The sequence below is a fragment of the Halobaculum sp. EA56 genome (genome assembly GCF_051195075.1).
GTDB lineage: Archaea > Halobacteriota > Halobacteria > Halobacteriales > Haloferacaceae > Halobaculum.
Window position 1 is genome coordinate 172180 of sequence record NZ_JBNTJX010000005.1, and the last position, 57671, is coordinate 229850.

The following is a 57671-nucleotide window of genomic DNA, read 5'->3' on the forward strand; positions in this document are numbered from 1 at the left end:
TCTCCGCGAACCGGGTGTATCGGGGGCGGACGTCGCGGGAGCGGACCGGCGCCTCGTTTTCGAGGTCGAGGGTGAGCAACGCGTACAACACGAGGTGGCCGTGCTGGGTCAGCCCGGTGATCCCCTCCTTGATCCGACCGCGCTCGAGTGCCCGCCGGCCGCGCTCGACGTGCTCCTCGCTGACGCGTTCGGTGTCGTCGTCGCGGGCGAGGTCGCCGGCCTTCATCAGCAGGTCGATCGACTGGCGGGCGTCGCCGGCGTCCTTGGCGCCGTAGGCGGCACACAGCGGAATGACGCCCGGGTCGAGCACGCCGTCGTGGAACGCCACCTCGACGCGCTGTTCGAGGATCTTCTGGAGGTCGGTGGCGTCGTATGCCGGGAAGTGGATCTCCTGTTCGCACAGCGACGATCGGACCTTCGGGGAGAGGTCGTCCCGGAAGGAGAAGTCGTTGGAGATACCGACGATCCCGATCTTGGCCGTGGAGAGGTTGCCGTTCGCGCGGGCCCGCGGGAGCTGATAGAGGATGGAGTCGTCCTCGACGTGGTCGACCTCGTCGAGGACGATGAGGATCGTCCCGCCGCACTCGTCGAGTTCGTCCCACAGCATCTCGTAGACGCTCGCGCGCGGGTAGCCGGTGGTGGAGATCTGCTCGGTGTCGTCGCGGAACTCGTTGACGAGGCGGGTCGCGACCTGATAGGAGGAGGTGAGGCCGTCGCAGTTGAGCGCCACGACGGTGAGCTCGATGTCGTCGTACTGGGCGGCGTCCTCCTGGAGGTGGTCGAGGAGGTACCGCGTCGCCGCCGTCTTCCCGACGCCGGTCTTCCCGTAGAGGAAGACGTTGTTCGGCTGCTCACCGTTGATAACGGGCTGGAGCGCCGCGCGATACGTGTCGAGCTCCTCGTCACGGCCGACCAGCTGCTCGGGCTGGTAGTCCTCGCGGAGGGCGTCGCGGTCGCGGTAGATGTCTGTGTCCCGCTCGAACATCCCCATTGGTGGTCGTCGGTAGCTGTGTGCCTCGGTACATAAAACCACCGTGTCCGGAGTGTCCGCTGTTTCCGCTGTTCTTCCAGTATTTAAATAGACGGGCGTCGAGGGGCGGACACACCCCCTCCACTTTGTCCGCTGTTCTCGGCGAAAGGGAGCCCCTCCCCCGAACGAGAGCTTCTATAAATACCGAACATTTATTTAACATTGGTACGAGTTAGTCCGTACGACACATACATTTAGTTTAAGCCAGATCACATTCAGTCGTAATTAACGCTGCCATCGGCAGCGTTCGTGACCTCCCCCGCTCCCGAGACAGAACAGCGGACAAAGTGGGGGGAGAGTGTTCCGACGACCCGTCGACAGTCCCTCCTTCTGAAGACTTCGCTCACACGAGTTTCTCCGACGATCTGAGTTATCTCCCGAGATGGCCCGCCGTCCTACACCACCGCGTCCGTAGTAAATCTGACACGTGTGTGTAGGAACAGCGGACACGGTGGTGTGACCGCACGTCTGGCAAGTACCCGTTCGGATCCATCCTCGTTCGGTCCGCCCCCGTCCGGAAGCGGAACGGGCGTCGACACCACCGTGTCCGCTGTTAACCCCTCCAGTCGACCCGGAGTCGTACGATCCGTGGGCACCTCGTCAGTTCTACCCGGTTCGGCGAACAACCCGTCATCGCCGACACGTACCCGTCGGAGCCGAGACGACGGACCGTCAGTCGACCGTCCCCTCGGACGTCCGACGTCGGACCCTGTCCGTACACCACTCCGTCCGAAGTTCGACCGAATACCGCGCCGATTCCGCGAGAACAGCGGACATTGTGGGGTCAGTTCATATCTCGAAGCGGCTTCCCCTCCCGTGCGGCGGTTTCATGGACTCGGTACCGAGTTTTGCACGGGTCGGGTGGACCGACGTCCGTATTCGTCGAGGGAACACCGGCCGCCGTCGAACTCGATCGCACCCGCCGTCGAACTCGATCGCACCCGCCGTCGAACTCGATCGCACCCGCCGTCGAACTCGATCGCACCCTATCGAGCTCTGGACGGTCCGTTCCCGTCCGTGGAATCTCATCAAACGATCGAAGTATTCGGCAGTCGACCGATGCGCTCGGCAGTCGCGCTGGCACACCACTCCGTCCGCTGTTAACCCCGGACGAACACGACGGACCCGGCGAAAACAGCGGACACGGTGGTGTGGGTGCGCCGGTACGCCGTTCGGCGGACCGACACCCGGCGAGGGGCGAGCGGGCCCCAGGCGCCGAAATTACCCCACTTTGTAAAGTGGGGTATTGGGGCCGGATCCGGTGTTCGTTCGGTTCTGGGGTCGGACCGTCGGGTGTACGGACCGGGTACCGGCACGGGGGACGGTCGAGAACCGAGTACCATCGGCGGCTAAAACATCGGCGGCCATCCGGTGCGCCCTCCGCCGAAGCGGACGTCGGGACCGGTACGAACTCGATCGAGTCGTGTCAATCGATGGTGGATCCCGGGGATCGCTACACATAGGGTTAACAATACTGCGGTGAGAACGCCGTACGAATGGAGATATCAGAGGATCTACGGTGTGTATTCAGTGCGGAGATCGAGGAGCAGGACGGATCGTACGTCGTCGAGGTACCGGAACGGGAACTCGAACTGGACTCGCTCGACGCAGAAGCGGTCTATCGGGTCGCGGTCCTGAATCGGCACGGTTCCACGGAGGGATCGACGGACGATCGGAAGCGCGGCGGCTCGGACGGCTCCCTGACGTCGACGGGCGCCTCGACTGACGGTGCCTCCGACACGTCTGCCTCGTCTCGGACGGATACCGGCTCCGTGGGGGCGGCAGCGAGCGACGGAACGACGGCCGGCGGCGCCGCAGCGGACGAACCGGAACCGCCGGTCGACCGCGGCGACGAGATCACCGTCGATATCGAGGGGATCGGCGACCAGGGCGACGGGATCGCCCGGGTCGACCGAGGCTACGTGATCATCGTCCCGGACACCGAGAAGGGCGAGCGCGTCCGGATCAGGGTCACGAGCGTGAAACAGAACGTCGCGTTCGCCGAGGTCATCGAACGCGTCGAGCGCCATCAGTACGAGTAGGAACAGCGAGTAGGAACAGATTACCGTGCGATACCCGCCGCCCTCCTCCGACGTTCCCACGAGTATTCGCGGCGTTCACACGGGTAATCGTAGTCTACTGCTGGTCGACAACGGGCGTAAGCGTGCGGGCGTCGCGTACCTGTCGGCGGCGACACGCCGAATCATCGGAACGGAACACGGTCGCGAGGGTCGACGAATCACGTTGCACCCGTCGCCCCCGGGGCGTGAGTGGGAGGAACGCAATCCACGTGGAGAACGCAGTCCACGGGAAGGAACGCAGTGCACGAGAGGCGGACCCCTGACGAGCGGATCGAACCGGGCCCGACGGATAAGCGATGGCGTTCGAAATCGAACGACCTCCGACCGGAGTCCCTCGCGGGGACCAGTATCCGAACGTGAATTACTGACGTTCGTGAGTCGTGATGCTGCTCGTGACGGCCGTCTCCAGCATCATCCTCGGGATGGGGATGCCGACGACCGTCACGTACATCATCCTCATCTCGATGCTCGCGACGCCGCTGGTGGAGTTCGGCATCCCGCTGCTGGCGGCGCACCTGTTCATCCTCTACTTCGGCGTCATCGCCGACATCACCCCGCCGGTCGCGGTCGCCGCCTACGCCGCCAGCGGGGTCGCCAAGTCCGACCCCTTCGAGACGGGCGTGAAGGCGTTCTCGCTGTCGCTGAACAAGGCGATCGTCCCGTTCGCGTTCGTGCTCGCGCCGGGGATCGTCCTGCTGCGCGAGAAGGCCGACGCGGCGAACCTCCCGATCCGCGAGCGCTACCGCGTCGTCGAGTTCGCCGACCTCGCGGAGCTGTCGTACTCGGTGCCGGAGATCCTGGTGCCGGTCGTGGGGGTGTTCCTCGGCGTCGTCGCGCTCGGCGCGACCGTCATCGGCACGCTGTACACCCGAGTCGGCCGCGTCGAACGCGGGGCCTTCGCGCTCAGTTCGCTCCTCCTGATGGCGCCGGGGCTGCTCTCGGCGACAGTGTTCGACCTGCTCGGGTTCGTCGGGGTGACCGTCGACGTCGACGCGCTCCTGCTCGATCTGACGCTTCGCGCCGCCGGCCTGATCGTGTTCGTCGCGCTCGCAGCCGGCAACCGGCGGAAGCTCCCCCCCGCGCGAGAGCAGGCCGAGGCGACCTCGGCGTAGGCGACCCGCCACCGGGGCTCGTCTTCCCACCCGGCACCACGGTCTGTCCCAGCCCCGCTCTCGCGTCCGTTCATCGTCCCCGCTCTCAGGGCCGTCCCCCGCTCTCGCGTCCGTCCGTCGTTTCCACCTCTCTGGGTCCCGCGGGCGGCCGTCGACAGACGTTTCTCCGTCGGACACCGGGACACGAACGACCCAGGATGGCCCTGCGCGACGACCTCGCGGACTTGCTCCGGTTCGACCACGAACGCTTCCGCGCCCGCGTCCCGGAGGTTCTCGACGCGGGGGTGTACGACGCGGACCGCCTCGCCGGGCTGGACGACCCCGACCACGCCGGCGGCGACCCGGTCATCGAGGGCGATTCGGGGTCGCTCGCGGCGCACGAGGGCGCATACGTGGAGCGGATCCGGGTCCTCGACGACGCCCCGGTCGGGATCGCGCTCGCCGGGCCGGCGTACGCGGACACCCCCGTCGTGTACGCCAACAGGACCCTCAGGGAGCTGACCGGCTACTCCCTCGACGACCTCCGCGGGGAGAACCTCCGCCTGCTACAGGGCCCGGAGACGGAAGCGGGGCCGGTGGCGACCCTCCGCGAGGCCCTGTCGGGCTGGAACCGCGTGACAACGACGCTGACGAACTACCGGGCCGACGGGAGGACGTTCCGGAATCGCGTGACGCTCGCCCCCGTGACCGACCGCGCGGGGACGGTCGCGAACTGGCTCGGGTTCCAAGAGCGCGTCGAGGAGTGATCCGGCGGACGGGAAGACAAGCGGACAAGCGAACGGGCGGACGGACGGGCAGGCGGGGAGGTCCCCGGACCGCCCTACCCCTCCATCCCGGAGAAGGAGAGCCCGCCCTCGATGTACCGCTGCGCGAACAGGTACACGAGCATGACGGGCGAGGCGAACGTGAGCGCGAACGCCGAGAAGCGTGCCCACGGGATGGAGTACTCCTCGACGAGGCTGAACAGTCCGACGGGAAGCGTGTAGTTCCCCGAGGACAGCAGCAGTTGGGCGACGACGAACTCCATCCAACCCGCGAGGAAGGTGAAGATGGTGACCGTCGCGAGCCCGGCCGCCGACAGCGGGAGGATCACCTCGGTGACGACGCGCCACGGCGGGGCGCCGTCGACGAGGGCGGCCTCCTCGTAGCTGACCGGGATGCCGTCCATGTACGTCTTCAGCAGCCAGGTGTTGAACGGGACCGCCGTGGCGGCGTAGTAGGCTGCCAGGGCGATCTTGTTGTTCAGCAGTCCGGCCTGCACGAAGATGGCGTACAGCGCGATCAGCGCGGCGATCCCGAGGCCGCCGCCGACCTGCGTGAACAGGACGTAGCCGAAGAGGACCTTGCGCCGCATGATGAACTCGCGCCGCGAGAGCGCGTACGCCGCCGGAACGATCACGCTCAGGCCGAGCGCGACCGTCACCGTGGCGACGACGACGCTGTTCATGAAGTATCGTTTGAACTCCGAGGGGGATTCGACGCCGTAGTCGCTGGCGTCGAGGAAGACGATCCGCGGGTGGTCGAACACGACCGACAGGTCGGTGAACGGGACCGCGATCGTCGTGTCCGGCTGGATCATCAGGTCGCCGAGGACCCATACGAACGGTTTGATCGACGTCCGCTTCGGCACGAGCCGGAAGCCGTCGGCCGCGTAGATCGACCCGCCCGAGGCGGAGATGGCCGACATGGCGATCCAGTAGATCGGGAACAGCATCACCGCCACCACGAGTACGGCGAACGTGGTCGCGACGGCTGTTCTGAGCAGTTGCGTGGCCGAGACGTCGCCGCGCCGGTAGGCGGCGACGGTGTAGCGGGCCTCGCGCGCCGCCTCGACCGGCGTCGTCGCGAGCGTCCGCGCGTCCTCCGCGACCTTCGACGCGATCCGGGTGAACACGCTCACGCCTCGTCCACCCCGTCGGCGAGCTTCCCCTTCTTGACGTTGAGCCACATGAACGCGCCGATGAACGCGATCGCGATCAGCATGATGGCGGCCCCCTGTCCGTACTGGGAGAACTGGAACGCCTCGCGGTAGCCGTACACGATGATCAGCTCGTTGAGACGGGCCGGTCCCCCCTCGTTGAACACGTAGGGGATGAGGAACTGCTGGAACGACGCCGCCGCGGTGAGGATCGACGCGAACAGCACCGGGCGCTTTACGCTCGGCAGCGTCACGTGGAAGAACCGAGAGAGATAGCTCGCGCCATCCACCATCGCCGCCTCGTGCAGTTCGTCCGGCACGTCTTGGAGCGCGCTCACGGTGATGATCACCATGAACGGGTACGCGAGCCACATCTCGGTGACGTTGTACGCGAAGAACGCCGCCCACCGCTCGTTGAGCCACGCGACGGTACCGGCGCCGAGCCAGGCCAGCAGTTGGTTCGCCAGCCCGAACCGGGCCGAGCTGAAGATCCCTCGCCAGACGGTGATCGTGAAGATGGCCGGCAGTCCCATCGGCACGATGAGCAGCGACCGGAGGAACCGGGCGCCACGGACGCGGTCGTTCGTGACGACGAGCGCGATCGACAGCCCGAGCACTACCTTTCCCACGAGGCTGGTCACGACGAACAGCCACGTCACGCCGACCGAGTTCCAGAACGTCGCGTCGGTCAGGACGGCGACGTAGTTCCTCAGGCCCACGAACGCCGCCTCCCCGAACGTGAGGAAGCTCCCGCCGCCGAACAGGTTCGCCGGCCGCGCGTTCGTGAACGAGATCCCGATGAGGTAGAGCATCGGGAAGAACATGAACGCCGCGAACAGGAACAGGCCGGGCAGGACCAACAGCAGCGAGACGTCCTCACGCTCGACCGCCGGGATCTCGGCCGCGCGGTCCGCGATTCGGCTTGCGGTGCTCATGCCCCCGTCTCACTTCCAGTTGCTGCGGATGTCCTTTTCGGCCTGGGCCATCGCGTCCTCGACCGACTGCTTGCCGTTGAGGGCCTTGCCGAAGGCGGTTCCGAGCGGCCCCCACACCTGGTTCATCTTGGGGTGGGTCGGCATCGGGACTCCCTGCTTCACGGCCTGCGAGAAGCCCCTGACGGCCGGCGGCAGGTCGGCGTCGCCCGTGAGTTCGGTGTGTACCGGGATGAACCCGTGGGTCTCGGCGTTGGCCATCAGTTGTTCCTTGTTCGTGACGTACCACTCGGCGAACGAGCGGCCGGCGGCGGCCGCCGACTCCGACCGCTCCATGCCCTTCGCGAAGTACCACAGCTGGATGCCGGTGTACGGACGCGGCGACCCCCCATCGGGCGTCGGGAGTTCCGCGACCCCGACGTCGATCCCCTTCTCGCGGGCGGTGCCGAGGTACCACGGGCCGTTGATCGTGAACGGGGCGTTCCCCTCCGAGAACGCGGCCGCCTGCGGGCCGTACTTGGTGTCGTTCGGCATGTACGGGACGAACGTGTCGATGATGTAGTTGAACCCCTCGACCGTCGACGCGTTGGCGAGCCCGAGCATGTCGTCCTTGCTCGGGTCGAAGTAGTAGCCGCCGAACGCCTGTGCCCAGGCGCTCATGAAGTACGGGTTGAGGGGGTAGCCGAGACCGTACTTGCCGTTGGCGGGGTCGTGGTGTCGCTCCATCACGTCCACCATCTCCCCGACCGTCTTCGGGGGCGAGTCGACAAGCTCCTTGTTGTACAGCAGCGAGACGGTCTCGGCCGCGAACGGGAGTCCCACCGTCGCGCCGTCGAACTGGACGGCTTCGGCGGCCGCGTCGGTGAATGTGTCCATGCTCACCGAGAGCTTCCCGCTCTGGTCCGAGAGGAAGCCGCGCTGGTAGTAGTCGCCGACCCAGTCGTGGGCCCACTCGAAGATCTGCGGTCCCTGACCGGCGGGGATCGCGGACTGCGTCTTCTTCGCCAGGTCCGAGAGGTCCGAGCCCTCCACCGTGTGACGCGACTGGCTGTTGAAGTCCTCGATGACGGACTTCAGGGTCTCGCCCTCCGCCGAGGAACGCGCGTACCACGCCGCGGCTGTCCCGGGGTCGACGGAGGGTTCGGTCGTCGCCTCGGTGTCGCCCCCGGAGTCGCCGGAGCCGCCCGACCCGCCGGAGTCGCCCGACGGGGTTGGAGTGCCCTGTTCTTCCACGCCGACACAGCCCGATAGCGCCGCGGCGGCCGCCAGCCCGCCCATCTTCAGGAGGTTCCTGCGATCGGTTGCCATGGTGTGAACACTGGATGAATAAGTAGTTCACACCTTAAACCTTCGGTTACGACCATGCAGAACCGGGGGTCCCCTGTGAGGGGGCTGACCCCGCCGCGTGGCGGGAGTCGCCTCTCAGACCGACGAGACGACGGTTCGCTCCCCGGCGACGGGGGCCCTTCCGGCCGGGTCGTCGGGATCCCCCGCGGCGACGACGAGCGTGTTGCGGCCGTCGCTCAGGTCGACAGTCGTCTCGAACCGGCCCTCCTCGACCGGCACGAGCCGCGCGTCGCCGTCGACCGCGACGGCCACGGCCGGGGCGTCCGTCTCGCCGGCGACCGTGACGGCGTCGCTCTCGACGGTCGGGTCGGGCATCGTCACGTCGAGCGACGGCGACGACGGCGGGCCACCGTCGTACCGCTCCCCGACGACGGCGGGGGTCCCGACCGGCCGGCCGGCGTCGATCCCGTGGGCCAGCCGGACGAAGGCGGCGTGGCTCCACGACAGCGGGGTGGCGCTCCCGGTCCCCTCACCGAAGCGCCACCCGAACTCCGTCGCTTCCTCGCTGTCCCACACCTGCTCGGGCAGCAGGCGCCCCTCGTTCGCGAAGCCCGCGAGCGTCGACAGGAGGGCCGCGGGCGCGGTCGACCCGTCAGTGGTTCCGGACGCGAGTTCGTACTCGGCGCGCTCGCCGGTGAGCAGCGGCCACAGTCGCCCGTGGCTCTCGGTCGCGACCGGGAACGGCGCGCCGCCCTCGCCCTCGCCGTAGCCGTCGCCGGTGTACCGGTAGAACGCCGGTCCGTGGGGCGTCTCGACCCTGATGTCCTCGTCGACGACCGCCACCGACGACTCGATCACGGGGTCGTCGGCGGGAAGGACGCCGAGCCGGACGAGTTCGAGGAAGCCGGCGTCGATCACGTTCCGCTCGTCGAAGGTCCGGCCGCCGTTGGCGAGCGACCGCTCGGTGCCGTCGTCCGGGTCGCGGTTGCCGTTGATCCGGAAGTAGTACGGGGGGTCGTGGCGGTCGGTGCCCTCGCGGGTCACACACCACTCACGGACGCCCGCGCGGAAGCGGTCGGCGGTCGCCAGCCACACGAGCGCGTCGGCCGCGGGGACGCGTCCGTGGCCCGCGGCGCCATCCCGTCCCGCGTCGCCGGCGACGGCGGCCGCGGAGACGAGCCCCGCCACCTCGGCGGCGATGGTCGAGGGCGACAGCCCGCCCTCCTCCTCCCAACGCTCCTGGTCGGTTCCGGGGCCGTTCCGGAGGACGTAGTCGGCGGAGTCGGCCACGTCGCCGTAGCCGAACGCGAGGTCCGCGAACTCCCGACCGTGCTCGCCGGTCGCGCGCCGCGCCAGTATCAGTGGGAAGGCGACCTCGTCGAGCTGCTCGCCGCCCCACCTGGTCCGCCCGTCGACGTACGTGTTCTGCGGGAGGAACCCGCCCTCCCGCTGCTGGACGGCGAACAGGTACTCGGCGGCCGCGACGGCGGATTCGGTCCGTCCCATCGCCTCCAGCGCGGTGAACGACTGATAGAGGTCCCGCGCCCAGACGTAGTGGTATCCCACGTCCGCGGGCTCGCCGGCGCCGACGACGTCGCCCCAGGGGACACACGGGCTCGCGACGCCCGCGCCCTCGACGGTCGCGTCCTCGGCCGCCCGAAGCGCCATCGCGCTCGTCCGATACAGCGCCGCCAGGCCGTCGTCGTCGGCGACGCTGTCGGGCACGTCGACCCCGGAGAGCCACGCGCGCCACCCGGCGCGGTACGTCGTCCGCGCGGCCGCGAACCCCCCGGCCAGCGACTCGCGGGCGGTCGCGGCGGCCGCGGAGGGGTCGCTCCCCTCGGCGAACCCGAGCGCGAGCGTCGCCTCCGTCGGCCCGGTCCCGAGGCGGCCGACCAGCGCCGCGTTGCCCTCGGACTCGCGCGACCGCTCGGCCTCAACGCCGAGGTTGAGCAGGCGCGCGGTCGCCTCGTCGGGAACGCCGGCGGCGGTCGCCCACTCGAACCCCGGATCGGCCGCGAGCGCGAGCGAGACGTCGTAGTCGTCGCCGTCGGCGTCCCGGACGACCCCGCCGTCGCCCCCGTCCGTCGCGGCGAGGACCGGGTCGCCGCCGGCGGTCGCGCGGACGTGAGCGTCGCCCTCGGTCCCGGTCGTCACCGCGGGCCGACACACCGCGTACACCGAGAGCTCGCCCGGGTCGGAGCCGTCGTCGCTCCCCTCGCCCGAGTCGCCTCCGGCGGCGCCGTCGCCCCCGGAGGGTTCGAACGACACGTCCGCGAGCACGGCGTCGCGCTTCGGGTCGGCGACGTACTCCACCGAGAGCGTCCACCCGCGGGAGGCGGAAGCGAACTCGTGGCGGTAACAGAGCGCGTCGCCGGCGGTCGGCTCGACGGTCCGCTCCACGTCGTCGTCGTCGCGCCGGTCCAGGTCCGCGGTTCGGGCGGCGTAGCCGTCGCCGTCGGCGACGAGGAAGTCCAGCCGGCGGACGTTCAGCAGGTCCACGCGGGGGAACCGGACGCCGGTGAGCGCGCCGCGCGTGAGGGTGTACCAGACCCGACCGTCGTCCTCGCGGGCGCTCCGTCCGTCACCGGTGCCGTCGCCGACGGCGGTTCCGACGCCGACCTTCTCGCCGGTCGTCCAGAACGGCGCCAGTTCTACCTCCCCGGGGTCGGCCGTCGTCGCGGCAGTCGTGTCCGGGGACCCGTCCGGTTCCGTCCCGGTCCCGTCGGCTGACCCGCCGCCGGCGTCCGCGTCGTCGCCCGAGCCGCCGCAGCCGGCGAGCCCGACCAGCCCGGTGCCGGCGGCGGCCGCGAGGTACCGACGCCGTCCGGGTTCGGGGCCGTCCTCCCCCTCCGTATCCGTGTCACGTTTCGACATACCGTCTCCCTCGATCGCCCGGGTAAAAAAGAACGACGAAATACCACTTCACAAATCGAGAAAAGAGGGAAAGAGCTAAACCGTGGTACCCGATCACATCGGAGCATGGCTACCGTTCGGCTGGAGAACCTGCGGAAGACCTTCGACAGCGGTCGGCTCGTCGCCGTCGACGACCTGTCGATATCGGTGGACGACGGCGAGTTCCTCACCGTCGTCGGCCCGTCGGGGTGCGGGAAGTCGACGACGCTGCGCATGATCGCGGGGCTGGAGCGCCCGACCAGCGGGCGGGTCGTGATCGGCGGCGAGGACGTGACCGACACCCACGCACGCAAGCGCGACGTGGCGATGGTGTTCCAGAACTACGCGCTGTACCCGCACAAGACGGTCATGGGCAACATGGAGTTCGGCCTCCGGATGAGCACGGACCTCTCGAAGGAGGAGCGCTGCGAGCGCGTGCGCGAGACGGCCGAGATGATGGACATCGAGGAACTGCTGGAGGACAAGCCGAGCGAGCTCTCGGGCGGACAGAAACAGCGGGTCGCGCTGGGCCGCGCCATCGTGCGCGAGCCGGACGTGTTCCTGTTCGACGAGCCGCTGTCGAACCTCGACGCGAAGCTCCGCACCACGATGCGTACCGAGATCCAGCGTCTGCAGGACGAGCTCGACATCACCGCCATCTACGTCACCCACGACCAGGAGGAGGCGATGACGATGGGCGACAAGATCGCGATCCTCGACGACGGCGAACTCCAGCAGACCGGCCGCCCGACCGACGTGTACGACGACCCGGCCAACGAGTTCGTCGGCGGCTTCGTCGGCTCCCCCTCGATGAACGTCCTCGACGCCGCCGTGACGACGAGCGACGACGGCGTCACCCTCCGGGGGACCCGCAGCGACTTCGAGTACCGCCTCCCGGCGGACCGCGTCCCCGCCTTCGAGGGACACGACGAGGTCAGGATGGGGATCCGCCCGGAGGACGTCCGCGTCGCCGCCGCCGACGAGGCCGGCATCGAGGCCACCGTCGACGTCGTCGAGCCGATCGGCTCGGACAACTACCTGTACCTCGACCTCGGACCGGAGTTCATCGCCCGCGTCGGCAGCGGCGTCACGCCGGCCAGGGGCTCGACGGTCCGGATCGCCTTCGACGAGGCGGACGTCCACGCGTTCGACGCGCGGACGGGCGAATCGCTCACCCGGGATCGGGAGTCGGCGGAGGTGGCCGACGACCCGGCCGGCGAGCGACTGGAGCGCACCGCCGACTGACCGAGGGGACCTCGGTCGGCCCGACGGACCGCGGCGGCCGGAACATCACGTCAGTTCTGAGCCCGACTACCCGCCCGATACTGACAACCGAACGCACGACACCTGCGGGTTCCCCGATCGGGGGCCCGGGGTCCCCTAAAAAACGGGACGCGGCCGCCTAGTCGTCCGCGGGGACCGGTTCCCCGTCGCCCGCGGCGAGCGCCTCGCGCTCGTCGAGCAGCGCGGTCGTCGCCAGCCGGATCGCGTGGGGCCACCCCAGCGGCGTCGCGCTGTCGGGCGTCCCGTCGTCGAAGAACTGCTCGGGCAGGTAGCCGCCCGCGACCGACAGCGGCCCGCCGACGTCGACGAGCCCCAGCAAGTCGCGGGCGTACGCGGCGAACTCCGCCGCGCGGTCGTCGGCCTCGTCGGCCAACAGCGCCGACAGCTCCGCGGCCGCGTTGGCGCCCCAGGCGGTCGAGACGGTCCAGACCTTCTCTCGACCCTGACCGCGGCGCCGCCAGCCGTCCCCCTCGTACCGGACGAGCCCCTCGACGGCGCTCCCGGCGGGGTCGTGGCGGAGGCCCTCGACGGTCGCCCGGACGTGCGCGACGAGGCGGTCCAGCCGCTCCCCGTCCACCTCCCCGACCGCGGCGTACGCGCGGTGGGCGTCCGCGAGCGCGAACGTCGCGGAGTCGAGGCGGCCGTCCAGCCCGCCGTCGCCGTACTCGCTGACGGCGTACACGCCGCGCTCCTCGACCCAGAGGTCGTCCAGCGCCGCGTACAGCCGGTCGGCCCGCTCGCGGGCCTCCCCGACCCGGGCCACGCGGTCGTCGTCCAGCGCGGCGACCGCCGAGAACGCGTCCAGGAACCGCGCGGCGGTGTGGGCGAACCGGCCGACGGCGTCCTCCCAGGCGTTCTGGCAGGCGACCGGGCGGCCGTCCGCGTCGAGCGACTCGACCAGGCCGTCGACGCCCGCGTCGACCGCGTCGGCGACCTCCTCGGCGAGGGAATCCCCCTCCGGGAGTTCGGCCAGGACCCGCGCGAGGAACGCGACCACGCTGGCCGTCTGGTCGGCCTGGTACTCCAGGTCGTTGGCCGCCTCCAGCCGCGCGTTCGCCCACCCGGGGGCGAGTTCGCCGTTCCGGGGCCACACGCGGTGGGGCCACGTCCCGTCCGGGAGCTGCGTGTCGACGTACGCCCGCGCGCTGCGGCGGTGCCAGTCGTCGAGCCCGAGGTCGAACCGGGCGTCCGCCTCCAGCAGGAAGCCGGATATCTCCGCGTCGTCGCGGAACCAGGTGTAGCCGTAGCCGCCCGAGTGGACGTAGTGAGGGTCGAAGTCGGGGCCGGCGATCCGGAGCCCCGTCGGCGCCGACAGCAGCGACAGGACGCGCAGGTCCGCCACCGCGGCGTCCGGACGGGGGACGTCCGCCGGCAGCGACACCGAGGTGTCGGCCTCGGCGGCCATGTCCCCGAGCTCCCGCTCCGAGATCGGCCCGTCGAGCAGGCCCGAGAGCGCCGAGAGCGCCGTCTCCCGGTCGACCTCCTCGCGGTCGGTCGAAAGCGTCGCCGTCGTCGCCGCGCCGTCGACGACGGGAACCGCCGCGACGACGCGCCCGCCGAGGTGGTCCTCCTCGCGGCGGTCGCCGAGCGACTCCGCCCCCCGTCCGTGCGGCTCCGGCGACAGCACCGCCCCCGGGCGCGCCGGGAGGCCGCCGGCGAACACGTCGAGGTCGCCGGCGGCCGCGAGGTAGTCGTGCTCGCGGTCGTGGAACACCTCGACGGCGCCGTCGTGGTGGAGCTGTCCGACCCGCGCGTCGCGCCCCTCGGGGGCGAACGTGCAGCCGACGAGCAGCGACGCGTTCGCGTCGGCGGCCCGCCCGGGGTCCTCGAACGCGATCCGGGTGACGTGTGCCTCGCCCGCGGCCGTGTCGACGGTCGCGTCGAGGCGGCGGACCCCGCCGACGGGGGTGTCGTGGGTCGTCTCCACCAGCGCGGTCGCGGCGTGGTAGGACTGCTCGCCCTCGCCGAAGGCGACGACGACGCCGTCGTCGGTCTCCCGCACGTCGGGGCGCTCGCGGTCGAGGCCGGCCGGCGGGTCGCCCAGCCGGAGCGCGAACCGGGAGTCCGCGACGCCCGCGCGGCCGGACAGGGGGTAGCCGAAGTCGCGCACCGCGCCGTCGGGCGCGACGTGTACCAGGCGCCCGCCCGCCCCGGCGAACAGCCCGGCGGTCGTCCGCCGCTCGCCGGGGAACCGGGTCGGGTGGTCCCGGTTTCGCTTGTGGTCGTCGAGCGCGTCACGTAGTCGCATGTGTCCTACGGGTCGGTCACGAGGTATAATTCTTGTTGTAATCATCGTTCACTCGTTCACACATTCCGCAACCCTCAAGCCGCGGGGCGTCCCCGGACTCCCGCATGAGCACCCCGCCCGCGACCGACGGCGCCCGCGAGCGCGACGCGCCGGTCGCCGACCCGGACGACCCGACCCACCACCCAGGCCCGCCGCGCACCGCCGCGGTCGGCGAGTCGGTCGAACTCGCGCCCCGGAACCCGGACGCGGTCGTCGAGGTCGGCCCGGACGGCGCCGCCACCGGGCGCGACGGCCGCGGCCTGTTCTCCTGGCGCCTCGTCGACGCGCCCGAGGGGAGCGAGGCCGCCGTCGGCGACGGCGCCGTGGTCCACCTCGCCCCCGACGTTCCGGGCACGTACCGCGTGGAACTGGACGCCCCCGACGGGGTCCACGAACAGACGGTCCGGGCGTACCCGGACGAGCGCGCGGAGGTGACCCTGCGCGTCGCGACGGACGACTTCGACGCGCCGACGGGGACCGTGACGCCCGACCGCGTCTCCGTCGCCGGCCCGTTCAACGACTGGACCGTCGCCGCCCGCCGCCCGTACGAGGACGGCGACGCCCTCGCGTACGACGCCCGCCTCCCGCCCGGGAGCCACATCTACTCGTTCGCGCTCGACGACCGCCTCGCGGACGGCGTCGGGGGCGAGGAGACGGTCCCCGGCCCCGGGCGGCCGCGCGTCCGCCTCGACGCGTCGGCGACGGACGACGGCGGCGCGGTCGCGGTCGTCGCCGACGCGGAGGCGGCGCCCGCGGGAGCGGACCCAGAGACGACGCCGCCCGGCGCGGACCCCGCGGTCGAGTGGCTGTTCGACGGCCGGGACGATCTCTCGGCCGAGGCAGACGGCGTCACGGTCGAGGGAGACACGGTCCGGATCGAGCGCGACGCGCTCCCCGAGACCGGCGTGGCCCGCGTGCACGCCGTTCCGGTCGCCGACCGCTACGGCGTGATGGACACCGTCGAACTGTCGCGCGGCGCCGGCGGAAACGACGGGGCGACCGATCCCGGGGCGACCGACCCCGCCGCGACCGACCACGCCCCGCCGGCCGTCTTCCGGCCGAACGACCCGCCGGAGTGGGCGGAGTCGCCGACCGTCTACGAGGTGTTCGTCCGCTCGTTCGCCGGCGAGACGCCGACCACGACCTTCCGGGAGATCGAGCGGCGGATCCCGTACGTCGACTCGCTGAACGTCGACGTGCTGTGGCTCACGCCGGTGCTGCAGAGCCCGACGACGCACGGCTACCACATCACCGACTTCGCCCGCACCGCCGACGACCTCGGGACGCGGGCGGAGTTCGAGTCGCTGGTGGAGACGTGCCACGACCACGACATCCGGGTCGTCTTCGACCTGGTGATCAACCACACCTCCCGCGACCACCCCGCCTTCCAGCTCCACTCGGCCGGCGTCGACGCCTTCGCCGAGCACTACCCCCGTCGGCCCGCCCGCGAGAACCCCTCGGACGTGGACTGGGCCGGCGAGGGGACGCCCGCGTTCCGCTTCAACTGGGTGCGCATCCCCGACGTGAACTACGACTCGCCGACGGTGCGCGCGTGGATGCTGTCGGTGGTCGACGAGTGGGCCGGCGTCGTCGACGGCTTCCGCTGCGACGTGGCGTGGGGCGTCCCCCACGGCTTCTGGAAGGAGGCCGCCGAGCGCCTCCGCCGGGACCGACCCGAGTTCCTGCTGCTCGACGAGACGATCCCGCGGGACCCGTTCATGCACGAGAGCGAGTTCCACATGCACTACGACACGACGCTGTACGACACCCTCCGGTCGGTGGGCGCGGGCGACGCCGACGCCGACGCGGTGCTCGACGCCGTCGACGCCTCCGCGGTGCAGGGGTTCCCGCGCTCGGCGGTCCAGATGCGGTACGTGGAGAACCACGACGAGGAGCGCTACCGCGCGGAGTGCGGGAGCGACGCGCTCCGGGCGGCCGCCGCGGCGACGTTCACCCTCCCCGGGGCGCCGATGGTGTACTACGGCCAGGAGCGCGGCATGACCGCGTACCGCGGCGAGATGCGCTGGCACGACGGCGACGCGGACCTCACCGACTACCACCGCCGGCTCTCGGCCGCCCGCCGCGAGCACGACGCGCTCCGCGACGGCGCCGTCGAGCGCCTCGACTACGACGTCGTCGGCGACGACGCCGCGGCCGGTCCGGGGAGCGGCGGGGGCATCGGCATCGTCGGCGGGAGCGACGGCGCCGGGGGCGGAACGGGCGGCGCCCGCGCGGTCACCGCGTACGCCCGCGACGACGGCGACGACCGCCTCGCGGTCGTGCTCAACTTCGGGTCCCGCGCCGCGACGGTCGAACTCCCCGAGGCCGTCGTGGCGAGGGACCTCCTCTCGGGCGAGTCCGTCGCCGCCGCCGACGGCGGGGACGCCGGCGGGACGACCCGGACGGTCAGCGTTCGCGACGCGGTCGTCTGTCGGGTCGTCGGGTAGGCACGCGCGGACTCCGACGCCGACGAGCGGCGGACGGTTCGCCGGGGTCCCCGACCGAAGGCTTTTGTCCGATTCCGGCAAACGCCGAGGTGTGAGCACGAAACGCGAGATCCGCCTGATCGAGGCCGACGACGGCGTGTGGGCCGCCGTCGACGCCGAGACCGGCGCCACCGGGTCCGGGGCGACCCGCGAGGAGGCGCTGGCCGACCTCGACGCCGAGACCGCCGAGGATCCGTCGGACGCTCCTCTCGGCGACCGTCTGCGGGGGATCGGTAGGGATCTGGACGTCGATCCGGTCGACGCCGTCCGCGAACTCCGCGAGCGGACGTAGCGATGCGGCTGTTTCTGGACACGAACGTGTTCGTCGCGGCGGTGTTGGCGGGCGACGACGACGAGGCGACCGGGACGGCGATGGCGGTGCTCAACGGCGACCACGAGTTCCTCACGTCGTTGGTGAACCTCATGGAACTCCGATCGGTCCTGACAAAGAAGCGTCGGCTGGAACGGGATCGAGCGGACGCGATCGAAGAGGAGATCCGTGCCGATGTCGAGGTCGTCGTCCCCGATGCGGGGGAACTGATCGACGCGTATCGGATCCAGGACGAGACGCTTCTGTATCCGGTGGACAGTCTGATCCTCGCGTGTGCCCGGCGGTACGACGCGACGCTCGTGTCGTTCGACGGCGAACTGGTGGACGCCGGCGCGGAGCAGCCGACGGACGTGCCCGTGGAGTGACCCCCGGTCCCGCTCCCGTCGGGATCGGATCCGCTTTCCTCCCGCGGTCGAACACCGGACCATGACCGACGCGGACGACGAGCGAACGGTCGGCGAACTCGCCGAGTACTGCCGGACGCAGGCGGGTCTGCTCGCGGGGCGCGTCGACCGGATGGGCGAGGAGGCGAGCGACCTGCTCGACGAGATAGACGAGGGGGTCGCCGACCTCCGGGCCCGCCTCGACGACCGCGACGACGGCGCCACGCCGGCGTCGCCCGAGACGCCGACGACGCCGAACCCCCCGGCGGACGCGGACGACGACGGGGACGACCGGGCGGGCGTCGCCGACCTCGCGGACGCCGAGTCCGACCTCCGGGAGATGCAGGCGGCGGTGGAGGCGACCGAGACGCGGATGCGGCTGTTCCAGGACCTCGCGAGCGACTACCTCGACCTCGCGGAGGAGTTGACCGCGGGCGTCGGTGACCGGGACGCCGCCGACGCGGACGCCGCCGACCGGGATGCCGACGACGCGGGCGACGCGGACCCCCTCGACGCGGACGAGGCCGTCCGGCGGGTCGTCGAGTTCGAGGCCGAGCGCGACGCGCCGGCGTACTTCGAGGAGCGCGAGACCCTCGTCGAACTCGCCCGCCGCGGCGACGCCGCCCCCGACGCGGACGCCGGGGAACGCGAGCGCGAGTGAGAGCGGCGTGGCGTGGCGACCGCCGCCCCCGGCCAGCGGGTTCCTCCGCGACCGGGAGCTATACGGTCCCCCGAGTACCTGTCACGGGCATGAACACGGAGCGTGGCGACCGCCCCGACGGCGCCGGGTCCGAGGAGGTCGACGTCGAGGCGCTGTTGAAGCGCTTCGGCCTCTCGGACAAGGAGGTCGACACCTACCTCACCCTGCTGGCGCACGGCGAGGCGAAGGCGAGCACCGTCGCCGAGGCGGCGGGCGTCTCCAAGCGCTACGTGTACAGCGCGAGCGAGGAACTGGAGGCTCGGGGCTTCGTCACCGTCAACGACCACGTCACGCCGACGACGATCCGGGCGAACCCCCCCGAGGAGGTCGTCGGCCGCCTCACCGACGACGTCGAGTCGATGCGGCCCGCGCTGGAGGCGCGCTACTCGCGCGCCGAGGCGGCCGAGGAGCCGTTCGAGGTGGTGAAGTCCCGCGTCACAGTCGTCAAGCGGGTCCGCCGCGCGATCGAGGGGGCGAGCGACGAGGTGGCGCTGTCGTTCCCCCTGGACCGCCTCGACGAGGTGGCCGACGACCTCCGGGCGGCCGTCGACCGGGGGGTGCTCGTGCTCCTGATCGTCACCGGCGTCGACGACCCGGACGCCGAGGTCTCCGGCGACCTCGCCGGCGTCGCCACCGCCGCGCGCGTGTGGGGACAGCCCATGCCGTCGATGCTCACCGTCGACGGCCGGACGGGCGTCGTCGCGCCCGCGGAGATGATCGCCCGATCGAACACGGGGAAGCGGGCGATCGTCTTCACCCAGCAACAGCTCGGCCCCGTCATCGTCGGGTCGTTCCTGGGCAACTACTGGCCCGCCGCGGAGGAGGCGGCGGTCGCCGACCCCGCTCCGCTGCCGGCGACGTACACCGACTTCCGCCACGCCGTGTTGCAGGCGGAGCTCCACCGGCGCGCCTCCGAGGGCGTCCGCGCGCACGTGACGGGCCGACGCACCGACACCGGGGATGCGGTCGAGGTCGCCGGCGAGGTGGTGGAGGTCAGCCAGGGGCTCGTCGCGCCCGCGAACAACGAGTTCCCCGTCCAGCACACGCTGACGATCGACGCGAACGGGGAGCGGGTCTCAGTCGGGGGGCAGGGCGCGTTCGTCGAGGACGTCGAGGCCGCGGAGATCCGGCTCGAACCGTCGACGGCCGAGGAGTGAGGGGTCCTCGACGGGACGCGTCGGCGTCGACGCGGATCGCCCGCGGGGCCGCTACTCGCGGTCGACGCCGGTGACCTCGAAGCGCGCGCCGCCCTCCGTCCCCGTGGTCACGTCGATCGACCACCCGTGCGCCCCGACGATCTGTGAGACGATCGCCAGCCCGAATCCCGTCCCGTCGTCCGCGGTCGAGACCCCGACGTCGAACACACCATCGCGGTCGTCGGGGTCGATCCCGGGACCGTCGTCCTCGACGTAGAAGCCGCCCGGGAGGTCGCCCACGGTGACGGTCACGTCGTCGCCGGCGTGGTCGACCGCGTTTCGGAGCAGGTTCTCCAGCAGTTGTCTGAGCCGGTCCCGGTCGGCCCGAACCGTCCGACCGGTCTCGATCCGGACCTGTTCGCTCGGGAGGTCGACGGAGCCGAGACACTCCCGGACGGCCGTCGGGAGTCCGACGCGCTCCGGGTCGCCGACGTCCTCGCCCTCCGTGGCGAGGGTCAACAGCCCCTCGATCAGCGACTCCATCCGATCGAGCGCGCGCTCAACGTCGTCGAGGTGGTCGCTGTCGCACTCCTCGCGTGCGAGCGCCAGCCGTCCGGTCGCCACGTTCAGCGGACTCCGCAGGTCGTGGGAGACGATGCCGGTGAACTCCTCCAGACGCCGATTCTTCCGTCGGAGGATCTCCTCCCGCTCCTGTCTGGCGGAGATGTCACGGATGACCCCGACACGGTCCACCTCGCCGTCGCCTCCGACGACGCTGAACCGCATCTCCGCCGGGAACGGCTCCCCGTCGACCGGAGTGAACTCGTACTCGACGACGCCGACGTCGGACTCCCGGCGTTCGAGGGCCTGCCGCTCCCGGCGGGCCCGCTCGGCGGTCTCGTCGGTGACCAACTCGTAGATGTCCGTCCCGATCAGCGCGGCGCGGTCGGTCCCCTTCATCCGGGCGTACCGGTCGTTGACGTACACGATCGTGCCGTCAGCCCGGATCGCGTACACCGCGTCGTCGATCGATTCGAGGACCGTCTCGTACAGGTCCCGACCGGGAACCGACCCTCCGCGGGACGCGTCGACGGCCGCCCTGACGTGGGCCGCGACACGCCGGTACCCCTCCTCGGTCGCTCCGGCGACGACGACGGCGTCGGCGCCGGTCACCGGGACGCCCTCCGGCGCGACGGCCACGACTGGGACGGCCGGATCCGTCTCGCCGACCGCGACCGACTCCCCCCGGCTGTCGGACCCGGGCAGGTCGACGGCGTGGACGACGCAGTCGACGGCGCCGGCCGCGACGAGGTCGCCGAGCCGTTCCGAACCGGTCACGACGTTCGCGTCGATCCGCCCGTCGTCCGTGTCGAGGAACGACCGGAACCCCGTCGAGAAGGCGTCACCGCCGCCCGAGAGGCCGACCCGGATCGGGTGCGTCGTGCCGTGGGTCACGATATCTGCCCCGAGAGGGGGGTGCGAGGGACAAAAAGCCACCCGTACCGGAGCCCCCGGGTCCGGACGTCCTCACCGCCCGTCAGGCCGACGCCCCCGCTCCGACGGTCACTCCCGGTACAGCGAGTACGTGATGATCCCGAAGCCGAGCATCGTGAGGAGGCTCTGGACGAGCACCCCGTACAGCACGGCCGTCTGCCCGGTGATGTCGATCACGTCGCCCGCGAGGTCGACGGCGCCCCCGAGGACCGCGCCGACGGTGACCACGGCGAACCCGACCGCGAGCGCCCGCAACGCCTCCGCGCGGGTCCGCCGGTAGGCGCTCCAGGAGAGGTACGTGATCACGGCGCCGAAGACGAACGTCAGCGTCTTCGTCGCCGCGATGGCGAGCGTGAGGTGGCTCATCTGTCGGCCTCCTTGCGGACCTCGCCCCACATGGTCGCGAGGCGGTCGGCCGCGTCCTCCGCGGGCCGTTCGATGCTGACGTCGAGCGTCCGGTCGTCGGTGAGCGAGACGACCACGTTCTCGAAGTCGGTCCGGTAGCGCGTCGCGTGGTGACCGTCCTGGCGCACCTCCACGCCCTCGGCCAACAGCTTCGCCTCCGAGAGTAGGTCGAGCTTTCTGTATGTCGTCGACATGGGTATATCACACTCCTCTGACACCTCTCCCGCCGTCATCGGCTTCTCCAGGTGTTCGATGATGATCCGACAGTCGGGGTCGTCGAGCGCGTCGAGCACCGGCTGGAGGTCCGGCTCCGTGTCGGCCCCCGGCCGGGTATCGCGCACCATGTCTCCGGGTTTACCTGTTCGCCTCTTAGGATCCCCGGTTCCGGGGCCGGATCCCAGTTCCTGGGAACCACCGCTCGCGCCTTTTTCCGATGCCCCCCAACGTGTTCGTGTATGACGCAGATCGGCGCTCCCGGTTCCGAGGTGAGTCGACGCGAGTTCCTGGCGGCGACCGGCGCGACCGGCGCCGCGGCGGCGTTCGCGGGCTGTCAGGCGCCCACCGCCGCCGGCGGCGAGGCGACCGCCGCTACCGACTCGACGGCCGCGCAGACGGAGTCGTCGCTGCCGACCACGTCGCCCCCGGAGGTCGTGAACGTGGACGAACAGGGCGGGACGGTGACGATGAAGACCCTCCCGGCGCGCCACGACGTCCACCCCGGCGAGGCGATGGGGGGACCCATCGAGCTGCCGCGGGTGTGGGCGTTCCAGGCGGACGACCGCGACCCCTCGGTCCCGGGACCCGTCCTCCGGACCACCGAGGGCGAGGACATGACGGTCGTCCTCGACAACACCGACGGGAAGCGCCCGCACACCATCCACTTCCACGGCGTGCAGAAGACGTGGGAGAACGACGGCGTCCCGACGACGACTGGCATCACGGTCAAGCCCGGCGAGAAACACGAGTACCAGATCCCCGCGAACGTCCCCGGCACGCACGTCTACCACTGCCACTACCAGACCCAGCGGCACATCGACATGGGGATGTTCGGCATCTTCCGGGTCGACCCGGAGGGGTACGAGCCCGCGGACAGGGAGTACTTCATGACGGTGAAGGAGTGGGACTCGGACCTCCACCGGATGATGGCCGGCCGGGACGCCAGCTACTCGCCGCGCTCGCGCGACCCGGACGTGTTCACGGTCAACGGGAAGGCCGCCCCGCGGACGCTCCACCCAGAGCAGGGCTCGCCGATGATCGTCTCGCAGGGCGACACCGTCCGCGTCCACTACGTCAACGGCGGCTACATGAACCACCCGCTGCACCTCCACAACCACCGCTTCGAGCTGGTGGAGAAGGACGGCGGGGTGATCCCCGAGCGCGCCCGCCACGAGATGGACATCACCGACGTGGCACCGGCCGAGCGACACACCATCGAGTTCACCGCCGACGCCGACCCGGGGATCTACCTCATGCACTGCCACAAGGTGAGCCACGTGATGAACGGTTCGAGCTACCCCGGCGGGATGCTCACCGGCCTCGTCTACGAGGAGGCGATGGACACCGACATCTTCGCGTCGCTGATGGAGTACGCGGGCTACCAAGCCTGAACCCCTCCGGTCAGTCCCTCCCATACTCCCGGTCGAACAGTTGATCGAGGAGCCGCGCCTGCGCGGCCGCGAGGTGCTCGCGGAACGTCGAGGAGGCGATCCCGAGCGCGTCGGCGACCTCCGCGGCGTTCGCCTCCCGTGGGTGCTCGAAGTAGCCGCGGCGGTGGGCGGCCGCGAGCACCTCGCGCTGGCGGTCGGTGAGCCGGGTCCGGTCGACCACGACGGGGTCGCCGCCGTCGCCGCTCCGGCCGCCCCGGACGACGTAGGTGAGCCGCACCCGGTCGGCGTCGCCGGCGACGGCCTCGACGACGTCGCGGAGGCGGTCGGCGGTGCGGACCTCGACGGCGACGTACAGCGTGCCCCCCTCGGCGCGGACGTCGCCGACGGGGCACCCCAGCCCCTCGACCCGCTCGCAGACGCAGTCGGCGCGCTCGCGCTCGAACTCGACGAGCCGCCCCTCATCGCCCGCCAGCACCGTCGCGTCCCCGGGGTCGCCGGCGGCGGCGCCCTCCCCGCCGGGCTCGCCGTCGCCGTCGTCCACCAGCGCCCCCGGGTCGGCCTCCGGCGGAAGCCACGCCCGTTCCGTCGCCCGGTCCCCCGCCCCGCGGGTCCACCGGACGTCCTCGACGGCGCCGTCGGCGGCCCGCGAGGCCGCCGCGACCGGACAGGCGGCCCCCTCGACCGCGAGCTCCGCCCTGATCCCGGGGTCGTCAGTCATCGGGGTCGCTAGGGGACGCGCCCCCCTGAATCCCGTGAATCCGGCGCAGGCCGCGGGTGGTCCGGCCACTTGAAGACCCGCGCCATCGCGGGAAACGGGCGAACCGTCCGGAGGCCCTCCGTACGCACGTGCACGACGTTGCCCACGCCCCCGACGCGACCCGCGCCGTCGACGACGAGCGGACGCTGGCGACGTTCGCGGACGACACCGCCCGCGCGGTGCTCCGCGCGCTTGACGACCCCCTCACCGCCAAGGAGGTCGCCGACGACTGCGACGTCGGGCTCTCGACCGCCTACCGCAAGCTGGAGGACCTCGCGGAGGCGGGGCTGTGTCGCGAGCGGATCGCCGTCCGCCCGGACGGGCACCACGTCACCCGCTACGAGCGGGCGGTCGACCGGATCGCCGTCTCCTTCGAGGGCGGCGACGGCGACGACGACGGCGGGCTCGCCGTCCGGTTCACGCCCCGGGAGGAGCCGGCGCCGGGCCCGGACCGCGGGTTCCGCACGGCCGCCTCGGACTGACCCGGCCGTCCGGCTCACGCCGACCAGATCCCCCGCGCCCGGTCGAGGTACGACCCGACGACGACGTGCGGGACGGCGATGACGGAGACGGCGACGCTGTAGAAGCCGACCCACCCCGCCGCCGAGACGGGCGTCCGGGGCAGCAGCGCCGCGCCCAGGCCGAACAGCGCGAGCGCCGCGACCCACGGGAGCGCCCCGCCGCGGGCGACGCGGGCGACGACGCCGCGGGCGGTCGCGGGGCCGCCGTCGCCGGCGGTCAGGCGGGCCGTCCCGCGGGCGGCGTACCAGCAGGGGAAGTACACCCCGATGGCCAGCGCCGGCGGGACCGCGAGGAAGAACGCGACCAGCAGGAGGGTCTCGCCGGCGTCGACGCGCCACGTTCGCCCGAAGCCGCCCCGGAGGCCGCCGAGCGCCAGGTGGGCACCGACGGCGCCAGCGTACACGCCGCCGACGAGGGAGACTGTCGGCTCGGCGAACGCCCACAGGTACGGGCCGAGCGCCCCCGGCTCGAACACGTTCACCATGTAGCCCGCGTACATCGCGTACAGGCCGGGGTCGACGACGTACGCCGGGATCAGGACGGCGCCGCCCCGGACGGCCGTCGCGAGCGCGCGCTGGACCCGCGAGCGGAGGTGGTCGGTGCCGACGACCGCGTCGAGGACGGCGAGGCCGCCGTGGCCGGCCTTCAGCGCCGTGATCGCGAGTGCCGCCGCCAGCCCGACGAGCGGCGAGAGGACGAACACGTCGTACGCGACGACGATCAGCCCGAGGTACGCGAGGAGGTAGCGGAGCCCGAACCCCTCCCCGCGCCCGCGGAGGTTCACGACGTGCTCGAAGCCGCCGTGGTACAGGCTGACCGTTCCCATCAGCCCGAGGTACGCCAGCGCGCGGTATCGGAGCGGGACCGACACGCCGGCCGTCGCGAACGCGGCGAAGGCGACCGTCAGCGCCGCGAACACGAGCCACGAACCAAGAACGGCCCTCCGGGCCAGGGCGGTCCCGGCCGCGCGGTCGCCGTGCCCGTCGTCGGTCCGCTCCCCCGGGTCGACTCCCCCGCCGTCGGACGGCGGGCCGGCGAGCCACTCCCGCACCGACGAACCCAGTCCGGTCGACATGGTCAGTAGCGATCGTGTGGCCTCGACGACGTAACGGCGGCTCGCGCTTCCCAGCGACTGGGAATCGGAAGCGGCCATTCCCGAACCCGTTCCCTACCCGTGTTCGATGACACGCGAACCGGACCCGCCGCTGTCGGGGCGGTCAGTCGCGGTCGTCGGCGGCGGTGTCGGCGGCCTCTCGGCGGCCTGCTACCTCGCCGACGACGGGGCGGACGTGACGGTGTACGAGCGACACGACCGCGTCGGCGGGGTCGCCGGCCGGATCGAGCGCGACGGCTTCGCCCTCGACACCGGCCCGTCGTGGTACCTCCAGCCGGAGGTGTTCGAGCGGTTCTTCGGGCACTTCGGGCGCGAGCCGTCCGACTTCTACGACCTCGTCGACCTCGACCCCAAGTACCGCGTGTTCTGGACCGACGGCGACCGGGCGACGGTCCCGGCCGACCGCGACGCGGTGCGGGCGCTGTTCGAGTCGTACGAGGACGGCGCGGGCGGGGCGTTCGACGCCTACCTCGAACGCGCTCGCGAGTCCTACGAACTCGGCATGGAGCGGTTCGTCTACACCGACCGCGCCCGCCTCCGCGACATGCTCGACGTCGACGTGCTCCGGTCGGGGCGGGCGCTCCCGCTGCTGCGCACGATGGACGACCACGTCTCCCGCTACGTCGACCACCCGAAGCTCCGGCAGCTGCTGGAGTACACGCTCGTGTTCCTCGGCGGGTCGCCGTACAATACGCCCGCGCTCTACAGCATGCTCTCGTGGGCCGACCACGGCCTCGGCGTCCGCTACCCGGTGGGCGGGATGTACCGCGTCGTCGAGGCGCTGCGGGACCTGGGCACGTCGCTCGGGGTCGAGTACCGGACCGGGACCGAGGTGACCGGCGTGACCGGCCGACGCGGGGGCTTCACCCTCTCGCTGGCGGACGCACGCGACGCGGGGGCGGACCTGGTCGTGTGCGACGTGCCGCCGGCGGCGGCCGACCGCGACCTGCTCGTCCCGGGCGACCGGATCCGCGGCGCCGACGCCTGGGAGTCGGCGACGTACGCGCCCTCGGCGTATCTCCTGTACCTCGGGGTCGAGGGCGACGTCGCCCCGCTGGCGCACCACTCGCTGGTGTTCCCGACGGACTGGGACGCCCACTTCGAGGCGATATTCGACGACCCGCGCTGGCCCGACGAGCCGGCCTACTACGTCAACGCCCCCTCGGTGACCGACGACACGGTCGCGCCCGACGGGCACCACACGGTGGTCGTCCTCCTCCCGGTCGCGCCCGGGCTCCGGGACGACGCCGACGCGCGCTCGCGGTTCCGCGACCGGATCCTCGCGGACCTCGCCGACCACGCCGGCGTCGACCTCCGGGACCGGATCGTCGTCGAGGAGGACGCCTGCGTCACCGAGTTCGCCTCCCGCTTCGGCCGGCCCGAGGGGACGGCGCTCGGGCTGGCACACACCCTCGACCAGACCGGCCCGCTCCGGCCGAGCCACCGCGCCGGCCCCGACGGCTTCTACCTGGTCGGCTCCGACACCACGCCGGGCATCGGCGTCCCGATGTGTCTGATCAGCGGGGAGCACGCGGCGGCGGCGGTACGCGAGGACGAAACGCAGGGGGGCCTGCGGCGGGCGCTCCCGGTGGGGTGAGCCGGCGAGGCAACCGAAGCGGCGGGAACCGAGTAGCCCGTCGAGAACGGTACCGAAGCGGGGAACGACCGGCCCCCGTCGTCAGTCGGCGGGGCTGTCGCCGCCGGCCGGGCCGCTCCCGTCGTCCGCGGCCAGCCGGTCCGGCAGCGGGCCGTCGTAGCCGGCCGGGACGTAGGGACACAGCGGATCCGACGCCAGCGGGTCGCCCGTGACCGCGTACGCCCGCGAGCGCGACCCGCCGCAGACGCCGCGGAACTCGCAGGCGCCGCATTTCCCCCCGAGCGCGTCGCGGTCGCGCAGACGCCCGAACAGGTCGGCGTTCCGGTACAGGTCAACGAGGTCGTCCTCGCGGACGTCGCCGACGGGCTCCGGGAGGAACCCCGAGGGCGTCACGTCGCCGACGTGGTTCACGAACGCGAAGCCGTCGCCGGCGCGGGCGCTCGGCCGCGTCGCCGGCGGGCCCCGCCCGGGGTCGAGGTCCGACGGCGCGATCCCGTCGTTCTCCAGCCCGATCCGGCGGTACTGGGGCGCCTCGGTCGTCTTGACCGCGAAGGGCGCCTCCGCCTCGACCCCGTGGAGCCAGTCCATCACGGCGTCCGCGCGCTCGGGGGGGACGGGGTCGAGCGTCGCGCCCCGACCGACCGGGACGAGGAAGAACACGCTCCAGCGCACCGCGTCGAGGTCGGCGACGAGGTCCCGGACGGCCGGGAGTTCGTCGACCGTCCGCTCGCACACCGTGGTGTTGACCTGCAGGCCCAGGTCGGACTCGCGGACCCACCGGGCGGCCCGCAGGGTCTCCTCGAAGACGCCGGGCTCCCCGCGGTAGCCGTCGTGGACGGCGGGGTCGCCGGCGTCCAGGCTGAGCGCGACCCGCCGGAGGCCGGCGTCCGCGAGCCGCTCGATCCGCTCGCGCGTCAGCGACGCCGTCCCGCTGGGCGTGAGGGCCATCCGGAGGCCGATCTCGTCGCCGTGGGCGACCAATTCCGCGAGGTCGTCGCGCTTGAGCGGGTCCCCGCCCGAGAGGACGACCACCTGCCCTTCGCCGAACTCGCGGGCCGACTCCAGCAGGCGCTTCCCCTCCTCGGTCGTCAGCTCGTCCGGGTGGCGCCCCGGCGTCGCCTCCGCCCGGCAGTGGTCGCAGGCGAGGTCGCAGGCCCGGGAGGCCTCCCAGACGAGGACGACGGGGCGCTCGCTCGTGTCGAACATGGGACGTGAGTCGCGTCGGAACCGCCGGTCACTCCACGACGACGACGCCCTTCATCCCCATCGCCTTGTGGGGCGTGCAGGCGTACTTGGTCGTGCCGGCCTCCTCGAAGGTGTGGCTGAACGTGTGTCCCGCCTCGCCGACGAGTTCCGACTCGAAGGAGCCGTCCTCGGCGACGACGTTGTGCGACCCGCCGTTGCCGGTCCACTCCCAGACGACGGTCGTGCCGGCGGACACCCGGACGGCGGCCGGACCGAACCCGAAGTTCCCGCCGTTGGCCTCGACGCCCACCTCGACGGTCACCTCCCCGGCGCCCGTCTCGTCGACCACGCCGTCGTAGTTGTCCACGTTGTCGAACCACCCGTCGAACGACTCGGTCGACCCGGAGCCGCCGTCGTCGTCGGCTTCCGTCTCCGTCTCGGGCGCGGGGGTCGGCGTCGACGCGTCCGTCTCGTCGCCGCCGCCGGACTCCCCGGACCCGGCCGTACAGCCGGCGAGCCCCGTGAGTCCCGCGACGGCCGCGAGGCCGCCCGCGCGCAGTACCGTTCGACGGTCGAGGGTTCGTTCGGACATCGGCCGACCCTTGGACGGGGACGGATAAGCCGCCCCCTCCGGTTCCCAACGAGTGGGAACCGTCGCCGCCGGTCGGTCCTCGCCCGGGGGGATCGCCGCTCACGCGAGGCCGCGCTTCACCTGGCCGAACAGCTCCTCGAAGCCGGTGTCGAACCGCCGGTCCAGCGCGAACATGACCGCGGCGTACACGACCACGCCGGTCGCGACCGCCGCGACCAGGGCGGCGAGCGCCCCCAGCTCGACGGCGACGACCCGGCGGACCGCGAACGCGCACGCGGCCATCGCGGCGCTCCCGAGGACCGGGTAGGCGACGATGACCGCCGGCGTCCGCAGCCGTTCCCCGATCATCCGGGTCGCGAGCACGTGGGCGACCGGCAGTCCGACCGCGCTCGTCAGCAGGACCGCGCCCGCGGTCCCCGGGACGCCGTACGCCGACGTGAGCGGGTAGATCAGCGCCACGAGCGCCGCCAGCCGGAGCACGTGGATCTTCATGACGAGGTCGGGCCGGCCGAGCGCCTTGAACAGCGGCGACGTGGGGGACCGGAGCGACCGGAGCACGCCGAACGCCGCCAGCACCTGCATGGGGACGACGAGGCCCTCCCACCCCGGGCCGAACGCGACCGGGACGAACACCGGGGCGACGACCCCGATCCCGACGCCGACCGGCACCGAGACGAACGTCGAGACGCGCATGACGCGGCGGAACCCCTCCCGGACCGCCGCGGGGTCGTCCTGCACCTTCGAGAAGGAGGGCATCACGACGCTGGTGACGGTGTGTGCGACCTCCGTCGCGGGCGCGTTCGAGAACCGGTAGGCGAGCTGGTAGACGCCGAGCGCGCCGGCCGAGAGGAACCACCCGACGAAGGCGTCGTCGCCCTCGCCGTACAGGAACGTCACGACCGAGGAGCCGAGGAGCCACTTCCCGTAGCCGATGACCTCCCTGGCGCGCCCCGGGTCCAACCGCGGGCGCGGCCGGTAGTCGTGGATCAGATACGAGGCGAGGCTCTGGGCGAGGTTCCCGACGACGAGGCCCGCCGCCAGCGCCCACACGGTCGGGGAGACGAGCGCGTACCCGATCGACACCGCGACGCGGGTCGCGGTGCCGCTGGCCGAGTAGACGTACTGCTTGTGGAACTCCAGGTCCTTCTTGAAGTACACCGTCCCGGGGTTCTGGAACCGCTTGAACAGGGTCGCGAACGCCAGCACCCGGAGCAGCGGGGTCGCGCGCGGCTCGCCGAAGAAGGCGCCCACCAGCGGCGCCGCCAGGAACGCGACCGTCGCGATGACGGCCCCCCGGAGCAGCTCGATCGAGAACACGGTGTCGAGGTAGGGGTCGACGTCGTCCTCGGGCCGCTGGACGAGCGCGGTCTCGACGCCGAGCTTCGAGAGGTTCTGCAGCGCCGACAGCGACAGCAGCGCGATCCCGTAGAGCCCGAAGTCCGCGGGGGTGAGCAGCCGGGCCAGGACCACCAGCATCACCATCTGGAGCGCCCGGTTGCTGAACTGGCTGAGCCCCATCCAGACGCCGCCGAGGACCGTCCGGGAGGTGATGTCCTCGTCGGGCGTGACGGCCTCGATCAGCCGGCGGAGGGGACCGGTCATCGGGGCCGGCCGAGGCGACCGGCGTCGGCGTCCGCCGTCACCGTTCCACCGTCACCCGGGACTCGGCGGCGCCGTCGCTCGCCCCCCCGATCGATCCCCGGACGTCGACCATGTCCGGGTGGTCGAGGTGCCGGCGGGCCCGGCCGCTCAGCTCCTCGACGTCGGCGGCGGCGGCCACCTCGTCGCGGAGCCGCTGCCACCGCTCGTGGCGGACCACGACGCACACCGGGATCCGGTCGACCCCGAGGTGCTTGGCGAACCACAGCCGGTGGCGGCCGTTGTGCCGGAGCACCTCGCCGTCGCGGCCGATGTCCACGCGGATGTCGTCCATCCAGTCGAAGATCATCGTCTCGTCGCGCTCCCCGAAGAACAGGGACCCGTTCGCGACCGGGCGGAACCGTTCGGAGGCCGACCCGTAGTCGGTGTGTGCGGCCTCCTCGAAGTCCATGTCGAGTATCTCCCTGACGGGCATGTATCCGCGGTCGCGGATGCTCCGGTAGAGGGCGTCCAGGTCCTCGACCCACCCCCACACGTCGTCGCCGGTGGCGAAGTGCCAGCGGTGTCTGTCGCCGGCGGCGACGGCGTTGGGGAGCGCGATCTCCTCCCACGGCGTCCCGTCGACGTACCGCGCCTCCAGCGCCTCGTGGACGTCGTCGAACCGGTCGTCGAGCCGCCGGCAGTCGCGGTCCCAGTCGCCGCCGCGCACCTGTCCGAGCTTCCGCCAGCAGAAGCGAGGGTTGAACGGGCTCGCCCGCCGGATCCGGGTCGGATCGACGTATCGGAGTTGCCGGGGATCCGCGGCGGCAGACACGCCGCGGCGGTTCCGCCACACGGTGTAGTCGTACCACTGACGGTCGGTGAGGAGGGCTCGCTCGACTCCGAACGCGGCGTACCGGGCCACGTACCGCAGCCGCTTCCGGGCCGCTCGCAGGAGTCGGGTGGGACCCCCTCGTCTGTATTGCTCTATAGCTCCCTGTAGCATCGCGTTGCCCCACCCAACCGACGTAGTTTGTAACGCCGATCGTACGCGAGTAACGCACTTCGTACCCGCACACGACGACGGGTGGTCCCGCTCCCGTTCGGACCCTCGCGATCGCTCGCACGGTCCGACACGTCCCTCCGGGCGGGCGCCGACGGCGTACGAGCGCGCGTATTCCCGCTGTAGGAACAGTATAACTTAGCCCGGCCGTTCGACAGGTGTCGGTATGACCCGGTTCCACCGTTCGTCGGAGGACAGGAACGACCTCGCGCGCGTGGAGATCCCCCTGCGCCGTGCGCTCGCGACGGCCGATTCGGACGAGTCGCGGTACCACATCCGCAGCGCGCTCCAGCAGCTCGTGGTGCTCCGCGAGGCGGGGGCCGTCGACCGCTCCGAGTACGGGGACATCGACGACCTGAACCGGCAGTAACGGGGCACGCCTCTCGTCACGTGCCGTCGCTTCGTCCTCTTCTTACGGCCACGGAGCCCCTGGGCCGACCGTCACGCCGCGACGCGGAGCGGTCCTCGCGCCTCAGATCCGCCGCTCCAGTTCCACGACGGAGTCGCGGTCGACGATCAGGAACGCGTCGTCGTGCAGCATCTCCTCGTCGGTCGGGAGCACGAGCACCTCCTCGCCGTCGCTCGTGGTCGTCGGGATGAAGTCGAGTTCGACGAGTTCGTACTCCAGGTCGTCGGTCGGGTCGGGGTTGGGCGAGACGGTCCGCCACTCCCGCTTCGACGACGCCACTGTCAGTTCCCCCCGCGCCCGGCGGTCGCCGACCCGGGGGCGGTGCGTGGGTCCCCCCCTCCGGCGGGATCGGTCGGACCCGTCCCCCGGACGGCGGGCGGTTCGCGGCTCCCGTACGGGCCGGTAACGTGACCTTTCGGACCGGTAGGGAGATCGTTAGATCCGTTCGAACTCCGCTGACGTTCGCGCATATCCCGTTAGCATGTGACTACTGTAAAGAATGCTCCTACCGGGGCGAGCCGGATGGGTGCAGGATATCGTCGTTCGGTTGCACGATGCCGTCGTGTTCCCCGCGATGGCGACAGTTCGGGGTCACGTACCCACCGACGGGGCCGCGACCCCCGGTAAGTTCACGCTACCGGGGCTCGCGCGGGGGGCTCGGGCCCCGCCGGCGTCCTCCGGTTCCGTGCGTGGGGCCCCGCCGCCGGGTCCGCCGCGCGCGCCGACCCCAAGGGGGGCGTCTCCTCGGTCTCCCGTGGCGCTCAGCTCCAGGTGGTCAGCACCTCCGTGTCCTCGATGGCCGCACGCTCCTCGCGCGAGAGGCTCTCGTCGAGGTCGGCGGCCCGCGAGCAGCCGATGCAGCGGTGAACCACGTCCTCGTTGTCGCCGAACACCCGGGCGAACCGCTCCGTTACGTGATGTCCACACCTGACACACTGTGGCATGTCTCACGGCCCGCCCGGGGCGGTATTTGTTATACTGGTGCAAAACCGCGGAACGGCGGCCTACTCGACCGGGAGACCCTCGGGTCCGCCCCCGCGACACGGCCGGCCGCGCGGACGGGACGGCCCCCACAGGTCAGCCGACCTGCGTCCGGAGCACCCGATACGCGAGGTAGCCCAGGAAGCCGAACACGACGAGGGCGGCCAGCCCGGTCCGGCCGGCGATCTGCGCGCCGGCGAACGCCGTGCCGGTGGCGAGCGTCGCCGCGGCGACGCGGCCGGCCGGGAGCGTGCCACCGTCGTCCTCGTCGAGCGTGCCGTCGACGTCGATGTACTCGAACAGCGGCTCGGCGGCGGGATCGAGTTCGACCCGTCCCCTGCTCTGTTCGAAGTCGACGACGCCCGCGTCGTCCATCTTCGGGAGGTGGCTCTGGTAGAGGCCGATGTACACCCGCTTGCGCTGCTGGGCGTTCAGTCGGTCGACGGTCGTGTCGTTCTCGATGGCGGCGACGTGCTCGGCGAGCTCGCTGATGCTGGCGGTGCGGTCCTCGCGCCCGCGGAGGAACTCGAGGACCTGGCGGCGCCTGCTGTTGCGGAGGATCTCGAAGGTCACGTCGAGCGGGAGGCCGTCGTGCCCCCGCCCGTCCGGGGGTCGCCCGACCGGCGGCCCGTCGCGCCCGGTCCCGCCGTCGTGTTCCGCCGGCGGGGCGGAGTCCGTCTCGGACATCCCGACTCACCCGCCCCCTCGGACGGGGGTAGCTCGTCCGACCGCGGCGACCGGCGGGTCCGCGACCGCCGGTCGGGCGGGAACTCGGCTTCGCCCCCGGTGTACGGTGACCATACTCACGCCGAACGGCGACGCGGGTATTGTTATCCTGTTTGTGACCCGATGTTATGGACGAACATCCGTCCGTGCCGTCCGGGGACGCCGCCCGGATCGCTCCGGGCCGACGGAGGCCCGTCGCCGAACCGCCGCGCGGGCGGCCGCCGCGCCTCAGGTGGCCGTCGACCCGGCCTCCACCCGATCGCCGACCTCCCGGACGAGGTCGGTCAGGTCGGCGAGGCGCTCGTCGGCGCCCGCCTCGTCCCGGTGCTCCACGGTGAGGCGGACGATCGGTTCCGTCCCGCTCGCGCGCACGAGGAACCACCCGTCGTCGGTCTCCACCCGCACCCCGTCGGTCGTGTCGACGGCGTCGTGGCGGTCACGGAGCCGGTCGGCCACGCGCTCGACGACGGCATCCTTGTGGTCGGTCTCGACGGCGTCCCGCCGGACCGGGTACGTGTCGATCGAGGCGACCGCCTCCGAGAGCGGCCCGGACTCCCGGACCGTCGACACGAGCACGCACGCCGCGTAGGAGGCGTCCGGACACAGCGTCTCCTCGGGCCAGATCCAGGTCCCGCTCTGTTCGCCGCCGAACACGACCTCCGGGTCGCGGGCGGCCTCGGCGACGAACACGTCGCCGACGCGGGTGCGGACGACCGAGCCGCCGCGCTCGGCGACGACGTCGTCGACGACGAGGCTCGTGTCGACCGGGGTGGCCACCGCGTCGCCGGCGTCGACCACCTCCCGGGCGAAAAGCGCCAACTGCACGTCGCCGCTCACGAACTCGCCCTCCTCGGTGACGGCCCGCATCCGGTCGGCGTCGCCGTCGTGGGCGATGCCGAGATCGACGTCCGCGTCGGCGACGAACCGACGGAGGTCGCCGCAGTTCTCGGCCGTCGGCTCGCTCGGCCGTCCGGGGAACCGGCCGTCCCGCTGGCCGTTGAGCGTGACGACCCGGCAGCCGAGGTCGCGCAGCGCCGCGGCGGTGACGCCGCCGGCGCCGTTGCCCAGGTCGACGGCGACAGAGACGCCGTCGAGCGACCCGAACGACTCGACGAGGTGCCGGCGGTGGCGCTCGGTCGCCCCGTCCCACCGCGACTCGGTCCCGGTGGCGTCCCAGTCGGCCGCGGCGAAGTCCCCCTCGCGCACGACGCGGCTGACCTCCTCGCGCTGTTCCCCGTCGAAGGCGCGGCCGCTCGGCGTCCACAGCTTCAGCCCGTTGTCCTGTGGGGGGTTGTGCGAGGCGGTCACCATCAGGCCGGCGTCGGCGTCGCGCCACGCGACGCTCCGCGCCAGCGTCGGCGTCGAGACGACCCCGAGGCGGGTCACGTCCGCGCCGCGCTCGCGGGCGCCCGCGCTCGCGGCGTCCGCGAGGAGGCTCCCGGTGTCGCGGGGGTCGCGCCCGATCACGAGACGGTCGGTGCCGGTCGACGCGAGGGCGCGCCCGACGTCCAGGGCGAGGTCGGCGGTCACCTCGTCCCCGAAGGGGCCGCGGATCCCGCTCGTTCCGAACATACGGTTCCGGCGACGCACCGGGGGAATTAGTATTCGTGGCTTACCGGGCACGCCCGTCCAGCGCCGGGGGACGGCGACCCCCGTCCGCTCCGCTCCCGTGTCGCGATCCCGACGGGCGCGCGGACGACGGAAGTACGCCAGCCGTAGGCGACGGAGGCGCCGTTCCGCCGCCTCGCGTCCGACCCGTTTAGCCGGCCCGTTACGATAGCCGACCGCCGTCATCGACACTTCATGGCACTCGCTAGCAAACAAGCTGTCCTGCTGGTCGTCGCGCTGGCCACGGCCGTCGGGGCCGGCGTCGCGGCCGTCGGTTCGACGGGGGGCGACGTGGGGGCCGACATCGGCGACGCCGTGGGGACCGAGGACGGCGCCGAAGTCCCGCTGTCGGTCGGCGCGACCGCCGAGACGGTCCGGGAGGACGGAACCGCGTCGGTCGTCATCGAGGCGACGGTCGGCGGCGAGGGGATCGACAGTCGACGAACGGACACGGTCACGCTCTCGCTGCGTGCCGAGGAGGGCGGCGAGCCGGCGGTCACGCGTGACCGTCGGGTGACGCTCCGTCCCGGAGCGGAGACGGTCGTCTCCTTCGCCGTGCCGGCCGACGAACTCGGCCCGGGGACGTGGCGCTACGTGGTCGCCGTCGGCGACGACGGGACCGCCGCCTCGACGGACGGGACCGTTTCGGTCTCGGCGGGGACGTACGCCGTGGACGGCCGGGCGGTCATGGAGTCCCCCCGGGCGGACGGGTCCGCGGTCGATGACGGGGCGGCGGACGCGGGCCCGGCGCGTCGCCGGCTCTCGGCGCCCGACCCGGACGTCCCCCCGGGCGTGTTACCCGGCGGCGGGGTCGTGGTCGTCGCGTCCGTCGCGAACGACGGCGACCTGCCCGGCGAGCCGCAGGTCAGGCTGTTCGTCGACCGCGACCGCGACGGGTCATTCGACGAGTCCGAGGCGGTGACGACCCGCTACCCGACGGTGCCCGCCGGCGGCGAGGCACGGGTCCGGATCCCCGTGTCGACCGCGGGGTTGGAGCCGGGGACGTACGCGTACCGGCTCGACGTGGGGGACCGGTCGCTGGAGGGAACGTTCACCGTGCTCGAGCCGGCGTCCTTCCGGGTCGAGCCGGCGGGCGGGACCGCCGACGTGGTGCGCGGCGAGAACGCCACCCTCTCGGTCCGCGTCAGCAACGTCGGCCAGGTCCCGGGCGAGCGGACGCTCACGCTGGCCGGACACAACGATACCCTCGCGCGGAACGTCTCTCTCCGCGGGAACGAGTCGGCCACGCTCTCGTTCGCCGTCGACACCGCCGATCACGCCCGCGGGAACTACACCTACGAGGCCGCCGTCGGCAACGACACCGCGTCCCTCGACCTGCGCGTCCGCGACGCGCGCTTCGAGATGCTCGGGTACAGCCTCCGCGGACCCGAGGTCCTGACCCTCGGCGAGGAGCTGACCGTCAGCGCGCGGGTGAAGAACACGGGCGACGCAAACGGCACGCAGACGATCCGGCTCGTCATCGACCTCGACGACGACGACGAGCCCGAGGGGTACAACGTGACCAGGGAGGTCACGCTCGCGCCGGGCGAGGAGACGCGCGTCACCTTCGAGGGGATCACCCGGGAGACGCTGTCGGCGGGCAGCGACCGGGCGCTCTCCGCGAACGACATGCTCGGCACCCACATCTACGGCCTCGCGAGCGACGACACCGCCGCGACGGGCGTGCTCGTGATCGAGAACCGGCCGACCTACGGCGCCTCCTCCGGCGGGTCGGGCGGCTCCGACGGCGGCGACGGCGACGAGGTCGAGCGCGTCTCCCGCGACGAGATCGCCCAGGAGAAGTACGGGCTCGACTACGACGAGGTCAGCGCCGAGACGCAGGGGCAGATCGACGAGATATACGAGCGCCAGCCGTTCGCCGAGGGGCTCGCGGTGACGGACGTCCTCACCCGAGAGGAGATCGCCCGCGAGCGCTACGGCGTCGACGTCGACCCGTGGGAGGACTTCGAGTTCACGGCGCTCGACGTGGAGCTCCAACAGGAGATCGAGGCCGACTTCGACGCGCAGTTCCGGTCCGACGCCGGCGACCGCGTCGAGTCGTGGGACGAGATCGCCCGCGCCGAGTACGGCGCGCCCTACGAGGAGCTGTCCTCGGAGAACCAGTCCGACGTGAGACAGCGGTACCGCGACCAGTTCGACGAGTGGCACGGCGACTCCGGAAGCGAGGACGGCTCGGACGACTCCGACACGTAGGCTCTCCGTCCCGTCCCGAACGGGTCGAGGGCGCCGCCGCCCGGGGGGCCGGACGGGGTCCGGCGGTCAGTTCCCGGCCGGGGACGACGACAGGTCCGGCGTCGAGTTCCCGGCGGCGTCAGACCCGCACCCGGTGTCCGTCACGTCGATGTCGCGCAGCAGGGTCCGCGGCGACTCGTTCGTGCTGATCACGTCGACGGCGTCCGAGACGTCGCCGTCGTGTGTGACGTTCAGGTTCCGGATCGCGCTCCCCGGCGACTTCGAGAGCTCGATCACGCCACGGGCGTCCGGCACCGAGAAGCAGCAGCCGTCGAGGACGGAGTCGGGCCGCCCCGTGATCTGGACCATCGCCCCGTCGACGCCGGCGGAGGCCTCGACGACGACGCCCGAGAGGGTCACCCCCCACGGCTTCGCGGCCGTCACGCCGAGGCGGGGCTTCTCGGGATCGTCCGCCCGGATGGCGGTCACGCCGGGAACGCCCATCCGGAAGACCGTGTTCTCGACGGCGAACCCGCCGGCGGAGCCGTCCGCCCAGATCGCCGCCTTCGTGTCCTCCGGCGCGGAGCGGTAGACGAACTCGCAGTTCTCGATCCGTCCCCCCGTCTCGCCGAGGGGACCGGTCTCCCAGATGATCCCGTTGGGATTGATGTAGCTCCCGCGGTTTCCGGGGTGCGCGTCGTCGGTGTCGACCAGGAAGCGACAGCCCCTGACGACGGTTCCCTTCCCGCCGATCCGGAGCGACGCCTGGTTGTTGTTGACGAACGTGGAGTCCTCCACGACGACGTTCCCCGGAACACGCGAGGCGTACACGGCGTTCGTGCCCGTGTTCTCGATCCGCGAGTTCCTGATGACGAGCTCGCCGACGTGGTCGCGCCCGAGCCAGATGGCTCCCTCGTTGGCGTTTCCGTCGAGGTGTCCGTGGGAGACGATGTCGGTCGGCCCCGTCCGGACGAACCGCTCGACGACGGCCCGTCCGTCCGGCGAGAGGATCTGCGGGCTGAGGTTGTCGACGGCGCCCTCGTTGTCCGTCGGGTTGAACCCGACGTGCTCCACGTTGTGCACGTGGAGGCGGTCCTGCATGCGGAGGGTGCTGCCGATCGACCCGGCGCCCTCCATGTGGTCGAACGTGACGTTCTCCAGGAGGAACCCGCTGCCGCCCCCGCGGACGTTGAGGAAGTCCTTTCCCTCCGAATCGGGCGTCCAGAACACGACGTCGCGGCGGGAGTCGCCCCGGCCGACGATCCCGACGTTCTCGATCGCCCGCTCGATCCGGTGGCTGTCGTCGAACCTGTACCGACCGGGACCGAACTCCAGCAGCGCCCGGTCCCGCTCCATGAACGTCAGAAGCTTCTCGTCGATCGGTCGGTTGCCGTTCGCGTCCATGAGGAGGTCGCGCTCGGCGTCGAGGACGGTGTCGAACTCCATGCCCCGGTACGTCACCGTCCCGTCGGGGGTGGCCGTCGGCTCCTCGTCGTCGGTCCCCATCGGCGACGGCGTGTCGGTCTCCCGGCGGTCCTCCTCGGGTCCCGGCAACAGCCCGGAGCAGCCCGCGAGTCCGGCGGCGACCCCGGAGGCCCCCGCCAACTTCAGGTACGTTCGTCTGTTCATTCGGTCCTCCCCGCGGTCGGGTCGGGCCCCCGACCGACGGGCTCCGCGTCCGTCGACTGTTCGGTATCTCTCATCTGTCGTTCCGTCTCTCGGTGTGGTCGGCGCCTCGATACGTGCCCCCGGCGAACCGGCCGTGGTCCGCCGTCGCTCCGCCGGCCGCTCGCCCGCCAGCCGCTCGCGTCCGGGTCCTGCTCCCCCGCTCGTCGCGGCCGTCGGGGACGGGGCCGCGGGGACCTCGGCGCGGTCGCGTCGCGGCGACCGCGCTGCGGTTCATGCCCCGTATCGGGCACTCGGACGGTTAATTATAGAGGGATTACACTGCGTTGACGCTTCCTGACCGGTCGGGCGCGCGGGGCTCCCGGGCCGCCCCGCGGCGACCGTTCGGCTCCCCGCTCGCCGCCCCTCCCGATCGTCCCGGAGGGCCCATCGGACGGCCGGTATATACCCCTTAACGGCGGACCGCGGGGGCATAACTTACTGCCGTCACGAGAGGGTGCGACCATGAGCAACCGGGACGTCGTCTGGATAACCCTCGAGAGCGTTCGTCAGGATCACACGTCGCTCTCAGGACACGAGCGTGACACGACGCCGTTCCTCCGCGAACTCGCGGACTCCCCCGGTGGGACGGCGTTCCGGGACTGCCACTCGCACGCGCTGTGGACGCGCCCGTCGAGCGCGTCGATCCTCACGGGGACCGCTCCCTCCAGACACCGGGTGTGGTCGTACGACGCCGCCCTCCCCGGCGACATCCCGACGATCCCCGAACAGTTCGCGGCCGCCGGCTACCGGACGGCGGCGGTCTCGCCGAACGCACAGCTGAGCGACGCGACCGGCCTCGACGCCGGGTTCGACGACTTCCACTACCTGGGCCGCGAGACGCTGCTTCGCGAGGCCGGAGTCGCGACGACGCTGCGGTACCTGGCGAACATCAGGCGCCACTCCGCCGGGTTCACCCGCGACACGTCGAAGCACTCGCTGGGGTACCTCAACCGGTCGATCGCGACCAGACACATCCGACGGGCCGCCCGCGAGGACGACCCGCTGTTCCTCTACCTCCACCTGGGCGACAGCCACCACGCGTACTACCCGCCGGGGGGGATCCGCGACCGCTTCGCCGACGACCTCGACCTCCCGATGGACCGGGCGCTGGAGGTCGCCGCCGACATGTCCGAGCGCACGCACGAGCACATCGCGCGCGGGCTCCCGTTCGACGACGACGAGTGGAACGCCATCGAGGTCATGTACGACACCGTCGTCTCGTACGTCGACTCGATCGCGGAGGCGGTCGTCGCGGAGGCGCGCGAGCGCCTCGACGACCCGGTCGTCGTCGTCACGGCCGACCACGGGGAGTTCCTCGGCGAGCACGGCCTCCTCGCGCACATGCTCGTCCCGCACACCTGCGTGACGAACGTCCCCCTGGTGGTGTACGGTCTCGACGTGCCGGACGCCGCCGCCGACGGCCTCGTCCAGCACGCGGACGTCTTCTCGATGATCGCCGCCGACTGCGGCCTCGATCTGTCGGTCCCGATCGGCCGCGACGTGCGCGCGGACCCCAGGGAGTTCGCGGTCACCCAGCGCGGCCCGGACCGGGCGGCCCGGAAGATCGAGAAGTTCCGGGAGTACGTCCCCGCCTTCGACGCGAGCGGGTTCCGGGAGGGCGTGGTGACGAGCCTCCGGTCGCGCGAGTTCCGGTACCAGCGGGGCGACGACGGCGCCGACCTCTACCGCCTCCCGGACGAGACGACCCCCGTCGGCGACGACCACCCGGAGGTCCGCGACGCCATGGACGCGGCCGCCGACGACTGGCTGGACGCGTTCGGCCGGGGGGCGAGCGACCGGCGGACCGCGTCGTTCACGGAGGGCATGCAGCGACAGCTCCGGGACCTCGGCTACCTCTGACGGGGTCGGGACCCCCCGTTCCCGCGCGAGGGCCGGTCGAACGCCCACGACCGAGCCGGTCAGGGCGATCCCGCCGCCGTCCCCGATCGCGCGCCAGTAATCGGCGGATACTACCCGTCGATCTCTCCCGGTCCCCCCGCCGTCGCCGGCGCCACGGCTGTGCGTAGAGTATCGGGAGTAGAGCCGTCGAAACGCCTGTTAATAGAAACCTACCGACTTCGAACCCGTCGGTAGGTGAGCGTTTCACACACCGCTCGCCGCCGCCGCCGAACGAGTTGGCCAGCCGAGGGATGGACGGTGTTGGTAACAAACCCATAACGAGCCGGCAGCCATCCTCGATTCAGGCCGTCGATACGGTTTTTCAGGTAATCCCTCATTACCGGGTGTGAGCCACCACAAGCAGGCAGGGGAGGAGGCACGGTACACCGAACGCAGGTCCGGGAAGGGCGGCCGGACGCGAACCGTCGTGTGCGACGGCGGTCGCGCCGATCGGCCGGCGGACGCCGACCCGGACGCCGACGCGAAACACGACCCTACGGACGGGAAATCGCTGCTTACCAGGCGGGGCGCCCTCAAAATGGGCGCGGCCGCCGCGGCCCTGGGCGCGGGGACGGCCGCCGCGACGACCGCCGCGGCCGCGAGCGAGCGCCACGGCATCTCGTTCTCGACGGTCGTGGACGCGGTCGACGACCTCGGGATGGACCCGAACGGCGACGACCCGATCGACGGCGCGCTCGACGAGGTCATCGAGCGGGGGGACGTCCTCGTCGAGTTCCCGCCGGGCGAGTACCTCGTCCGCGAGGAGCACGCCGAGGGCGGCGTGCGTAACTGGGGGATGCGCGGCCTCGGCGACGCGCCCGGCGACGTGCGCTTCGTCACCGACGACGACAGCGGCCTCCGCGTGCTGAACTTCTACGACAGCCGCGACGTGCTCGTCGAGAACCTCGCGCTGGACTACGGCGACGGCGACGGGAGCATGGGCCTGAACTTCAAGGTCCACGGCGGGCTCGAGGTCCACGACGTGCACTTCCTGGGGTTCAACCCAACCGACGGCAACGGCGCCGTCGACAACATCAACCCGCAGGTCGTCGACCCCGACGGCACCGCCGTCCTCGACGGCGTCGTGCGGACGGGTCCCACCGACATCACCTCCCACGGCCACCTCGGCGACGACGCCAACGAGGGGTGCATCTGGATGGGACCGAAGCACGAGGGGACCCTGTACCTCCGGAACTGCCACATCGAGAACACGGGTACGAACGCGGTGTACGTCCGCAAGTGCCCGGGGAACGTCCGGGTGGAGAACTGCCTGTTCCGGAACAACAACCAGACGTCGTTCCGGATCGGCGGCGACGGCTGTTACATCAAGGACACCCGGTTCGAGGTCGACACCGAGAACGCCGACCCCGACAACGGCGGCGAGTTCATCAACCCGCACGCGATCATCTGGGAGACGGGCGACCGCGGCGACTCCGGCGGCTACCTGGAGAACTGCGAGTTCGTCTACCGCTCCGCGCCGAGCAAGACGACCGCGGCCTTCTGGGCCGACGGGTCGGGCAGCGACTTCGAACTGCGGAACTGCCGGTTCCTGATGGACGCCGACGACGTGCAGGCCATCCGGATCGACGACCCGACCGAGCCCCGCCTGGGCTCCACCGCCGAGAAGCCGTGGGAGGTGCGTCTCGACGCGGTCAGCGTCTCGGGCGCCGGGTCGATGTCGAGCCCCGCCGTCGAGATCCGCAACCGCGACGGCACGTCGATCCGCGACAGCTGTCTGCATCTCACCGGCAACGCCGACGGGATCCTCCTGCGCGACTGCGACGACAGCGTCGTCGAGAACACGAACGTGAACGTCACGGGTCAGGCCACGATCTACGACGGCTCGAACGTGCAGACGTCCGGGATCACGAACTCCGACACGTGTCCGCTCCCCGGCGACGACGGGTCGGTCGGGACCTCGGACGGCTCCGACTCCACCTCGGACTCCGACTCCACCTCGGACTCCGACTCCGCGTCGACCACGACCTCGACCTCGTCGCTCCCAAACGAGCTGACGATCACCGGCACGGGGACGAAGACGAACTACGAGTTCGCCACGACCGACGGGCTGGAGGCGAGTTCGGAGATCGAACAGTGGGACGAGATATCCGGGTCCGCCGTCAACGGGTGGATCACCGACGACGGCGACGTGGACGTCTTCGCGTTCGCCGGCGGGCTCGGCTCCGTCTCGTTCCTCGAGGGCGAGGCCGAGGTCTCGGTCAACGGTCACGACCTCGACCCCGCGACCCTCTCGGCCGACGCCGACCGTCCGCACACGCTCCAGATCGTTCCCACGGGAACGTCGACGAACTACTCGCTGTCCGTCTCCGGGGATATCGCGGACCACCCCGCGCTGGGCACGTCGCTGAGCAAGTACGACTCGCTGAACGGCGACAGCCTCGACGGGTGGGTGACCAACGACATGGACGCGGTGATGTTCTCCGGGGAGGTCACCGACTTCTCGTTCGTCGAAGGCGGGACGACCGTCTACCTCGACGGCGAGGAGGTCGACCCGAGCACGCTCGGCTCCGACGGCGGCAGCACCGACGACGGGAGCACGAGCGACGGCAGTACGGACGACGGGAGCACCAGTGACGGCAGCACCGACGATGGAAGCACTAGTGACGGCAGTACGGACGACGGGAGCACCAGTGACGGCAGCACCGACGATGGAAGCACTAGTGACGGCAGTACGGACGACGGGAGCACCAGTGACGGCAGCACCGACGATGGAAGCACTAGTGACGGCAGTACGGACGACGGGAGCACCGACGACACGTCCGGCGGCTCCGACCTGCCGAACACGCTGACGATCGACGGCCGCGACACCGACGGCCTCACCGGCTACGAGTTCACCGTCACCGGCGGGCTCGCGAAGGACACGAGCGTCGACCAGCCCGACGGGACGACCCGGTGGGACGAGCTGACCGACGAAGTCACCGACAGCACCGCCTTCGGCGTCGTCGACGAGGGGGTCGACCGCTACCGCTTCTCCGGCGACGTGGCGGAGCTGAACGTCGACGGGAAGGCCTCGCTGAGCTTCGAGGACGTCGACGGGTAGCTCCGCCAGCGCGGGCCGGGAACCGGCTCCCGGTCCGGGTCAGCGGTACCCGAGGCTCTCCAGGCGGTCCTCGACCAGTTCGTCGACCTCGCCGTCCCCCCGGGCCGACCCGTCGCGCTCGTCGCCCCCGCCGGCCGCCTCGCCCTCGACCTCGCCGGCGTCCTCGGGCTCGCCGGCGCGGATCTCCTTTCGCGGGCCGTTGTCGAACACGAGCCACGGCACCGTCACCAGCTCGTCGATGTACGTCCCGACCGGGTGGCCGTACTCGCGGATCGGGATCGGCCGGGAGCGCTCGCCGATCACCTGCCCGTGGTCGGAGGTGACGACCGTCCGCCCGGACAGCGTCCGCATCAGCCGCTCGACGTGGGGGAGCGCGACGTCGAGGTTCTCCTCGAACGCCTCCCGCACGACCTCGTCCGACACGCCGATCTCGCCGCGCTTGACGGCGTCCCACTCGAACGCCAGCGAGTCGAGATCGAAGTGCTCGCGCCCCGTCTCGCCGACGAACGGGTAGTGCGGCTGGAGGAAGTGGACGACAAGCCGCTTGTCCGGGAACCGACCCGCGGCCTCGCTCGCGAAGTCCGCGACCGTCTCCGGCATCACGGTCCGGTACTCCTCGTGCCAGCCGCCCTCCTTCCACACGTTGACCACCTCGTGGAACTCGGCGTCCAGGTCCTCCCTGTTGCGGTAGTACATCGGGCTCGCGGTCACGTACACCGTGTCCCGGAGGTCGCGGCCGGCGACGTTGCTCTCGAGGAACTCGCTGGTGTGTGACCCTCTCGACTGGCGGGACTCCAGCCGACCGGGGAGGTCGTGGCGCCGTTCGAAGGTGTCGTAGCGGCACGCGTCGAGGATGACCAGGTTGTCCCAGTCCTCCGCGAACACGTCGACGCCCGCCGCGTTCGTCCGCCGGCGTCCCCGGGTGTGATAGAGCCGGTTCAGCTCCCGGAGCACCTGGTGCGGCTCCGCGAGCCCCCGCTTCAGCTGGGCGAGCGAATACATTACCCCTACGCGCCGCGACCGAGCGTATTGTTATCCCCACCGTATCGGTCGCCGCCGCGGCGGTACGGGGCCCGCGGGGACCGCGTGCCCGGCCGAGCCCCCGCGACCCGCGGGCGGACGGCGGGGCCGTCGCGTGCTAACGGCGGTATAACAATGCCCGACTCCCGCGGGGGTCCACGTATCCGCCGGGGGGCGGCTCGCGGTCGGCGCCGGCGCGGTCGCGGCGGCCGCCCGGCCGGCGCGGGAACCGCCGCGCGACCGTCCCCCGGAACACGGACGCTCCACATGAACGGACTCATCGGCGGTACGTTGGCGGAATCGGCGGCCCGGGACGCGAGGGTGACGACCGACGTGGCTGCGGCCTCGGAGGCCGCCGTCCGCTCGCGCGGCGGGTACACGCTCGGGCTCTCGCGGCTCGCGGACAGGGACCGTCGCGGCTGGCGGGTCCACGACGACGAGGGGGTGACGGGCCTGCTCTACGGGGCGGTCCCCGGCCTCGACCGCGACGAGGCGGCCGGGGCGGCGTTCTTCTCCGGCGTTCTCGACGACCCGGCGGGGACGCTCGCCGACGCGGACGGGCCGTTCGCGGTCGCGTGCACCGACGGCGAGGAGCTGGTCGTCGCGACCGACCGCCTCGGCACCCGGCCGGTCCACTACGCGGCCGACGGGGACGGCCTCGTCTTCGGCTCCAACCTCGCGGAGGTGGCCGCGGCCGTCGACGACCCGACGGTCGACGAGCGCGCCGTCGGCGACCTCCTGACGATCGGCCACGTCTGGGGGGAGAAGACCCTCCTGGAGGAGGTCCGGTACCTGCCGCCGGCGACGGCGCTGCGGTACGACGGCGACGGGACCACGCTGACGCGCTACTGGACGCCGACGTTCGACACGCGGTCGCGGGCGTCCTTCGCGCGCGACGTGACGGCGGCCTACCGGGCCTGCCTCTCGGACGCGGCCTCGACGGTTGACACCTCGGCGGCGACGATGTGGCTCTCGGGCGGCCTCGACAGCCGCGCGATGGTGGGCGAACTCGCCCGGCACGCCCCCGACCTGCGGACCTTCACGTACGACGCGAACCCCGCCGGCGGGGGGAACCTCCGGATCGCCCGCGACGTGGCCGACGCGCTCGGGATCGACAACGAGCCGGTCGACCTCACGCCCGGCCCGCTGGTCGAGGGGTTCGCGGACGCGGTGACGCTCACCGACGGCATGCTCGGCTGGAAGACGTTCTGCAACCTCACGGCCTCGTTCGCGCTGGAGGACCCCGGCGACGTGCTCTTCGAGGCGTGCGGCCAGGGCGGGATGATGGGCGACGGGATCGGCCGCTCGGCGATCGAGCTGTCGTCCTCGCCCGCGGAGGCGCTGTACCGCGCGAAACACAAGGTCGACGCCGGGACGACCGAGCGCCTGTTGACGGGCGACGTCGACCCGATGGAGACGTACCGCGAGGTCGCCGCCGACGCCGCCGCCGACCAACACGGGTACGCGGAGACGGTGCTCGGGGCGTACTACCGGAACTACTTCCCCCGCGGCGACTTCGCGAGCAACAAGCTCGTCCGCGCGCGGACGGGAACGCGCGTGCCGCTCGCACACGGGGAGTTCCTCGAGGCCGTGAGCACCATGCCGCTGGAGTGCCGGGTGGGGTGGGTCCCCGGGACGCGCGGGGTCGTCCCGTACGGCACGGCCGAGGCGAAACTGGAGCTCGTCCGCCGGCTCGACACGGGGGTCGACTCGATCCCCTACGAGCGGACGAAGGTCGCGCCGACCCGCCCGCTGTGGCAGCACGCCGCCGGGTTCGTCCTCGACACCGGCGTCCGCCGGCTCCGGGGGGAGACGGCCTACGGCGGCCGCCGCATGGCGAGCACGTGGACGGTCGAACACGACGGGCTGCGCGGGATGCTCGTGGGCCTGCTGGAGGACGCGGCCGACCGGCCGTTCCTCGACTCCGACGCGGTCGGGACCGTCGTCGAGGAGCACTTCGAGACGGAGGAGGCCGACCGGATCGGCGCGGTCTCGGGGATCGCGACCCTCGAACGGTGGCTTCAGTCCCACTACGACTGACGCCGCCCGCGACGCGGTCGGACCGGAGAACCCCGGGCAGGGGGCGCGCTCACCCGGCGAGCCAGCGCCTGAGCCGTCGCGCGGGCCGGTAGGTCAGCGGGCCGCCGACAGCCGCCAGGAGGACGGCGTACGTGTGCCGGTCCCTCGGGTTCCTGCCGACGGCCTCAAGGAGGTACCGGAGCGCGGCGAGGTAGTGGCCGTTCCGGAGCGCGGAGAACCCGAGCGTCCGGGTGAGCCGGCCGACGAACCGGCGTCGGACCGACGGTCCGTAGGAGGCGGCGAGGTCCCCGTGTTTCCGGATCAACAGCGGGTACGACACGTCCCGCTTCGCCGCGAAGTCGTCGGTGATCTGCTCGCGGTCGGAGTAGCGCCTGACCGCGAGCTCCTCGGGCACCGACGCGTACTCGCAGTGGCGCGACAGCCTGATGTGCCACTCCTGGTCCTGCCAGCTCGGGAAGCGCTCGTCGGGGTACCCCGCCTCGTCGACGACCGCCCGGCGCACGGCGGTGCGCGAGTACGTCCCCGGCTGGACCTCCCCGACGAGGATCGCCTCGGTCACGTCGCCGGCGAACCGCGGGGTCGCCCCGCCCACGCGCTCGCCGTCGGCGTCGACGACCTCCACGCCGACGGTCACGACGCCGACGGCCGGCCCCCCGCGCTCGAACGCCTCGACGACGCGCTCGACGTAGCTCGGTCGCCAGTAGTCGTCGTCGTCGAGGAAACAGAGGATCGACCCCTCGGCGGCGTCGATCCCGGTCCGCCTGGCGGCGTTGGCGCCCCGGTTCTCGTCGTGGCGGAGGACCCGCCGGTCGAGCCCCTCGGTCGCGGCCGCCTCGACCGCCGGCTCGACCGGATCCGGCGAGTGGTCGTCGACGACGACCAGCTCCAGGTTCGGGTACGTCTGGTCGGCGACGCTCTCGACGGCCTCGCGGAGGAACTCCGGCCGGCCGTAGGCGGGAACGATCGCGGTGACGCGCGGGTCCAGCGGGGTCGACTCCGTGCCGCTCACTACCCGCCGGTCGGCCGGTCCGGCTTTCGTTATGAGTCGACTTCCGCGTCCGGGCCGTGACGCACGCCGCGTTGGCCGTCCGTTACACGGCCGGCTAGCGAGCCGGCGGCGCTCGGGGCTCTGCGGCACCGTCGGCCGGTAGCGCCGGTATAACAAAACGGCTCTCGGGGAAGGTCAACGCGAGTGACCCGCACCGTATCCGACAGTCACGGAGTCGACACCGCGCCGGCGACGCCGCGCGCGCGAGGACCGTGAGCGCCGCCGACCGGTCCCGCGCCGGCGGCCTGCTCGTGGTCGCGGACGCGCTCGCGACGCTCGCGGCCGTGTGGATCCTCGCCCTGGCGGTCCTCGGAGGGATCGGGGGGCCGATCCGGGCGGTCGCCGGGGGTGCCCTCGTCCTGTTCGCGCCGGGGTACGCCGTCTCGACGGCCCTGTTCCCGGCGACCGACGACGGAGGCTCCGGGACGGGATCCCCAAGACGCGCGGCCCTCCCGTTCGCGGAACGGCTCGCGTTCGGCGTCGGCGCGAGCGTCGCGTCGGTGCCAGTCCTCGCGTGGGCGGTCGCGCGGCTCGGCTACCCCTACACGGTCGCCACGACGGCCGGCGCGGTCGCGGCCGTCGCGTCGGTGTTCGTGGTCGTCGGGTGCGTCCGGCGGCTCCGGACGGCACCCGAGCATCGGTACCTGCCGCCGGCGGGCCCGGCGGCGGCGCTGGCGGTCGACGCCTCCCGACGGTCGTCGCCCGGCAGGGCGTCGACGGTCGTGTTCGTCGTGGCTGTCGCGACAGCGGTCGCCGTCGTCACGGCCGGCCTCGTCGCGCCGATCCAGGGCGACGGCTACACGCAGGTGTCGGTGCTGACGGAGGGCGAGGACGGCCGACAGTTCGTCGACGAGACGCCCGCCACGGTCGCGGCGGGCGGGTCCGTCGACCTCGTCCTCCGGGTCGAGAACCACGAGCGCGAGGAGACCCGCTACGTCGTCGTGGTCCAGCTCCAGCGCGTCGTCGACGGCGAGGTCGTCGAGCGGGCGAACGCCGACCGCTTCTCGCGGACGGTCGCCCCCAACGGGACCTGGGAGCGCCCGCACGAGGTGCGCCCCTTCGACGGCGAGAACGTCCGGGTCGCGTATCTGGTGTACCGGGGCGACCCGCCGCCGACCCCGGGGGTCGACTCGGCGTACCGGTCGGTGACCGTGTGGACGACCGTCTCCGACGGCTCGACGGCCGGGACCGGGGACCCGGCGTCGATCGACGAGTCGCGGCCGGCCGACGGCGCCGCCGCCGCGTACGGTTCGGCTCCCGCGTCCGGGGCCGCGACGCGGTCGACGGGGGTGACGGCGCCGTGATCCCCGACACCTCCCCGCTCCGTCGCGACGCCGGCCCCCCGCCGGCCGCGCTGCTGGCGCTCGCGTCGGGGTACCTCGCGCTCGCCGCGGGCGTGTTCGTCGCGCGGCTCCACCCGCCGAACGGCTACGAGCCGTCGATCTACGCCGCGACCCCCGCCGTTTACTGGGTGTGTGCGGTCGCGGCCCTCATCGTGGGGTTCGTCGCCGCCGCGACGTGGGGGCGGTTCGGACGGTACGCCGGTATCGGGCTCGCCGGGCTGACGGTCGTCTCGTTCGTCGGCCTGCCCCTGATCAGGGGGTATTACTTCTACGGCGGCGGCGACGCGCTGACCCACCTCGGCTACGCGAGGGCCGTCTCTGGGGGGAGCGCCGAGTTCTTCAACCACATCTACCCCGGGGGATACGGGCTGTCGGTGTTCCTCGCGCGGGCGATGGACGTCCCCGTGAGACACGGGATGATGTACGCGACGCTCGCGGTCACGGCGGTGACGCTGCTGTTCCTCCCGCTGTGCGTGTGGACGGTGCTGCGCGACCCCCGGGCGGCCGTCCTCGGCGCGTTCACCGCGATGCTGCTGATGCCCATCAACAACGTCAGCACCACCATCTCGTTTCACACCTACACCGTCGCGACGCTGTACTTCCCGTTCGCGCTGTACTTGGCGTTCAAACACATCGCCCGCGGCGGCGAGGACGAGTCCCTCCCGGGTTGGCTGTCGCCGGCGAACCTGATCGCTCCGGTCGCCCTCTTCTCGCTCGTGATCTTCCACCCGCAGGTGGCCGTCGACACGGCGATCCTGTTCACGACGTTCCTGCTGGCGGGCGTCGTGATGCGCCGGCTCAGGACCCGCAAGGAGACCGCCCACGGCGTCGACGTCGCCGCCGACGGGGGCAGGGGGCCCTCGCGGCTCCTGATCGGCCAGACCCTCGTGCTCGCGGCGGTCCTCGTGCTGTGGGTCTCGGGGTTCGAGAAGACGTACATCTTCGCGGAGAACCTGGTGAACTCCCTGGAGACGTTCACCGAGACCGGGGAGGGCGCGGGGGCGGTCGCCCAGGACCGCTCGGAGTCCGCCGAGCGGGCCGGGATCAGCCTCCTCGAGCTGTTCGCGAAGCTGTTCTCCGTGAACCTCCTGTACGTCCTGGCGTGCGGGGGGCTGATCCTCGCGAAGGTTCGGAGCCTCTTCGACGGCCCCGCGAGCGACGCCGACCGCGCGATCACGTACATCGCCCTGTCGGCGCTCACGCTGGGGCCGTTCTTCCTCGCCCAGTTCGTCGGGGACGTGTCGGGGTACTTCTTCCGTCACCTGGGGTTCGCGATGGTGCTGATCGGCGTCGTCGGGTCCCTCGCCCTCTACCGGGCCGCGGACGGGATCGGTCCCGTCGGCGACGGCGCGCGGACCGCGGTCGCGGTCGTCGGCGTGCTCGTCGTCTGCGTCTCGCTGGCCGCCTTCTTCCCGTCGCCGTACATCTACCTCCCCTCCGACCACACCCCCGAGGAGGAGTTCGCCGGCTTCGAGAGCGGGTTCGCGTTCCTGCCCGACGAGACGTCGATGGCGAAGCCCCGCCCCGGGCCGGGACGGATGATGGACGCGACGAACTCGGACCCGGACGGCGTCCGGCTGTGGCAGATCTCGGGGGCGCAGATGTCGAGCCTCGAACGGGTGATCAACGCCACCCCGGAGGGCGGGTCCGCCGACGGCTACTACCTCGTTCTCTCCGAGCGCGACCGCGAGCGCGAGGTCGTCGGCTTCCACGGGATCCGGTTCCAGGCGGAGGACTTCGAGCGGATCCACGACGCCCGCGACCCGCGGATCACCCTCGTCCTCTCGAACGGCGACTTCCGGATCTACTACGTCGACCAGCGCGACGCCGGCCCCGCCGGCGCCGACGCCCGGGTCGGGTCGCCCGAGTCGCCGTCGATTGCCGGCGCCGACGGCGTCGCGTCGACACCCGACGGGGCCGCACGGTCCGCGCGCTCGGTCCGCCCCGCAGGGGCCGTATAACAATCCGTGTCTCGGCCCCCCGGTGGATCGAACCGAAATGTCCCAGTCGACCACACGACGCGCGCTCCCCGCCCTCCCCGCGGGCGCGACCCCGGCCCGCCGGCGAACCGGACCCGCGACCGTCCGACCGTGCGCCCCGTCGCACGCGGAGGTGCGCGGGTGAGGATCTGCGTCCACGGCGTCGGCTACGTCGGCCTCGCGTCGGCGGCGCTGTTCGCGAACGACGGCCACGACGTGGTCGGGTACGACCCCGACGAGGAGACGATCGAGCGGCTCCGGCGGGGGGAGCCCCGGACGACCGAGCCCGCGTTCGCGGCGTTCGTCGAGGCCGCCCTGGACGCCGGACTCGATCCGAGCCACGAGCCGGTCCCGGCCGACTGCCACGTGATCTGCGTGCCGACGCCGTACGACGCCGCCGCCGGCGCGGCCGACCTCTCGTACGTCGAGGCCGCCGCCGGGACGGTCCGCGACCTCCTGCGTCCCGGGGACCACGTCGTCGTCGAGTCGACGGTGCCGCCGCGGACCACCCGCGACGTGGTCGCGCCGGCGCTCGCGGAGTCGGGGCTCGTCCCCGGCGAGGACGTCTCGCTTGCGTACTGCCCGGAGACGATCCTCCCGGGGAACATCGCCCACGAGCTCGTCCACAACGACCGGATCGTCGGCGGGATCGACGACGAGTCGGCCGACCGAACCCTGGAGCTGTTCGACTCCTGCACCGAGGGGGCGATCCACCGCGCGCCCGACGCGGCGACCGCCGAGTTCGCCAAGCTGGCACAGAACGCCCACCGCGACGTGAACGTCGCCTTCGCCAACGAGGTCGCCAGGCTCGCGCGCGATTACGGCGTCGACTCCCGGGAGGCGATCGCCCTCGCGAACGTCCACCCGCGGGTCGACGTGCTCTCGCCGGGCCCGGGCGTCGGCGGCCACTGCCTCCCGGTCGACCCGCTGTTCCTCGGGCAGAACTCCGACGAGCTCGACCTGCTCGCGACCGCGCGCCGCGTGAACGACGGCATGGTCGGGTTCGTCCTCGAGCTGCTGGAGGCGGCGCTCGACGGTCCCGACGGGCTCGACGGCGCCCGGGTCGCGCTCCTGGGCGTGGCGTACAAGGGCGACGTGGAAGACACCCGCCACAGCCCCGGCCTGCGCATCGCCGACGCCCTCTCCTCGCCCGACGGCGACCGGCACGCCCCGCGGGCGATGACGGCCGACGGCGGCCCCGGGCGGACGATCGAGGGGTCCGTCGACGTCCGTCTCCACGACCCGCACGTCGAGGACGACCGCCTCGTCCCGCTGGAGACGGCGCTGGACGGGGCGGACGCGGTCGTCGTCGCGACCGGCCACAGCGAGTACGGCGACCTCGACCCCGGGTCGGTCGCGGACGCGGTCGACGGGCGGGTCGTGCTCGACTGCCCGAACGTCCTCGACGGGGACGCGTGGCGCGGGGCGGGCTTCGAGTACGTCCGGATCTGATCCGGCCCCGGTCCCGCGTCCCCGGGGCGACCTCGGGGAGGGTAGCGGCGCTATTACAAACCCCCTCTCCCCGCTCCCGACGGGCATGGCGCTTCGAGGCGACCGGCGGCTGGCGTTCGACCACCGCCGCATCGACGACGACCCGCCCGCGGGGCGGATGGGCTTCTGTCTGACCACCGACCTCACCGGCAACGGCCGGCCGGACGTGCTCGTCGGCGCGCTCGGCGGCCGCTACCCGGTCACGATCCCCGTCATCGGCAAGCGGATCGACCTCCGACTCCTGCCGGGGACGAGGGACCTGATCGAGCGACTGGAGTGGAACGTCTTCTGGTACGAGAACCCCGGCTGGGAGCGACACGAGGTGGCGCGCGCGCCGGACCTGTCGATCGGCGGGTCGCTCGGCGACCTCACCGGAAACGGCCGGGTCGACCTGGTCGCCGGGCAGAACCTCTCGGACGACCTCTACTGGTTCGAGCAGCCCGGAGACCCGCGGGACCGCTGGACGAAACGGCTGATCACCGACGAGTTCACGAAGTACCACGACACGGCCGTCGCGGACGTCGACGACGACGGCGAGCCCGAGGTGCTGGCGCTCTCACAGCGCAGCGAGACGGTGTTCTACTACGACGTGCCCGCGGACCCGACGCGGGAGCCGTGGCCGGCGGACCACCGCCACGTCGTCGCGGACGACCTGAACGTGGAGGGCGTCGCGGTCGTCGACGTCGACGGCGACGGCCGCACGGAGATCGTCGCGGGGACGAACGTCTTCCACAGGCGCGAGGACGGCGGCTGGGAGCGCGAGCGGATCGCCGAGGGGTGGGACTGGACCCGGCTCGCCGTCGCGGACGTGGACGGCGACGGCGACGACGAGGTGATCGCCACCGAGGGCGACCTCCCCTATCAGGGCGACCGGCGCGCCAGGCTCGGCGTGTTCGACCCGCCCGACTGGGACGTGACGGTGCTGCGCGACGACCTCTCGAACCCTCACACGGTCCAGGTGGCCGACCTCGACGGCGACGGGTCGCCCGACCTCCTCGTCGCCGAGATGGGGCTGGAGGAGGGGCACGACCCCCGCCAGTTCGTCTTCTGGAACGACGGCGACGGCGGCTTCGAGGGGGAACTCGTCGCCACCGGCGTCCCCACCCACGAGGCGAAACTGGTCGACCTCGACGGGGACGGCAGACACGACCTCGTGGGGAAGGCGTACGACAGCCGACACGTCGACGTGTGGTATCGCCGGTGACGGGCCGCCGCGGGAGCCGACCCCGGTCGTAGTGCTGGACTAACAAACACGCCGGCACCGAACGTCCGGGTGAGCGATGGATCCGACAGCGACGTCAGGGACGCCGGCCGAGGGGCCGTTCGAGGTGCTGCTCGTGGGGACGTTCGCCGGGGGCGGCGTCCACCGCTACGTCGAGCGCCAGCGGGAGGAACTGCCCGCCGCGTACGACGTGGCGCTCCACGACATGTTCTCCCCGCGGGACCGCGGCGGCCCGCTGTGGCTGGCGGGCGTCCTCCTGCGGACGGCGCTCGCCGCGCTCTCGTTCGTCCGCCGGTCGCCGCCGGACGTGGTCCACGTCCACACCTCCCACCGGTTCTCTTTCTACCGGGCGGCCTTCTACGTCCTGTTCGCCCGATACGTCTGGGACCGGCCGACGGTGCTGCACGTCCACGGCTCGTCGTTCGACGCGTTCGTCGCCGACCCGCCCGCGCCCGTCCGGGCGCTCCAGCGGGCCGTCTTCGACGCCAGCGACGAGGTGGTCGTCCTGTCCGGATACTGGCACGACGTGATCGTCGACGCCGGGCTCGTCCCCGAGGACGCGGTGTCGGTCGTGCCGAACGCGGTCGACCCCGACCTGTACGCGCCCGAGTACGGCGCCGACCCCCCGCGGGTCGTTTTCGTCTCGAACCTCATCGAGCGGAAGGGCGTCCGCGCGCTGGCGGAGGCGGTCCCGGACCTGATCGACCGCGTCGACGGCGACGTGGCCGTGGACGTCGCCGGCGACGGCCCGCTGCGCGGGGCCGTCGAGCGCCTCGCGGACGAGCACGACGCCGTCACGTACCACGGCTACGTGAGCGAGGAGCGCAAGCGCGCCCTCCTGAACCGGGCGACGGTGTACACCCTGCCGACGCACGCGGAGGGGCTGCCGATCGCCGTGCTCGAGGCGATGGCAGGCGGCAACGCCGTCGTCTCGACGGCCGTCGGCTCCATCCCGGAGGTGATCGACGAGGACCGCGGCCGGCTGGTCCCGCCCGAGGACGCCGGGGCGCTCGCGGACGCGCTGGTCGACCTCGTCTCCGACCCCGAGCGTGCCGAGGCGATGGGGCGGCGCAACCGCGAGGCGGTACTGGAGTCCTACTCGTGGGACGGCGCCGTCGATCGCATCCTCGACGTCTACGAGCGGAGCACGTCGCCCGCCGGGCGGAGCCGCCCCGCCGTCGCCGCCGACGGCCGATAACCGACGCATATCCAAGTGGGGGAGCGCCCGAGCCAGGTCCATGACCGACCGCCCGAACGTCCTCTTCGTGATCCTGGACTCGGCCCGCCGCGACCGCGTCTCGCTGTACGGCCACGACCGGCCGACGACGCCGACGCTGGAGTCGCTGGCCGGGGAGTCGACCGTCTTCGACAACGCCTACACGCCGACGCCGTGGACGCTGCCCTCCCACTGCTCGATGTTCACCGGCGAGTTCCCCTCGGAACACGGCGTGACGAACGGGTTCGCCGACCGACGGCCCGCGCTCCCGGAGGCGACCGAGACGCTCGCCGAGCGGCTCTCCGACCGGGGGTACCGGACCGCCGGGTTCTCGAACAACCCCTGGGTCGGGACGCTCTCGGGGCTCCACCGGGGCTTCGAGGAGTTCGTGGAGTGGGACCTCGAGATCACCAGCGAGTCCGACGCCGGGATCCACGACCGGCGCGACCGGCTCTACTCGCGGTTCCACACCCTGCTCGCGCAGGCCGCCAGACAGCCGGTGTTCCTGCTCAAGCGGCCGTTCTTCACCGCCAACCTCGCCGGACGGGCCGGCGAGTGGGTCCGGGCCACCGCCGACGACCCCCGGCCCTCGTTCACCTTCGTGAACCTGATGGAGGCGCACAGCCCGTACTTCCCGCCGGACGAGGCGTTCGAGGCGCTCGACCTCCCGACGCCCGGACCGATCGAGCCGCGGCTGCTCAACACCCGCCTGCTCGCGTACGTCCTCGGGAAGACGAGCCTCGACGGCGACGACCGCCGGCGCGTGCTGGAGTACTACGACGCCTGTCTCCGGTACCAGGACGGCAAGCTCGCCGAGCTGCTCGACGCGTATCGCCGGGAGGGGCTGTTCGAGGACACGCTCGTCGTGATCTGTGCCGACCACGGCAAGACGCTCGGGGAGTTCCCCCGCGACGGCGAGCCCTCCCACTACCTCCGGGACCTCAACACGAACGTCCCGCTGGTCGTGAAGGAGCCGGGGCAGCGCGAGGGCGACCGGGTCGGGGATCCCGTCGAACTCCGCGAGCTCTTCGGGCTGATGGCGGAGCCGGGGGCGTCCGTCGACTCGCTCGCCCGCGAGCACGCGCTGACCGAGGACCACATCCCGCACACGGGGACGACCGCGGAGGAGGTCACCCGGTGGCGGGTGATCTCGGGCCGCGACCACCGGCTCGCCCGGTCGGAATCTGGCGAACAGTACCTGTTCAGGCGCGGCGCCTCGACGGTCGACGAGCGGGTCATCCCGGCGCCCGACGAGACGGAGCCGGCCGTACTCGCGGAGCTGTCGGACGCGCTCGACGCCCGCCTCGCCGGGCTCTCGGAGACGGACGACCGGGGCGACGCCGACGAGGAGATCGCGGGGGCGACGCAGGCGCAACTGCGCGACCTGGGCTACCTCTGACCCGGGCTCACTTCCCGACCGTCGCCGACGAACGCCCCGGCAACGACTCGAAGAAGTCGGGACCGAACTCCAGCACCCGGCCGTCGCGCTCGCGGGTGTTGTAGGGGTTGACGAGGAGGCGACGCCCGTCGCTCGCGAGGAAGGTGTACGCGTTCGAGGCCGGGACGACCCCGTCGACGCCGAGACGCTCGACGAGCCCCCGGCGCCGCCGCGCCGCCGTCACCTCGAACCAGCGGGTGTACGCCGACGCCGAGGAGGCGGCGACGACGCGCGTCCCGTCGCCGCCGGTCACGCGCGTCCCCGGCGCGGTGCTGTCGGGGGTCGCGCTGGCGGACGTGGAGAACGCCACCCAGCGCTCGCCCCCGGCCTCGACCGCGGCCGAGTAGAACACGGGCGTCGACAGCGACGCCACCGGCGTCGGGTCGAGGTCGCCGTCCGCCCCGGGTCCGACGTCCGCGATGTCCTCGCGGGCGAGGCGGTAGATCCGCTTCTCGTCTGTGTAGTTGCAGTCCACGCCCCACAGCACGTACTCGGGCGTAAACGCCGGCTGGACGGCCCGCCACTCCTGGCTGCCGCCGCCGACCGGGTCGAG

45 protein-coding genes and 1 pseudogene (2 of these 46 only partly in view) are annotated in these 57671 nt (G+C 72.0%); 23 read left to right on the forward strand and 23 right to left on the reverse strand.

Going from position 1 to position 57671, the window contains the following annotated elements:
* Positions 1–991, reverse strand: the 5' portion of a protein-coding gene (locus tag ACQUQ1_RS10645; RefSeq protein ID WP_435064273.1) for an orc1/cdc6 family replication initiation protein. It extends 278 nt beyond the left edge of the window; only the first 991 of its 1269 coding nucleotides appear in the window; it begins with the start codon at positions 989–991; its stop codon lies beyond the left edge, outside the window.
* A gap of 1535 nt (positions 992–2526) precedes the next feature.
* Here ACQUQ1_RS10645 and ACQUQ1_RS10650 point away from each other — a divergent pair.
* From ACQUQ1_RS10650 to ACQUQ1_RS10660, 3 genes and pseudogenes are all read left to right on the forward strand, one after another.
* A complete protein-coding gene (locus ACQUQ1_RS10650) occupies positions 2527–3072 on the forward strand; it encodes a TRAM domain-containing protein (RefSeq protein ID WP_435064274.1) in 546 nt (181 codons plus the stop codon).
* 416 nt (positions 3073–3488) lie between these two features.
* Positions 3489–4223: pseudogene (locus ACQUQ1_RS10655) on the forward strand (TRAP transporter large permease subunit); the annotation flags it as partial.
* Between the two features lie 197 nt (positions 4224–4420).
* Complete coding sequence (locus ACQUQ1_RS10660) at positions 4421–4969, forward strand: PAS domain-containing protein (RefSeq protein ID WP_435064275.1); 549 nt, start codon at positions 4421–4423, stop codon at positions 4967–4969.
* A gap of 74 nt (positions 4970–5043) precedes the next feature.
* Here ACQUQ1_RS10660 and ACQUQ1_RS10665 read toward each other — a convergent pair whose 3' ends face one another.
* The 4 genes from ACQUQ1_RS10665 to ACQUQ1_RS10680 all read right to left on the reverse strand — a co-directional run bounded on the left by ACQUQ1_RS10665 (position 5044) and on the right by ACQUQ1_RS10680 (position 11237).
* On the reverse strand, positions 5044–6123 hold the full coding sequence (locus ACQUQ1_RS10665; protein ID WP_435064276.1) for an ABC transporter permease subunit: 1080 nt from the start codon (positions 6121–6123) through the stop codon (positions 5044–5046).
* Entirely contained in the window at positions 6120–7076 is a 957-nt protein-coding gene (locus ACQUQ1_RS10670; protein ID WP_435064277.1) for a carbohydrate ABC transporter permease, read from the reverse strand. Before ACQUQ1_RS10670 ends, ACQUQ1_RS10665 begins: the two co-directional genes overlap by 4 nt.
* A gap of 9 nt (positions 7077–7085) precedes the next feature.
* Entirely contained in the window at positions 7086–8381 is a 1296-nt protein-coding gene (locus ACQUQ1_RS10675) for an extracellular solute-binding protein (RefSeq protein WP_435064278.1), read from the reverse strand.
* A gap of 114 nt (positions 8382–8495) precedes the next feature.
* A complete protein-coding gene (locus tag ACQUQ1_RS10680; RefSeq protein WP_435064279.1) occupies positions 8496–11237 on the reverse strand; it encodes a glycoside hydrolase family 15 protein in 2742 nt (913 codons plus the stop codon).
* A 105-nt stretch (positions 11238–11342) separates the two neighbouring features.
* On the opposite strand from ACQUQ1_RS10680, the gene ACQUQ1_RS10685 reads away from it, so the two are divergent.
* Positions 11343–12500 carry an ABC transporter ATP-binding protein gene (locus ACQUQ1_RS10685; RefSeq protein WP_435064280.1) on the forward strand — a complete coding sequence of 386 codons (1158 nt, stop codon included), beginning with the start codon at positions 11343–11345 and terminating at the stop codon, positions 12498–12500.
* Between the two features lie 157 nt (positions 12501–12657).
* Here the strand turns inward: ACQUQ1_RS10685 and ACQUQ1_RS10690 are convergent, their stop codons facing one another.
* Entirely contained in the window at positions 12658–14787 is a 2130-nt protein-coding gene (locus tag ACQUQ1_RS10690; RefSeq protein ID WP_435064281.1) for a glycoside hydrolase family 15 protein, read from the reverse strand.
* A 104-nt stretch (positions 14788–14891) separates the two neighbouring features.
* Between ACQUQ1_RS10690 and ACQUQ1_RS10695 the strand changes: the two genes are divergently transcribed.
* The 5 genes from ACQUQ1_RS10695 (at position 14892) to ACQUQ1_RS10715 (ending at position 19883) form a co-directional block, all read left to right on the forward strand.
* Positions 14892–17273, forward strand: coding sequence for an alpha-amylase family glycosyl hydrolase (locus tag ACQUQ1_RS10695; protein WP_435064282.1), 2382 nt, complete (start codon positions 14892–14894; stop codon positions 17271–17273).
* 91 nt (positions 17274–17364) lie between these two features.
* Positions 17365–17604 carry a type II toxin-antitoxin system HicB family antitoxin gene (locus ACQUQ1_RS10700; RefSeq protein WP_435064283.1) on the forward strand — a complete coding sequence of 80 codons (240 nt, stop codon included), beginning with the start codon at positions 17365–17367 and terminating at the stop codon, positions 17602–17604.
* Positions 17605–17606: 2 nt separating this feature from the next.
* The gene (locus tag ACQUQ1_RS10705) at positions 17607–18008 is read left to right on the forward strand and encodes a type II toxin-antitoxin system VapC family toxin (RefSeq protein ID WP_435064284.1); all 402 of its coding nucleotides are present in this window, start codon (positions 17607–17609) and stop codon (positions 18006–18008) included.
* Positions 18009–18069: 61 nt separating this feature from the next.
* Positions 18070–18687 carry a hypothetical protein gene (locus tag ACQUQ1_RS10710; RefSeq protein ID WP_435064285.1) on the forward strand — a complete coding sequence of 206 codons (618 nt, stop codon included), beginning with the start codon at positions 18070–18072 and terminating at the stop codon, positions 18685–18687.
* Positions 18688–18776: 89 nt separating this feature from the next.
* Positions 18777–19883, forward strand: coding sequence for a TrmB family transcriptional regulator (locus ACQUQ1_RS10715; RefSeq protein WP_435064286.1), 1107 nt, complete (start codon positions 18777–18779; stop codon positions 19881–19883).
* A gap of 51 nt (positions 19884–19934) precedes the next feature.
* On the opposite strand, the gene ACQUQ1_RS10720 is transcribed toward ACQUQ1_RS10715, so the two are convergent.
* From ACQUQ1_RS10720 to ACQUQ1_RS10730, 3 genes are all read right to left on the reverse strand, one after another.
* The gene (locus ACQUQ1_RS10720; protein ID WP_435064287.1) at positions 19935–21317 is read right to left on the reverse strand and encodes an ATP-binding protein; all 1383 of its coding nucleotides are present in this window, start codon (positions 21315–21317) and stop codon (positions 19935–19937) included.
* Positions 21318–21425: 108 nt separating this feature from the next.
* Positions 21426–21722: a DUF7521 family protein gene (locus tag ACQUQ1_RS10725; RefSeq protein WP_435064288.1), complete on the reverse strand. Its 297-nt coding sequence runs from the start codon at positions 21720–21722 to the stop codon at positions 21426–21428.
* Positions 21719–22105 (reverse strand): helix-turn-helix domain-containing protein, encoded by a 387-nt coding sequence (locus ACQUQ1_RS10730; protein ID WP_435064289.1) that lies wholly within the window; start codon positions 22103–22105, stop codon positions 21719–21721. The genes ACQUQ1_RS10725 and ACQUQ1_RS10730 overlap by 4 nt, the downstream gene beginning before the upstream one ends.
* A 111-nt stretch (positions 22106–22216) precedes the next feature.
* Here ACQUQ1_RS10730 and ACQUQ1_RS10735 point away from each other — a divergent pair, with 111 nt between their 5' ends.
* Entirely contained in the window at positions 22217–23368 is a 1152-nt protein-coding gene (locus tag ACQUQ1_RS10735; RefSeq protein ID WP_435064290.1) for a multicopper oxidase domain-containing protein, read from the forward strand.
* A 10-nt stretch (positions 23369–23378) separates the two neighbouring features.
* Here the strand turns inward: ACQUQ1_RS10735 and ACQUQ1_RS10740 are convergent, their stop codons facing one another.
* The gene (locus tag ACQUQ1_RS10740) at positions 23379–24086 is read right to left on the reverse strand and encodes a helix-turn-helix domain-containing protein (RefSeq protein WP_435064291.1); all 708 of its coding nucleotides are present in this window, start codon (positions 24084–24086) and stop codon (positions 23379–23381) included.
* A 128-nt stretch (positions 24087–24214) separates the two neighbouring features.
* On the opposite strand from ACQUQ1_RS10740, the gene ACQUQ1_RS10745 reads away from it, so the two are divergent.
* A complete protein-coding gene (locus tag ACQUQ1_RS10745; protein ID WP_435064292.1) occupies positions 24215–24607 on the forward strand; it encodes a helix-turn-helix domain-containing protein in 393 nt (130 codons plus the stop codon).
* A 14-nt stretch (positions 24608–24621) separates the two neighbouring features.
* Here the strand turns inward: ACQUQ1_RS10745 and ACQUQ1_RS10750 are convergent, their stop codons facing one another.
* Entirely contained in the window at positions 24622–25722 is a 1101-nt protein-coding gene (locus ACQUQ1_RS10750; RefSeq protein WP_435064293.1) for a Brp/Blh family beta-carotene 15,15'-dioxygenase, read from the reverse strand.
* Between the two features lie 106 nt (positions 25723–25828).
* Here ACQUQ1_RS10750 and ACQUQ1_RS10755 point away from each other — a divergent pair, with 106 nt between their 5' ends.
* Positions 25829–27358, forward strand: coding sequence for a phytoene desaturase family protein (locus tag ACQUQ1_RS10755; protein ID WP_435064294.1), 1530 nt, complete (start codon positions 25829–25831; stop codon positions 27356–27358).
* Positions 27359–27439: 81 nt separating this feature from the next.
* Here the strand turns inward: ACQUQ1_RS10755 and ACQUQ1_RS10760 are convergent, their stop codons facing one another.
* From ACQUQ1_RS10760 to ACQUQ1_RS10775, 4 genes are all read right to left on the reverse strand, one after another.
* Positions 27440–28564, reverse strand: a complete 1125-nt coding sequence (locus ACQUQ1_RS10760) for a TIGR04053 family radical SAM/SPASM domain-containing protein (RefSeq protein ID WP_435064295.1) — start codon at positions 28562–28564, stop codon at positions 27440–27442.
* 28 nt (positions 28565–28592) lie between these two features.
* The gene (locus ACQUQ1_RS10765) at positions 28593–29135 is read right to left on the reverse strand and encodes a halocyanin domain-containing protein (protein ID WP_435064296.1); all 543 of its coding nucleotides are present in this window, start codon (positions 29133–29135) and stop codon (positions 28593–28595) included.
* Between the two features lie 99 nt (positions 29136–29234).
* Positions 29235–30737 (reverse strand): lipopolysaccharide biosynthesis protein, encoded by a 1503-nt coding sequence (locus ACQUQ1_RS10770; RefSeq protein ID WP_435064297.1) that lies wholly within the window; start codon positions 30735–30737, stop codon positions 29235–29237.
* A gap of 37 nt (positions 30738–30774) precedes the next feature.
* On the reverse strand, positions 30775–31638 hold the full coding sequence (locus ACQUQ1_RS10775; RefSeq protein ID WP_435064298.1) for a hypothetical protein: 864 nt from the start codon (positions 31636–31638) through the stop codon (positions 30775–30777).
* A 304-nt stretch (positions 31639–31942) separates the two neighbouring features.
* On the opposite strand from ACQUQ1_RS10775, the gene ACQUQ1_RS10780 reads away from it, so the two are divergent.
* Positions 31943–32146, forward strand: coding sequence for a hypothetical protein (locus ACQUQ1_RS10780; RefSeq protein WP_435064299.1), 204 nt, complete (start codon positions 31943–31945; stop codon positions 32144–32146).
* 102 nt (positions 32147–32248) lie between these two features.
* On the opposite strand, the gene ACQUQ1_RS10785 is transcribed toward ACQUQ1_RS10780, so the two are convergent.
* The 4 genes from ACQUQ1_RS10785 to glmM form a co-directional block, all read right to left on the reverse strand.
* Entirely contained in the window at positions 32249–32464 is a 216-nt protein-coding gene (locus ACQUQ1_RS10785; RefSeq protein ID WP_435064300.1) for a hypothetical protein, read from the reverse strand.
* A 482-nt stretch (positions 32465–32946) separates the two neighbouring features.
* Positions 32947–33129, reverse strand: coding sequence for a DUF7563 family protein (locus tag ACQUQ1_RS10790; protein WP_435064301.1), 183 nt, complete (start codon positions 33127–33129; stop codon positions 32947–32949).
* A 133-nt stretch (positions 33130–33262) separates the two neighbouring features.
* Positions 33263–33853 (reverse strand): DUF7344 domain-containing protein, encoded by a 591-nt coding sequence (locus ACQUQ1_RS10795; protein WP_435064302.1) that lies wholly within the window; start codon positions 33851–33853, stop codon positions 33263–33265.
* A gap of 267 nt (positions 33854–34120) precedes the next feature.
* Positions 34121–35464: a phosphoglucosamine mutase gene (glmM, locus tag ACQUQ1_RS10800; protein ID WP_435064303.1), complete on the reverse strand. Its 1344-nt coding sequence runs from the start codon at positions 35462–35464 to the stop codon at positions 34121–34123.
* 231 nt (positions 35465–35695) lie between these two features.
* Here glmM and ACQUQ1_RS10805 point away from each other — a divergent pair, with 231 nt between their 5' ends.
* The gene (locus ACQUQ1_RS10805; RefSeq protein ID WP_435064304.1) at positions 35696–37714 is read left to right on the forward strand and encodes a hypothetical protein; all 2019 of its coding nucleotides are present in this window, start codon (positions 35696–35698) and stop codon (positions 37712–37714) included.
* 66 nt (positions 37715–37780) lie between these two features.
* Here the strand turns inward: ACQUQ1_RS10805 and ACQUQ1_RS10810 are convergent, their stop codons facing one another.
* Complete coding sequence (locus ACQUQ1_RS10810) at positions 37781–39322, reverse strand: hypothetical protein (RefSeq protein WP_435064305.1); 1542 nt, start codon at positions 39320–39322, stop codon at positions 37781–37783.
* 501 nt (positions 39323–39823) lie between these two features.
* On the opposite strand from ACQUQ1_RS10810, the gene ACQUQ1_RS10815 reads away from it, so the two are divergent.
* Positions 39824–41221: a sulfatase gene (locus ACQUQ1_RS10815; protein ID WP_435064306.1), complete on the forward strand. Its 1398-nt coding sequence runs from the start codon at positions 39824–39826 to the stop codon at positions 41219–41221.
* A 385-nt stretch (positions 41222–41606) separates the two neighbouring features.
* Complete coding sequence (locus ACQUQ1_RS10820) at positions 41607–44321, forward strand: hypothetical protein (RefSeq protein WP_435064307.1); 2715 nt, start codon at positions 41607–41609, stop codon at positions 44319–44321.
* Positions 44322–44360: 39 nt separating this feature from the next.
* Here ACQUQ1_RS10820 and ACQUQ1_RS10825 read toward each other — a convergent pair whose 3' ends face one another.
* Positions 44361–45323, reverse strand: a complete 963-nt coding sequence (locus ACQUQ1_RS10825; protein WP_435064308.1) for a hypothetical protein — start codon at positions 45321–45323, stop codon at positions 44361–44363.
* Between the two features lie 285 nt (positions 45324–45608).
* Between ACQUQ1_RS10825 and ACQUQ1_RS10830 the strand changes: the two genes are divergently transcribed.
* Positions 45609–47381: an asparagine synthase-related protein gene (locus ACQUQ1_RS10830; RefSeq protein WP_435064309.1), complete on the forward strand. Its 1773-nt coding sequence runs from the start codon at positions 45609–45611 to the stop codon at positions 47379–47381.
* A gap of 49 nt (positions 47382–47430) precedes the next feature.
* Here the strand turns inward: ACQUQ1_RS10830 and ACQUQ1_RS10835 are convergent, their stop codons facing one another.
* Positions 47431–48390 carry a glycosyltransferase family 2 protein gene (locus ACQUQ1_RS10835; protein WP_435064310.1) on the reverse strand — a complete coding sequence of 320 codons (960 nt, stop codon included), beginning with the start codon at positions 48388–48390 and terminating at the stop codon, positions 47431–47433.
* A gap of 251 nt (positions 48391–48641) precedes the next feature.
* On the opposite strand from ACQUQ1_RS10835, the gene ACQUQ1_RS10840 reads away from it, so the two are divergent.
* The 6 genes from ACQUQ1_RS10840 to ACQUQ1_RS10865 all read left to right on the forward strand — a co-directional run bounded on the left by ACQUQ1_RS10840 (position 48642) and on the right by ACQUQ1_RS10865 (position 57079).
* Positions 48642–49733, forward strand: a complete 1092-nt coding sequence (locus ACQUQ1_RS10840; protein ID WP_435064311.1) for a DUF1616 domain-containing protein — start codon at positions 48642–48644, stop codon at positions 49731–49733.
* Complete coding sequence (locus tag ACQUQ1_RS10845; RefSeq protein ID WP_435064312.1) at positions 49730–51733, forward strand: hypothetical protein; 2004 nt, start codon at positions 49730–49732, stop codon at positions 51731–51733. Before ACQUQ1_RS10840 ends, ACQUQ1_RS10845 begins: the two co-directional genes overlap by 4 nt.
* A 159-nt stretch (positions 51734–51892) precedes the next feature.
* Positions 51893–53203 carry a nucleotide sugar dehydrogenase gene (locus tag ACQUQ1_RS10850; RefSeq protein ID WP_435064313.1) on the forward strand — a complete coding sequence of 437 codons (1311 nt, stop codon included), beginning with the start codon at positions 51893–51895 and terminating at the stop codon, positions 53201–53203.
* 85 nt (positions 53204–53288) lie between these two features.
* Entirely contained in the window at positions 53289–54446 is a 1158-nt protein-coding gene (locus ACQUQ1_RS10855; RefSeq protein WP_435064314.1) for an FG-GAP repeat domain-containing protein, read from the forward strand.
* A gap of 76 nt (positions 54447–54522) precedes the next feature.
* Entirely contained in the window at positions 54523–55662 is a 1140-nt protein-coding gene (locus tag ACQUQ1_RS10860) for a glycosyltransferase family 4 protein (RefSeq protein ID WP_435064315.1), read from the forward strand.
* Positions 55663–55702: 40 nt separating this feature from the next.
* Positions 55703–57079 (forward strand): sulfatase, encoded by a 1377-nt coding sequence (locus ACQUQ1_RS10865; protein ID WP_435064316.1) that lies wholly within the window; start codon positions 55703–55705, stop codon positions 57077–57079.
* Positions 57080–57086: 7 nt separating this feature from the next.
* Here ACQUQ1_RS10865 and ACQUQ1_RS10870 read toward each other — a convergent pair whose 3' ends face one another.
* Positions 57087–57671, reverse strand: the end of a protein-coding gene (locus ACQUQ1_RS10870) for a WD40/YVTN/BNR-like repeat-containing protein (RefSeq protein ID WP_435064317.1). It continues 645 nt past the right edge of the window; only the last 585 of its 1230 coding nucleotides appear in the window; its start codon lies beyond the right edge, outside the window — the gene reads right to left on this strand; the stop codon is at positions 57087–57089.

Excerpts from the sequence above, each read along its gene's own strand:
- ACQUQ1_RS10810 (WP_435064305.1), bottom strand. The coding sequence starts at position 39,322 with ATGAACAGACGAACGTACCTGAAGTTGGCGGGGGCCTCCGGGGTCGCC.
- ACQUQ1_RS10650 (WP_435064274.1), top strand. The coding sequence starts at position 2,527 with ATGGAGATATCAGAGGATCTACGGTGTGTATTCAGTGCGGAGATCGAG.
- ACQUQ1_RS10825 (WP_435064308.1), bottom strand. The coding sequence starts at position 45,323 with ATGTATTCGCTCGCCCAGCTGAAGCGGGGGCTCGCGGAGCCGCACCAG.
- ACQUQ1_RS10690 (WP_435064281.1), bottom strand. The coding sequence starts at position 14,787 with ATGCGACTACGTGACGCGCTCGACGACCACAAGCGAAACCGGGACCAC.
- ACQUQ1_RS10660 (WP_435064275.1), top strand. The coding sequence starts at position 4,421 with ATGGCCCTGCGCGACGACCTCGCGGACTTGCTCCGGTTCGACCACGAA.
- ACQUQ1_RS10695 (WP_435064282.1), top strand. The coding sequence starts at position 14,892 with ATGAGCACCCCGCCCGCGACCGACGGCGCCCGCGAGCGCGACGCGCCG.
- ACQUQ1_RS10770 (WP_435064297.1), bottom strand. The coding sequence starts at position 30,737 with ATGACCGGTCCCCTCCGCCGGCTGATCGAGGCCGTCACGCCCGACGAG.
- ACQUQ1_RS10680 (WP_435064279.1), bottom strand. The coding sequence starts at position 11,237 with ATGTCGAAACGTGACACGGATACGGAGGGGGAGGACGGCCCCGAACCC.
- ACQUQ1_RS10790 (WP_435064301.1), bottom strand. The coding sequence starts at position 33,129 with ATGCCACAGTGTGTCAGGTGTGGACATCACGTAACGGAGCGGTTCGCC.
- ACQUQ1_RS10815 (WP_435064306.1), top strand. The coding sequence starts at position 39,824 with ATGAGCAACCGGGACGTCGTCTGGATAACCCTCGAGAGCGTTCGTCAG.
- ACQUQ1_RS10865 (WP_435064316.1), top strand. The coding sequence starts at position 55,703 with ATGACCGACCGCCCGAACGTCCTCTTCGTGATCCTGGACTCGGCCCGC.
- ACQUQ1_RS10765 (WP_435064296.1), bottom strand. The coding sequence starts at position 29,135 with ATGTCCGAACGAACCCTCGACCGTCGAACGGTACTGCGCGCGGGCGGC.
- ACQUQ1_RS10685 (WP_435064280.1), top strand. The coding sequence starts at position 11,343 with ATGGCTACCGTTCGGCTGGAGAACCTGCGGAAGACCTTCGACAGCGGT.
- ACQUQ1_RS10860 (WP_435064315.1), top strand. The coding sequence starts at position 54,523 with ATGGATCCGACAGCGACGTCAGGGACGCCGGCCGAGGGGCCGTTCGAG.
- ACQUQ1_RS10795 (WP_435064302.1), bottom strand. The coding sequence starts at position 33,853 with ATGTCCGAGACGGACTCCGCCCCGCCGGCGGAACACGACGGCGGGACC.
- ACQUQ1_RS10725 (WP_435064288.1), bottom strand. The coding sequence starts at position 21,722 with ATGAGCCACCTCACGCTCGCCATCGCGGCGACGAAGACGCTGACGTTC.
- ACQUQ1_RS10715 (WP_435064286.1), top strand. The coding sequence starts at position 18,777 with ATGAACACGGAGCGTGGCGACCGCCCCGACGGCGCCGGGTCCGAGGAG.
- glmM (WP_435064303.1), bottom strand. The coding sequence starts at position 35,464 with ATGTTCGGAACGAGCGGGATCCGCGGCCCCTTCGGGGACGAGGTGACC.
- ACQUQ1_RS10760 (WP_435064295.1), bottom strand. The coding sequence starts at position 28,564 with ATGTTCGACACGAGCGAGCGCCCCGTCGTCCTCGTCTGGGAGGCCTCC.
- ACQUQ1_RS10705 (WP_435064284.1), top strand. The coding sequence starts at position 17,607 with ATGCGGCTGTTTCTGGACACGAACGTGTTCGTCGCGGCGGTGTTGGCG.
- ACQUQ1_RS10670 (WP_435064277.1), bottom strand. The coding sequence starts at position 7,076 with ATGAGCACCGCAAGCCGAATCGCGGACCGCGCGGCCGAGATCCCGGCG.
- ACQUQ1_RS10805 (WP_435064304.1), top strand. The coding sequence starts at position 35,696 with ATGGCACTCGCTAGCAAACAAGCTGTCCTGCTGGTCGTCGCGCTGGCC.
- ACQUQ1_RS10750 (WP_435064293.1), bottom strand. The coding sequence starts at position 25,722 with ATGTCGACCGGACTGGGTTCGTCGGTGCGGGAGTGGCTCGCCGGCCCG.
- ACQUQ1_RS10730 (WP_435064289.1), bottom strand. The coding sequence starts at position 22,105 with ATGGTGCGCGATACCCGGCCGGGGGCCGACACGGAGCCGGACCTCCAG.
- ACQUQ1_RS10740 (WP_435064291.1), bottom strand. The coding sequence starts at position 24,086 with ATGACTGACGACCCCGGGATCAGGGCGGAGCTCGCGGTCGAGGGGGCC.
- ACQUQ1_RS10735 (WP_435064290.1), top strand. The coding sequence starts at position 22,217 with ATGACGCAGATCGGCGCTCCCGGTTCCGAGGTGAGTCGACGCGAGTTC.
- ACQUQ1_RS10830 (WP_435064309.1), top strand. The coding sequence starts at position 45,609 with ATGAACGGACTCATCGGCGGTACGTTGGCGGAATCGGCGGCCCGGGAC.
- ACQUQ1_RS10675 (WP_435064278.1), bottom strand. The coding sequence starts at position 8,381 with ATGGCAACCGATCGCAGGAACCTCCTGAAGATGGGCGGGCTGGCGGCC.
- ACQUQ1_RS10710 (WP_435064285.1), top strand. The coding sequence starts at position 18,070 with ATGACCGACGCGGACGACGAGCGAACGGTCGGCGAACTCGCCGAGTAC.
- ACQUQ1_RS10780 (WP_435064299.1), top strand. The coding sequence starts at position 31,943 with ATGACCCGGTTCCACCGTTCGTCGGAGGACAGGAACGACCTCGCGCGC.
- ACQUQ1_RS10855 (WP_435064314.1), top strand. The coding sequence starts at position 53,289 with ATGGCGCTTCGAGGCGACCGGCGGCTGGCGTTCGACCACCGCCGCATC.
- ACQUQ1_RS10755 (WP_435064294.1), top strand. The coding sequence starts at position 25,829 with ATGACACGCGAACCGGACCCGCCGCTGTCGGGGCGGTCAGTCGCGGTC.